The 56,558-nt window shown below is 63.6% G+C and carries 53 protein-coding genes and 3 pseudogenes (1 of these 56 running past the window's edge); 26 read left to right on the top strand and 30 right to left on the bottom strand.

Annotated elements, in window-relative coordinates:
• The first annotated feature begins 160 nt into the window (after window positions 1-160).
• Both LXT13_RS26930 and LXT13_RS26935 read left to right on the top strand, forming a co-directional pair.
• Window positions 161-736: a Maf family protein gene (locus LXT13_RS26930; protein WP_233375429.1), complete on the top strand. Its 576-nt coding sequence runs from the start codon at window positions 161-163 to the stop codon at window positions 734-736.
• Window positions 733-1,500 carry an SAM-dependent methyltransferase gene (locus LXT13_RS26935; RefSeq protein WP_233375430.1) on the top strand — a complete coding sequence of 256 codons (768 nt, stop codon included), beginning with the start codon at window positions 733-735 and terminating at the stop codon, window positions 1,498-1,500. Before LXT13_RS26930 ends, LXT13_RS26935 begins: the two co-directional genes overlap by 4 nt.
• On the opposite strand, the gene LXT13_RS26940 is transcribed toward LXT13_RS26935, so the two are convergent.
• Both LXT13_RS26940 and LXT13_RS26945 read right to left on the bottom strand, forming a co-directional pair.
• Window positions 1,497-2,969: a DEAD/DEAH box helicase gene (locus tag LXT13_RS26940; RefSeq protein ID WP_233375431.1), complete on the bottom strand. Its 1,473-nt coding sequence runs from the start codon at window positions 2,967-2,969 to the stop codon at window positions 1,497-1,499. The genes LXT13_RS26935 and LXT13_RS26940 overlap by 4 nt on opposite strands.
• Window positions 2,970-3,008: 39 nt before the next feature.
• Window positions 3,009-4,100, bottom strand: coding sequence for an MraY family glycosyltransferase (locus LXT13_RS26945; protein ID WP_233375432.1), 1,092 nt, complete (start codon window positions 4,098-4,100; stop codon window positions 3,009-3,011).
• A 102-nt stretch (window positions 4,101-4,202) separates the two neighbouring features.
• Here LXT13_RS26945 and LXT13_RS26950 point away from each other — a divergent pair, with 102 nt between their 5' ends.
• From LXT13_RS26950 to LXT13_RS27030, 17 genes and pseudogenes are all read left to right on the top strand, one after another.
• A complete protein-coding gene (locus LXT13_RS26950; protein WP_233375433.1) occupies window positions 4,203-6,095 on the top strand; it encodes an SLBB domain-containing protein in 1,893 nt (630 codons plus the stop codon).
• A gap of 9 nt (window positions 6,096-6,104) precedes the next feature.
• Entirely contained in the window at window positions 6,105-7,232 is a 1,128-nt protein-coding gene (locus LXT13_RS26955) for a Wzz/FepE/Etk N-terminal domain-containing protein (RefSeq protein ID WP_233375435.1), read from the top strand.
• Between the two features lie 63 nt (window positions 7,233-7,295).
• Window positions 7,296-7,640: a MarR family EPS-associated transcriptional regulator gene (locus LXT13_RS26960; protein WP_233375436.1), complete on the top strand. Its 345-nt coding sequence runs from the start codon at window positions 7,296-7,298 to the stop codon at window positions 7,638-7,640.
• A gap of 54 nt (window positions 7,641-7,694) precedes the next feature.
• Window positions 7,695-8,699 (top strand): FAD-binding oxidoreductase, encoded by a 1,005-nt coding sequence (locus LXT13_RS26965; protein WP_233375437.1) that lies wholly within the window; start codon window positions 7,695-7,697, stop codon window positions 8,697-8,699.
• A gap of 41 nt (window positions 8,700-8,740) precedes the next feature.
• Window positions 8,741-9,514 carry a glucose-1-phosphate cytidylyltransferase gene (gene rfbF / locus LXT13_RS26970; RefSeq protein WP_233375438.1) on the top strand — a complete coding sequence of 258 codons (774 nt, stop codon included), beginning with the start codon at window positions 8,741-8,743 and terminating at the stop codon, window positions 9,512-9,514.
• A gap of 5 nt (window positions 9,515-9,519) precedes the next feature.
• On the top strand, window positions 9,520-10,584 hold the full coding sequence (gene rfbG, locus LXT13_RS26975) for a CDP-glucose 4,6-dehydratase (RefSeq protein ID WP_419964720.1): 1,065 nt from the start codon (window positions 9,520-9,522) through the stop codon (window positions 10,582-10,584).
• Window positions 10,581-11,930, top strand: coding sequence for a lipopolysaccharide biosynthesis protein RfbH (rfbH, locus tag LXT13_RS26980; RefSeq protein WP_233375439.1), 1,350 nt, complete (start codon window positions 10,581-10,583; stop codon window positions 11,928-11,930). Before rfbG ends, rfbH begins: the two co-directional genes overlap by 4 nt.
• A 76-nt stretch (window positions 11,931-12,006) precedes the next feature.
• On the top strand, window positions 12,007-12,537 hold the full coding sequence (locus LXT13_RS26985; RefSeq protein ID WP_233375440.1) for a dTDP-4-dehydrorhamnose 3,5-epimerase family protein: 531 nt from the start codon (window positions 12,007-12,009) through the stop codon (window positions 12,535-12,537).
• A 3-nt stretch (window positions 12,538-12,540) separates the two neighbouring features.
• A complete protein-coding gene (locus LXT13_RS26990) occupies window positions 12,541-13,404 on the top strand; it encodes an NAD-dependent epimerase/dehydratase family protein (protein WP_233375441.1) in 864 nt (287 codons plus the stop codon).
• Between the two features lie 3 nt (window positions 13,405-13,407).
• On the top strand, window positions 13,408-14,448 hold the full coding sequence (locus LXT13_RS26995) for a glycosyltransferase family 2 protein (RefSeq protein WP_233375442.1): 1,041 nt from the start codon (window positions 13,408-13,410) through the stop codon (window positions 14,446-14,448).
• Between the two features lie 118 nt (window positions 14,449-14,566).
• Window positions 14,567-16,300, top strand: a complete 1,734-nt coding sequence (locus LXT13_RS27000; protein WP_233375443.1) for an ABC transporter ATP-binding protein — start codon at window positions 14,567-14,569, stop codon at window positions 16,298-16,300.
• 184 nt (window positions 16,301-16,484) lie between these two features.
• Window positions 16,485-16,832: pseudogene (locus tag LXT13_RS29065) on the top strand (glycosyltransferase family 2 protein); the annotation flags it as partial.
• Between the two features lie 1,086 nt (window positions 16,833-17,918).
• Window positions 17,919-18,116 (top strand): annotated as a pseudogene (locus LXT13_RS29070) (DapH/DapD/GlmU-related protein); the annotation flags it as partial.
• Window positions 18,117-18,150: 34 nt separating this feature from the next.
• A complete protein-coding gene (locus LXT13_RS27015) occupies window positions 18,151-19,389 on the top strand; it encodes a glycosyltransferase family protein (protein ID WP_233375444.1) in 1,239 nt (412 codons plus the stop codon).
• Window positions 19,386-20,720 (top strand): hypothetical protein, encoded by a 1,335-nt coding sequence (locus LXT13_RS27020; protein ID WP_233375446.1) that lies wholly within the window; start codon window positions 19,386-19,388, stop codon window positions 20,718-20,720. Before LXT13_RS27015 ends, LXT13_RS27020 begins: the two co-directional genes overlap by 4 nt.
• On the top strand, window positions 20,717-21,817 hold the full coding sequence (locus LXT13_RS27025) for a glycosyltransferase (RefSeq protein ID WP_233375447.1): 1,101 nt from the start codon (window positions 20,717-20,719) through the stop codon (window positions 21,815-21,817). Before LXT13_RS27020 ends, LXT13_RS27025 begins: the two co-directional genes overlap by 4 nt.
• Window positions 21,814-22,947: a glycosyltransferase gene (locus LXT13_RS27030; RefSeq protein ID WP_233375449.1), complete on the top strand. Its 1,134-nt coding sequence runs from the start codon at window positions 21,814-21,816 to the stop codon at window positions 22,945-22,947. The genes LXT13_RS27025 and LXT13_RS27030 overlap by 4 nt, the downstream gene beginning before the upstream one ends.
• A gap of 80 nt (window positions 22,948-23,027) precedes the next feature.
• On the opposite strand, the gene LXT13_RS27035 is transcribed toward LXT13_RS27030, so the two are convergent.
• From LXT13_RS27035 to LXT13_RS27115, 18 genes are all read right to left on the bottom strand, one after another.
• Window positions 23,028-24,392, bottom strand: coding sequence for an MBOAT family O-acyltransferase (locus tag LXT13_RS27035; RefSeq protein WP_233375450.1), 1,365 nt, complete (start codon window positions 24,390-24,392; stop codon window positions 23,028-23,030).
• A 15-nt stretch (window positions 24,393-24,407) separates the two neighbouring features.
• Window positions 24,408-25,376 (bottom strand): SGNH/GDSL hydrolase family protein, encoded by a 969-nt coding sequence (locus LXT13_RS27040; RefSeq protein ID WP_233375451.1) that lies wholly within the window; start codon window positions 25,374-25,376, stop codon window positions 24,408-24,410.
• A gap of 2 nt (window positions 25,377-25,378) precedes the next feature.
• Window positions 25,379-25,531 carry a DUF5989 family protein gene (locus LXT13_RS29075; RefSeq protein WP_419964721.1) on the bottom strand — a complete coding sequence of 51 codons (153 nt, stop codon included), beginning with the start codon at window positions 25,529-25,531 and terminating at the stop codon, window positions 25,379-25,381.
• Window positions 25,532-25,873: 342 nt separating this feature from the next.
• Window positions 25,874-26,911 (bottom strand): SGNH/GDSL hydrolase family protein, encoded by a 1,038-nt coding sequence (locus LXT13_RS27045; protein WP_233375452.1) that lies wholly within the window; start codon window positions 26,909-26,911, stop codon window positions 25,874-25,876.
• Window positions 26,912-26,945: 34 nt separating this feature from the next.
• Window positions 26,946-28,775, bottom strand: coding sequence for a carbamoyltransferase family protein (locus LXT13_RS27050; RefSeq protein ID WP_233375453.1), 1,830 nt, complete (start codon window positions 28,773-28,775; stop codon window positions 26,946-26,948).
• Between the two features lie 13 nt (window positions 28,776-28,788).
• On the bottom strand, window positions 28,789-29,157 hold the full coding sequence (locus LXT13_RS27055; RefSeq protein ID WP_233375454.1) for an SxtJ family membrane protein: 369 nt from the start codon (window positions 29,155-29,157) through the stop codon (window positions 28,789-28,791).
• Between the two features lie 409 nt (window positions 29,158-29,566).
• On the bottom strand, window positions 29,567-30,985 hold the full coding sequence (locus LXT13_RS27060; protein WP_233375455.1) for an alkaline phosphatase family protein: 1,419 nt from the start codon (window positions 30,983-30,985) through the stop codon (window positions 29,567-29,569).
• Window positions 30,982-31,872, bottom strand: coding sequence for a PI-PLC domain-containing protein (locus LXT13_RS27065; RefSeq protein WP_233375456.1), 891 nt, complete (start codon window positions 31,870-31,872; stop codon window positions 30,982-30,984). Before LXT13_RS27065 ends, LXT13_RS27060 begins: the two co-directional genes overlap by 4 nt.
• Entirely contained in the window at window positions 31,869-33,800 is a 1,932-nt protein-coding gene (locus tag LXT13_RS27070) for a polysaccharide biosynthesis protein (protein WP_233375458.1), read from the bottom strand. Before LXT13_RS27070 ends, LXT13_RS27065 begins: the two co-directional genes overlap by 4 nt.
• Entirely contained in the window at window positions 33,797-34,384 is a 588-nt protein-coding gene (locus tag LXT13_RS27075; RefSeq protein WP_233375459.1) for a sugar transferase, read from the bottom strand. The genes LXT13_RS27070 and LXT13_RS27075 overlap by 4 nt, the downstream gene beginning before the upstream one ends.
• Entirely contained in the window at window positions 34,381-35,547 is a 1,167-nt protein-coding gene (locus tag LXT13_RS27080) for a DegT/DnrJ/EryC1/StrS family aminotransferase (RefSeq protein WP_233375461.1), read from the bottom strand. Before LXT13_RS27080 ends, LXT13_RS27075 begins: the two co-directional genes overlap by 4 nt.
• On the bottom strand, window positions 35,544-35,981 hold the full coding sequence (locus tag LXT13_RS27085; protein WP_233375462.1) for a TA system VapC family ribonuclease toxin: 438 nt from the start codon (window positions 35,979-35,981) through the stop codon (window positions 35,544-35,546). Before LXT13_RS27085 ends, LXT13_RS27080 begins: the two co-directional genes overlap by 4 nt.
• Entirely contained in the window at window positions 35,981-36,223 is a 243-nt protein-coding gene (locus LXT13_RS27090) for a ribbon-helix-helix domain-containing protein (protein WP_233375463.1), read from the bottom strand. The genes LXT13_RS27085 and LXT13_RS27090 overlap by 1 nt, the downstream gene beginning before the upstream one ends.
• Window positions 36,224-36,256: 33 nt before the next feature.
• Window positions 36,257-36,922 (bottom strand): class I SAM-dependent methyltransferase, encoded by a 666-nt coding sequence (locus LXT13_RS27095; RefSeq protein WP_233375464.1) that lies wholly within the window; start codon window positions 36,920-36,922, stop codon window positions 36,257-36,259.
• Entirely contained in the window at window positions 36,919-38,145 is a 1,227-nt protein-coding gene (locus LXT13_RS27100; RefSeq protein WP_233375466.1) for a glycosyltransferase family 4 protein, read from the bottom strand. The genes LXT13_RS27095 and LXT13_RS27100 overlap by 4 nt, the downstream gene beginning before the upstream one ends.
• Window positions 38,142-39,215 (bottom strand): glycosyltransferase, encoded by a 1,074-nt coding sequence (locus LXT13_RS27105; protein ID WP_233375467.1) that lies wholly within the window; start codon window positions 39,213-39,215, stop codon window positions 38,142-38,144. Before LXT13_RS27105 ends, LXT13_RS27100 begins: the two co-directional genes overlap by 4 nt.
• Window positions 39,212-39,781, bottom strand: coding sequence for an acyltransferase (locus LXT13_RS27110; protein ID WP_233375500.1), 570 nt, complete (start codon window positions 39,779-39,781; stop codon window positions 39,212-39,214). The genes LXT13_RS27105 and LXT13_RS27110 overlap by 4 nt, the downstream gene beginning before the upstream one ends.
• Window positions 39,781-40,977, bottom strand: coding sequence for a lipopolysaccharide biosynthesis protein (locus LXT13_RS27115; RefSeq protein ID WP_233375468.1), 1,197 nt, complete (start codon window positions 40,975-40,977; stop codon window positions 39,781-39,783). The genes LXT13_RS27110 and LXT13_RS27115 overlap by 1 nt, the downstream gene beginning before the upstream one ends.
• 130 nt (window positions 40,978-41,107) lie before the next feature.
• On the opposite strand from LXT13_RS27115, the gene lysS reads away from it, so the two are divergent.
• A complete protein-coding gene (lysS, locus tag LXT13_RS27120; protein ID WP_233375469.1) occupies window positions 41,108-42,625 on the top strand; it encodes a lysine--tRNA ligase in 1,518 nt (505 codons plus the stop codon).
• Window positions 42,626-42,804: 179 nt separating this feature from the next.
• The gene (locus LXT13_RS27125) at window positions 42,805-44,769 is read left to right on the top strand and encodes a hypothetical protein (RefSeq protein WP_233375470.1); all 1,965 of its coding nucleotides are present in this window, start codon (window positions 42,805-42,807) and stop codon (window positions 44,767-44,769) included.
• Window positions 44,770-45,103: 334 nt separating this feature from the next.
• Here LXT13_RS27125 and LXT13_RS27130 read toward each other — a convergent pair whose 3' ends face one another.
• Together LXT13_RS27130 and LXT13_RS27135 are read right to left on the bottom strand one after the other, a co-directional pair.
• Window positions 45,104-45,574, bottom strand: coding sequence for a hypothetical protein (locus LXT13_RS27130; protein ID WP_233375471.1), 471 nt, complete (start codon window positions 45,572-45,574; stop codon window positions 45,104-45,106).
• 282 nt (window positions 45,575-45,856) lie between these two features.
• The gene (locus LXT13_RS27135; protein ID WP_233375472.1) at window positions 45,857-46,372 is read right to left on the bottom strand and encodes a helix-turn-helix domain-containing protein; all 516 of its coding nucleotides are present in this window, start codon (window positions 46,370-46,372) and stop codon (window positions 45,857-45,859) included.
• Window positions 46,373-46,861: 489 nt separating this feature from the next.
• Between LXT13_RS27135 and LXT13_RS27140 the strand changes: the two genes are divergently transcribed.
• Entirely contained in the window at window positions 46,862-48,058 is a 1,197-nt protein-coding gene (locus LXT13_RS27140) for a S8 family peptidase (RefSeq protein ID WP_233375473.1), read from the top strand.
• A 33-nt stretch (window positions 48,059-48,091) separates the two neighbouring features.
• Window positions 48,092-48,397 (top strand): hypothetical protein, encoded by a 306-nt coding sequence (locus tag LXT13_RS27145; RefSeq protein ID WP_233375474.1) that lies wholly within the window; start codon window positions 48,092-48,094, stop codon window positions 48,395-48,397.
• 172 nt (window positions 48,398-48,569) lie between these two features.
• Here the strand turns inward: LXT13_RS27145 and LXT13_RS27150 are convergent, their stop codons facing one another.
• From LXT13_RS27150 to LXT13_RS27160, 3 genes are all read right to left on the bottom strand, one after another.
• The gene (locus tag LXT13_RS27150) at window positions 48,570-48,782 is read right to left on the bottom strand and encodes a hypothetical protein (protein ID WP_233375475.1); all 213 of its coding nucleotides are present in this window, start codon (window positions 48,780-48,782) and stop codon (window positions 48,570-48,572) included.
• A gap of 153 nt (window positions 48,783-48,935) precedes the next feature.
• Window positions 48,936-49,451, bottom strand: a complete 516-nt coding sequence (locus LXT13_RS27155) for a hypothetical protein (protein WP_233375476.1) — start codon at window positions 49,449-49,451, stop codon at window positions 48,936-48,938.
• A gap of 168 nt (window positions 49,452-49,619) precedes the next feature.
• The gene (locus LXT13_RS27160) at window positions 49,620-50,648 is read right to left on the bottom strand and encodes a Fic family protein (RefSeq protein WP_233375477.1); all 1,029 of its coding nucleotides are present in this window, start codon (window positions 50,646-50,648) and stop codon (window positions 49,620-49,622) included.
• Between the two features lie 413 nt (window positions 50,649-51,061).
• Here LXT13_RS27160 and LXT13_RS27165 point away from each other — a divergent pair, with 413 nt between their 5' ends.
• Together LXT13_RS27165 and LXT13_RS27170 are read left to right on the top strand one after the other, a co-directional pair.
• Window positions 51,062-51,427, top strand: coding sequence for a hypothetical protein (locus LXT13_RS27165; RefSeq protein WP_233375478.1), 366 nt, complete (start codon window positions 51,062-51,064; stop codon window positions 51,425-51,427).
• Window positions 51,397-51,888 carry an SOS response-associated peptidase family protein gene (locus LXT13_RS27170; RefSeq protein WP_233375479.1) on the top strand — a complete coding sequence of 164 codons (492 nt, stop codon included), beginning with the start codon at window positions 51,397-51,399 and terminating at the stop codon, window positions 51,886-51,888. Before LXT13_RS27165 ends, LXT13_RS27170 begins: the two co-directional genes overlap by 31 nt.
• Here the strand turns inward: LXT13_RS27170 and LXT13_RS27175 are convergent.
• Together LXT13_RS27175 and LXT13_RS27180 are read right to left on the bottom strand one after the other, a co-directional pair.
• Complete coding sequence (locus LXT13_RS27175; RefSeq protein WP_233375480.1) at window positions 51,824-53,176, bottom strand: type II toxin-antitoxin system HipA family toxin; 1,353 nt, start codon at window positions 53,174-53,176, stop codon at window positions 51,824-51,826. The two genes, LXT13_RS27170 and LXT13_RS27175, sit on opposite strands and share 65 nt — an antisense overlap.
• Window positions 53,177-53,185: 9 nt before the next feature.
• Complete coding sequence (locus LXT13_RS27180) at window positions 53,186-53,632, bottom strand: helix-turn-helix domain-containing protein (RefSeq protein ID WP_233375481.1); 447 nt, start codon at window positions 53,630-53,632, stop codon at window positions 53,186-53,188.
• 217 nt (window positions 53,633-53,849) lie between these two features.
• Here LXT13_RS27180 and LXT13_RS29080 point away from each other — a divergent pair.
• Window positions 53,850-54,097, top strand: a pseudogene (locus LXT13_RS29080) (hypothetical protein); the annotation flags it as partial.
• Between the two features lie 457 nt (window positions 54,098-54,554).
• Here LXT13_RS29080 and LXT13_RS27190 read toward each other — a convergent pair.
• The 3 genes in view from LXT13_RS27190 to LXT13_RS27200 are tightly spaced (at most 6 nt apart) and all read right to left on the bottom strand, a layout consistent with a single transcriptional unit that may run on beyond the window.
• Window positions 54,555-55,343, bottom strand: coding sequence for an enoyl-CoA hydratase (locus LXT13_RS27190; RefSeq protein WP_233375483.1), 789 nt, complete (start codon window positions 55,341-55,343; stop codon window positions 54,555-54,557).
• The gene (locus LXT13_RS27195; RefSeq protein ID WP_233375485.1) at window positions 55,340-56,467 is read right to left on the bottom strand and encodes a DUF3108 domain-containing protein; all 1,128 of its coding nucleotides are present in this window, start codon (window positions 56,465-56,467) and stop codon (window positions 55,340-55,342) included. The genes LXT13_RS27190 and LXT13_RS27195 overlap by 4 nt, the downstream gene beginning before the upstream one ends.
• A 6-nt stretch (window positions 56,468-56,473) precedes the next feature.
• Window positions 56,474-56,558: the 3' end of a M61 family metallopeptidase gene (locus tag LXT13_RS27200; RefSeq protein WP_233375486.1), read on the bottom strand. 1,625 nt of this gene lie beyond the right edge of the window; only the last 85 of its 1,710 coding nucleotides appear in the window; its start codon lies off the right edge, out of view; the stop codon is at window positions 56,474-56,476.

Below are 56,558 nucleotides of genomic sequence, written 5' to 3' on the forward strand. Positions count from 1 at the left end.
TGGGGTCTGCTACCCGGCGCACCGACGCCTACCGGGACGGGACTCTCACCCGTTGGACATGCGCAGCATGCAGCAGCTCCTCCTCGCCCCGCGGGGTTCAGCTGAGCCTTTGCTTCGTGACGCGCCATCCCCCCAATTTTAGGCGGGGGACAATGTCTGGATGCCTTCGCTGATCCTTGCCTCGACATCCCGCTATCGCCAGGAGTTATTGGCCCGGCTGCGCCTGCCCTTTGAGGCGGTGGCGCCGGACGTCGATGAGACCGCCCTGCCCGGCGAGACACCGGCCGCGCTGGCCGAGCGACTCGCGCTGGTCAAGGCGCGCGCCGTGGCAGCGCGTTTTCCCGATGCCGTCGTCATCGGCTCGGACCAGGTGGCGGACCTCGGCGGCGAGGCCATCGGCAAGCCGGGAACGCACGACGCCGCACTGGCGCAGCTGCGCCGCATGAGCGGGCGCGAGGTCATCTTCCAGACTGCGGTAGCCGTCGTGGCGCCTGGGCTGGCCGCCATCGAACGCGCCGCCGTGCGCGTGCGCGTGCGCACGCTGACGGACGCGGCCATCGAGGCTTACCTTTGCGTCGACCAGCCCTATGACTGCGCGGGCAGCGCCAAGGTGGAGAGCCTGGGTATCGCGCTGCTGGACGCCGTGGAGTCCGATGACCCGACCGCGCTGATCGGCCTGCCGCTGATCCGCACCTGCGCGCTGCTGCGCCGCGCCGGCCTGGAGCCGCTGGCATGAGCGCGCGACGCGGCCGCCTCGTGCTGATGCCCAACACGCTGGACTTCGGCGTGGACGACACGCTGGACTTGCGCGAGACGCTTCCACAGCGCGTCATCGAACAGGCCGCCCGCCTGACGCACTGGGCGGCCGAGAACGCGAAAACGACGCGGGCGCTGCTCAAGCGCGTCGACGCCATCGCGCCGCTGGCCCAAGCGCTGCAGACCGTTCAGATCGCCGAACTGCCACGCCCACCAAAAGGCGGCAAGCCAGCAGGCGACGACTCGGCCGCCTGGCGCGCGCTGCTTCAGCCTGCTCTGGACGGCCATGATCTGGGCCTGATCTCCGAAGCCGGCCTGCCGGCGGTGGCCGACCCCGGGGCGCGGCTTGTGGCGTTGGCGCATGAGGCTGGCATCGAGGTGCTGCCGCTATCGGGCCCGAGCTCGCTGATGCTGGCACTGTCGGCCAGCGGCCTCAACGGCCAGAGCTTCGCCTTCGTCGGCTATCTGCCGGTGGACGGCGGCGCGCGCAGTGCGCGCATCCGCGAGCTGGAGGCGCTGTCCGTCAAGACTCAGCAGACACAGCTGCTGATCGAGACGCCCTACCGCAACGAGGCGCTTCGCCAGGCGCTGCTGGCGACGCTGAAGCCCGCCACGCGCCTGTCGATCAGCGTGGGCCTGACGCTGCCCGGCGGCTGGACGCAGACCGCCACGGTGGCCGACTGGCGCGCAAACCGCACCACCCTGCCCGACCGCATCCCGGCGGTCTTTGCGCTGCTGGCCTAGCTTTCGGCGGGCGCCGGCTTCTTGGCGCCGAACAGCGCCGCGACCTGCTTCTTGGGCTTGATGTAGCTGGAAAGGCCCTTGACCGGCGCTGCAGCCTTGGCCTTCTCCCAGGCCGGCGGCTCGTCGCGCGTGCTGGCTTCGTAAGGCTTGTCGAAGAACGGGTCCGCCGACTTGACCGGCGCACGCAACGCAGGCGGCGCGACGCGGACAGGACGGTCCTCACGCTCCACTCCCTCGTCGCGAGGGCGCCGGTCATAGCGCGGGCGCTCCGGCGCGACCTCGAAGGTGTCGAGTTCAATCTTGCGCTTGATCAGCTTCTCGATGTCGGCGATGAGCCGCGCGTCCGACTTGGTCACCAGCGTGACGGCCAGACCCGAGGCACCCGCACGGCCCGTACGGCCGATGCGGTGAACGTAGTCCTCGGCGTTGAAGGGTACGTCGAAGTTGAAGACGGCCGGCAGGTCGGCAATGTCCAGCCCCCGCGCGGCCACGTCGGTCGCGACGAGCACGTCCATCTCGCCTCGCTTGAAGGCGTCCAGCGACTTCAGGCGCTCGTCTTGCGACTTGTCGCCGTGCAGCGCGGCTGTGCGCAGACCGTCCCGCTCGAAGGCGCGAGCCAGCCGGGCGACGCCCAACTTGGAATTGCCGAAGACGATGGCTTGGCGGATCGAACGCTCCTTCAGGATCTGCTTGATGATGGCGCGCTTGTCATCGTCCGTCGCGGCGATGAAGCGTTGCTCCACCGTGGAGGCCGTCTGGTTGGGGCGCGCCGTCTCGACGAGGATCGGATCCTGCAGATAGCTCTGCGCCAGCCGCTTGATCTCCGGCGAGAACGTCGCCGAGAACAGCAGCGTCTGCCGCTGCTTGGGCAGGAAGCTCAGGATGCGCTGCAGGTCAGGCAGGAAGCCGATGTCCAGCATGCGGTCGGCCTCGTCGAGCACGACGTACTCGACCTGGTTCAACACGCAGTTCTTGGCCTCGATGTGGTCCAGCAGCCGGCCAGGCGTCGCGATCAGCACCTCGACACCCGCCTTCAAGGCGGCCGTCTGCGGCTTCATGTCCACGCCGCCGAAGACGACGACAGAGCGCAGCTGCGTGTGCTTGGCGTACTTCTTGACGTTCTCGGCCACCTGGTCCGCCAGCTCACGCGTCGGTGCCAGCACGAGGGCCCGCACCGGGTGACGGGCAGGAGACACGCTCGGGTTCTCGTGCTTGAGCATGCGCTGCAGCAACGGGATCGAGAACGCGGCCGTCTTGCCGGTGCCCGTCTGCGCAGCGCCCATGACGTCACGGCCTTGCAAGACGATCGGGATCGCCTTGGCCTGGATCGGCGTCATTGTGAGGTAGCCCGAGTCGGCCACCGCGCGGATCAGCTTGGGGTCGAGGGGAAGTGTGTCGAAACGGGCCGGGGGTGCTGGCTCGGTGCTCGCATCAGCGGGCGGGACTTGCGGGGAAGCGGGTTCGCTCATAAGCCGAGGATTATCGCCCGCCCGGCGTTGCAGGTGTCTTCAGCGATTGACGACCAGCCACCTGGGCGTCTTGAAGCGCACGATGCGGCGGTAGAAAGCCATGTAGGTGAGCGCAAACAACACCATGCAGGCGGCGATCAAGGGTGTCGAATCCCAGAACGCCAACGCAGGCACCAAGGACGTGATGCACAGCATCCACAGGTAGGGCGCCGTCATGGAGTTGCGGCGCGTCATGGCGCGAGCATCCCGGGCGCCGATGGCCCAGCGCATCAGGCGGCGGTAGATGAGGCTGTGAAGGTGGATGCCGTCGGGCAGACCCGTTGGCACCGAGCGGACGACCTTGCGGCGGTACATCGAGAACACCGTCTCGAAGACCGGGTAGATGCAGACCATCAGCGGGAACAGCGGCGAGACCTCCGGGTTCCGGGAGATCAGCAGGATGCCGATCTCAGCCAGATAGAAGCCCAGGAAATAAGCGCCGCCGTCACCCAGGAAGATCAGCCCGGCGGGGAAGTTCCAGACGAAAAAGCCGAGGGCCGCACCGACACCGGCCAGCGCCCATAGCGTCAGCGGGATGTCGCCGACCTGGTAAGCCACATACGCGAAGACGAGCAGCATGAGGCTGACACACATCGACGACAGGCCATTGAAGCCATCGATGATGTTCACGGAGTTGGCGACACCAGCGACGGTGAGGATCGTTGCGAACCAGGCGCCAACCGCTGTCGACACCAGCAAATCAAGACCAGGAATGTCGGTCTTCGTGATGGTGGCGTTTAGCAGCCAGATGCCCAAACCTGCCGAGACACCGGTCGCAAGCAGTCGCTTGGCGGGGGAGACGCGCTTGGTGAGGTCTTCAACCAGCCCGGCGAGAAACGCGGGTAAGCCGCAAACGATGAGCAGCGCCCCCAGCTTCCAATCAGCATGCCGGGCTAACGCTGCAACGCCCACACAACAGAGCAGCCCCGTAAACATGCCCACTCCACCTACCCGAGGAACAGGAGCGGCGTGAAATTTCTGGGGACCTGAGAGATCGGTATCGGCGGAGAGATGCCCGTGGCTGCGCGAGGAGTGAATAACGAGCAGCGTTACCGCTGCAGCCACGAAGAAGGACACCAGGAGATAGAGCATTGAACTGGGCAGTTTACCGAGCGCCGCGTGGGCGAATGACAACGCCGCGCCTCTAGAATTCGCGTCCTTCCGCACGTCGCCCGCATCTCGCGGCGCGCCGCCATGCCGATCAACCGACTGGTATCTCACTTGCGCTGGCATCCCTTTCCTGTCCTTTTCGCGGCGGCATTGCTCGCCAGCACCGCGCCGGCCTTCGCGGCATCTGACACGACGACAGACGCCAACAGGCTGGATTCCGCGGCGACCGGCCCGGTGCGGCTGGGGCCAGCGCAGCCGCGCTCGTCGGCGTCAAGCGATGAGTCAGTCCGCGACTCGGTCATTGACGACGGCGTCCAACGTCCGGTGATTTCCGCCAAGGCGGCGGCGCCGAGTGAGTTCGAGGCCTATGCCAGCGAAATGGCTGGCGTGCCTATCCAGCGTCTCGGCAGCGACCTGATGCTTCCGACTCGAGGCATTGCGGCGATCGAAGCGAATCGCCAGGTGCCGCCCGACTACATCGTCGGGTTGGGCGACGAGATTCAGCTGACGATCTGGGGTTCCGTCGACGCGGACCTGAGGCTGACAGTCGACCGCGCCGGTCGCATCGTGATCCCGCGTGTTGGACCGGTCGTGGTCGCCGGCGTGCGCCATGCAGACCTGAACGAGCTGCTGACGCGCCGCGTTGGGCAGGTCTTCAAGAACTTTCAATTGAGCGCCACGCTTGGTCGCCTGCGGAGCATCCGTTTCTACGTGACGGGTTTTGTCGAGCGCCCGGGTGCCTACAGCGTTAGCAGTTTGGCGACCGTCATGACTGGCTTGGTGCAAGCAGGCGGCCCCGCCAAGGCTGGCAGCTTCCGCAACATCGAATTGCGCCGCAACGGTCAGACGGTAGGTCGCTTCGACCTTTATGACCTGCTGGTTCGCGGTGAAAAGAGGGGCGATATGTCGCTGCAGGCCGACGACGTGCTCTACGTCGGCCCCATAGGACCCCAAGTCGCGTTGATTGGCAGCGTCAACCGCCCAGCGATCGTGGAACTTAAGGGCAACGAGACGGTGAACGACGCAATTGGCTACGTCGGAGGCCTGTCGACGGTCGCCGACATCCGCCGCGTGGCCGTCGAGCGTCTGAGCGAGCGCAACGACCGGCGCGTGGTGGAGCTAGCCCTGCCTCAGGACGGCAGCCAGCGCATGAATAATGGCGACATCGTCCGCGCCTTCAACAGCGTGGCAGCCGCACTGCCCCAGGCCAAGCAATACAAGCGTATCCGCGTCGAGGGCGAAGTCGGCCGGCCGGGCGACTACGTGCTGCCGCCGACCAGCACTCTGGTGGATGCGGTGCAGGCGGCTGGTGGGCTGACGGCGCAGGCTTATCTGTTCGGAACGGACCTGTCGCGCGAGAGCGTGCGCAAGGTGCAGGAGGCGCAATACGACCGCGCGTTGAGAGATCTGGAAACTGACTTCACCCGCAACGCGTCGACACAGAGGGTCAGCAACGCGGAGGACGCCGCCGCCGTGGTGCAGAAACAGGCTGGGACAACCCGACTGATCGAGCGCCTGAGGGCCGTCCGACCGACAGGACGCGTGGTATTGGACTTGACCAACTCTTCCCGTGAGGTCCCAACGCTCATGGTCGAAGACGGGGACCGGCTCTATATCCCGGCTCGTCCCAATACTGTCGGCGTGTTCGGAAGTGTCTTCAACGGTGGCAGCTACCTGCTCAAACCGGGCAATTCGCTCGAAGACATCGTCAAGCTGGCGGGCGGCCCGACCCGCGGCGCCGATACCGCCAGCATGTTCGTGCTCAGAGCCAATGGCAGTGTCGTCAGCGCCCGGCAGTCCAGCAGCGGTTGGTTGAGCGGAAATTCGTTGTCCACTCTGGCCGCATTGCCTGGAGACACGGTGTTTGTGCCGGAAGAACTGAACAAGACCACCTTCATGCAGGAAGCCAAGGACTGGACGCAAATCCTCTATCAGTTCGGCATCGGCGCGGCTGCTTTGAAGACGATTAAGAACTGAGTCCCGGTAATGCAGCAAACCCTGGATCGAAACGTGCCGCATGCGGCGGACATTGAAGAGTCCGACATCAGCCTTGGCGAACTGGTCCCCATTGTCACGGCGAAATGGAAGCAGCTCGTTGGCGCCAGTTTGGCCGTCGGCGCGGTAGCATTGGGCGTCAGCTATCTCATTCCTCCGACCTTTACGGCAAGGACGATGTTCTTGCCGCCGCAACAACCACAGAGCGCGGCAGTCTCTGCGCTTGCGTCGTTGGGAGCGCTGTCCGGTCTGGCCGGCGGTAGCCTCGGAGGTGTCAAGACGACCGCCGATCAATACGTGTCGCTGATGCAGAGCGTGAACGTGCAGGACCGGCTGGTTGACCGCTTCAAACTGATGTCGGAGTACGAGTCCAAATATCGGTTCGAGGCGCGCAACAGGCTGACGCAGAATGTGCGCATCACCCTAGGCAAGAAGGATGGCCTGATCACGGTCGAGGCGGACGGTAGCAGCCCACAACTGGCAGCCGACCTCGCCAATGCGCATGTCAGTGAACTCCGCCGGCTAACAGGCGAGTTGGCATTGACCGAAGCTCAACAGCGTCGAGCCTTTTTTGAGGCTGAACTCAAAAAGACGCGCGACCAGCTGGCACATGCCCAGCAGGACCTTCAGCAAAGTGGCTTCAACCCAGGCGCACTCAAGACTGAGCCAAAGGCGGCGGCAGAAGCCTACGCTCGCATGAAAGCCGAGGCGACCACGGCTGAGGTCAGGCTGCAGACGATGCGCCGCTCGATGGCCGAGTCTTCGGCCGAAGTGCAGCAGCAACAGACTCTGCTGGCCGCGCTTCGCACCCAGCTGACGAAGCTGGAGAGCGCCGATCGCCCGGACGCGAGCGATGCTGGCTACATCAGCCGCTACCGTGAATACAAGTATCAGGAGTCGCTGTTCGAACTGTTCTCTCGGCAATTCGAGGCTGCGCGACTCGATGAGAGCAAAGAGGGAGGACTCATCCAGGTTGTCGACGCCGCAACACCGCCCGAATACAAGAGCAAACCCAAACGAGCTTTTATCGCTGTAGGTGCAGCCGTTGCCGCAGGGCTGCTGATGACGGTGGCGGTCGTCTTTCGCCATTTCAGGATCAAGTCCAAACCGTCCGCCTAAGGCTTGAGCGCTCGCGGCACTCCCGGCCTCCAAGGCGCGCTGGTATAGTTCTGCGTTCATCACATGAACGCAGACAAACCCCCCGAGGAGACGGATCTTGAGCTGTTGCGTCAGATCGACGCACAGCAGGCGGATAGCCAACGCGACCTGGCCGAACGCCTGGGCATGAGTGTCGGCAAGATCAACTACTGCTTACGGGCTCTGGTCGATAAGGGCTGGATCAAGGCCAACAACTTCAGGCGAGCAGACAACAAGTGGGCTTATCGGTACCTGCTGACGCCCACCGGCGCGCGCGCCAAGCTTCAGTTGACACGCGAGTTCCTCTCTAGAAAGGAACTCGAATTCGAGCACCTGCGAGCCGAAATAAACAGGCTGAAGCACGAGGTTGACGTCGAGACCCGGTCATGAATGCCCTTGCTTTTTCCTTCCGACGACTTCGCGCGCACGCCTAGAACCGCGTGAATGCCATTGAAGATGCACACGATTACCACTGCCAGCGGACGCAGCTTTGAGGCTCGCTCTGACGAATCTCTGCTTGACGCAGCTTTGCGGCAGGGGATTGTCTTCGATTACAGCTGCCGAACTGGCCGCTGTAGTTCATGCAAAGGCCGCGTGCGCGCCGGCGAAACCCGCGCGATTCACGATGAATTCGGTCTAAGCGCCGAGGACAAGGCCCATGGCTTCATCCTCACTTGTGTTCGCCAGGCCCAGGGTTCGGTAGAACTGGAGATTGACGATCTAGGCGACGTCGTGCTGCCGGAAGCAAAGACGCTACCGTGCCGCATTCAGTCCATCGACCCCCTGGCTCACGACGTTATGCGAGTGACGCTCCGCCTACCGCCGACTTCCGCGCTGGAGTTCTTGCCTGGCCAGTATGTCGACATCATCGGTGCCGAGGGCCTGCGACGCAGTTACTCGATCGCAAACGCGCCCCGCGCCGACAAGCAGATCGAATTGCACATCCGAGAGGTCACGGATGGTGCGATGAGCCGCTACTGGTTTCAGCAGGCCAAGATCAACGACCTGTTGCGCTTGCGTGGACCGCTCGGGACCTTCTTCCTGCGCGGGCAGGCGGGCAAGGATCTGGTGCTGATGGCAACCGGGACCGGCATCGCGCCAGTCAAGGCTATCCTAGAAAGCTTACCTAGCCTGCCAGCAGACATGCAGCCGCGCAGCGTCTCCGTTTATTGGGGTGGACGCCACCCCCAAGACCTGTATTGGCATCTTGCCGAACGGCCGGGATTGCGATTCGTCCCTGTGCTGTCTCGTGCTGGGGGCGACTGGGCAGGTGAGCGTGGGCATGTACAGGACGTGATGCTGCGCGAGCACGTCTACCTTGCAGACACCCTCGTCTATGCCTGCGGCTCTGACGCCATGATCCACGGCGCTCAAGCGCAACTTCACGCCGCCGGCCTGCCCGATAGGCGATTCCATTCCGACGCCTTCGTGTGTTCGGCCGCAACCTGATCGTCGACGTTGTCGACCTACCGCTCCGATAGGACCTTCCCATGAAAGCAGTGATTTTGGCCGGCGGCTTGGGAACCCGGCTTAGCGAGGAAACCTCCACACGCCCTAAACCCATGGTCGAGATCGGCGGCAAGCCGATTCTGTGGCACATCATGAAGATGTATTCACATCACGGAGTCCGAGACTTCGTGATCTGCTGCGGCTATAAGGGTTACGTCATCAAGGAGTATTTCGCGAATTACTTCCTGCACATGTCTGACGTCACCTTCGATATGCGCAACAACCGGATGGAAGTCCATCACAAGCGGGCCGAGCAATGGAACGTCACGCTGGTGGACACAGGCGACGAATCGATGACCGGGGGACGCCTGCGCCGAGTCGCCGACTACGTACGCAATGAAGAGGCGTTTTGCTTCACCTATGGCGACGGGGTGAGTGACGTCGACATCGGCGCAACCATCGAATTTCACAAAAGCCATGGCAAGGCTGCGACACTGACTGCCACCTTTCCGCCTGGTCGCTTCGGCGCCCTCGACATCCAAGGGCAGCAAATCAAGCAGTTCATGGAAAAGCCCAAGGGCGATGGTGCCATGATCAACGGCGGCTTCTTCGTGCTCTCGCCGCGTGTCCTTGATTACCTGGAAGGCGACGCGACAGTATGGGAGCAACAGCCCCTGCAGCGCTTGGCCGAAGATGGCCAGCTGATGGCTTATGAGCACCATGGCTTCTGGCAGCCGATGGACACCTTGCGCGACAAGCATCTGCTCGAGGAACTGTGGGCTTCTGGCAAGGCGCCCTGGAAGACTTGGAAGTGACGCGCATGGCACAAATCGATCCCGCGTTCTGGCTGGGCAAGCGAGTCCTACTGACTGGCCACACCGGTTTCAAGGGCAGTTGGCTGAGTCTATGGTTGCAGTCAATGGGAGCGACGCTCCGTGGCCTCGCGCTCACGCCACCGACCGATCCCGCGTTGTTCGATGTGGCCCGCGTGGCTGAAGGTATGGAGCACCGCGTCGCCGACATCCGCGACTTTGGCGCAGTGAAGGCGCACGTGGACGAATTCAAGCCGGAGATCGTCATCCACATGGCCGCGCAACCGCTCGTGCGCCTGTCGTATCACCAGCCCGTCGAGACCTACGCGACGAACGTGATGGGTACGGTGCATGTGCTCGAGGCGGCGCGCCATGCCGGCTCGGTAAAGGCCATAGTCAATATCACAACCGACAAGTGCTACGAGAATCGCGAGTGGGTTTGGGGCTACCGGGAAGACGAGCCGATGGGCGGCCACGACCCCTATTCCAACAGCAAGGGTTGCGCTGAACTGGTCAGTTCGGCCTACCGCAGGTCCTTCCTGAAAGAGGCTGGCATCGCGATGGCAACGGCACGTGCCGGCAATGTCATCGGCGGCGGCGATTGGGCGCTGGACCGATTGATCCCGGACATCCTGCGTGCACTTCAGCAGCACGAGGCCGTGCTCATCCGCAACCCCCACGCCATCCGCCCGTGGCAACACGTGCTGGAGCCACTGTCCGGCTATTTGTTGCTGGCAGAGCGTCTGTATACACAAGGCCAGTCTGAGGCGGAAGGCTGGAACTTCGGTCCGCGCGATGAAGACGCGCGTCCCGTTCAGTGGATCGTCGAGCACCTGTGCGAAACGTGGGGTGACGGCGCCTCCTGGACGCTGCAACCCGGCAATCATCCCCACGAAGCCAGCTTCCTCAAGCTTGACATCTCCAAGGCGCGACAGCGCCTGCAATGGGCCCCGCGCTGGTCGCTCGAGACCGCGCTGACCCGCATCACCGAATGGCACCAAGCCTGGTTGGCCGGCCAGGACATGCGCGCCCTCTGCCTGAACCAAATATCTCAATACCAAGCTAGCGCATGAGCACCACCATCAATTTTCAGCCGCAGCTGGACAAGCTGCGCAATCAGATCAGCGAATTGGTCCAGCAATACGCGGACATCGCGTACGCCCCCAAGCCCTTCGTCCGGGGCCAGTCCCCGGTGCCTGTCTCCGGCAAGGTCATCGGGGCCGGCGAATTGAAGATGATGGTCGACGCCTCGCTCGACGGCTGGCTGACCACGGGACGCTTCAACGCCATGTTCGAACAGCGCTTGGCGCAGTTCCTGGGCGTGAAGTACCTGATCACGGTGAACTCGGGCTCGTCGGCCAACTTAGTGGCGTTCTCGACGCTGACCAGCCCGAAGCTAGGCGACCGCGCCATCAAGCCGGGCGATGAAGTCATCGGCGTGGCCGCCGGCTTCCCGACGACCGTCAACCCGATCGTGCAATTCGGCGCAGTGCCGGTATTTGTCGACGTCGACCTAGCCACTCACAACATCGACGCCTCGAAGATCGAAGCGGCGATCTCGCCCAAGACCAAGGCCATCATGCTGGCTCACAGCTTAGGCAACCCGTTCAACCTCGATGTGGTCACCGCCCTGTGCAAGAAGCACAACCTGTGGCTGGTCGAGGACTGCTGCGACGCGCTGGGTGCGACCTACAACGGCCAGATGGTCGGCACCTTCGGCGACATCAGCACGCTGAGCTTCTATCCGGCGCACCACATCACGATGGGCGAAGGCGGGGCAGTGTTCACCAACAACGCCGAGCTGAAGCTGATCGCAGAATCCTTCCGCGACTGGGGCCGTGACTGCTACTGTCCGCCCGGCAAGGACAACACCTGCGACAAGCGCTTCTGCTGGACCAAGGAACAGCTGGGCGGCGACCTGCCCGACGGCTACGACCACAAATACACCTATAGCCACCTAGGCTACAACCTAAAGATCTCAGACATGCAGGCCGCTTGCGCTCTCGCGCAGATGGACCGTGTCGAGGAGTTCATCGCCAAGCGCCGCGCCAACTTCGCCTACCTGAAGGCCAAGCTGGAGAGCGTCGCCGAATTCCTGCACCTGCCGGAAGCGACGCCGAACTCCGAGCCGTCGTGGTTCGGCTTCCCGCTGATCGTGAAGGACGCCGCCGGCGTGAAGCGCGCGGACCTGATCAACTTCCTCGAGGAAAACAAGATTGGTACGCGCCTGCTTTTCGCCGGCAATCTGACGAAGCAGCCCTACATGGCCGGTCGCAACTACCGCGTCAGCGGTGAACTGACCAACACTGACGTGGTGATGAACCGGACCTTCTGGCTGGGCACATTCCCGGCGCTCGGCGAAGAACAGCTGGACTACATAGCCGCCAAACTCGAAGAATTCTTCGGCGTCAACTTCTGATCTCCGCCGGACGGATCCAGGCGCAAGCCTCCTATCGCTGCCGCACCGGGATATTCGATAAGAACTGGATGACCACGTGAAAAGCTCAGTGACAGACCTCAGTGGAATCAAGAAGATCTGGTTCACGCCGTTCGTCGATTTCCGGGGAGACCTGCTCAAGATCTACCGCCGGGAGATCTTCCAGGATCTTCTTCCCAACGTTGAGGAAATCTATCTGAGCCGCAGCGATAAGGGCGTGATCAGAGGCATGCACTACCAGCTAGGAAGCAAGGCTCAGGACAAGCTGGTGTACTGCATCACTGGCCGCATGCTCGACGTCAGCATCGATCTTCGCCCGGACGGCAATCTGGGCCTTGTGCATGTCGAGGAATTGATCGGCGGCGGGAAATCGGCGCTGCTCATCCCAGGCGCGTTCGCTCACGGCGTCATCGTCCTAGAAGATCACACGTCCTTCATCAGCATGAGTCCACAGCCCTATTCGCCAGGGGACGAGCGCGGCATCCGCTGGGATACGCTGGGCGTCGACTTCGGGCTCGAGCGGCCAGTGGTCACCGCAAAAGACCAGGCATGGCCGTCTCTCGACGAAGTAGTCAGTCAACTGAAGTAAATGATGAAAACCTACGTCATCGGCGCCAGTGGGTTTCTTGGCAGCCACCTGTCGACCTGGTTCGATACAAAGGGAATCGTGCGCAAGGCGCCTTCGTATCGGGACGCGGACCCGCAAGGGTGGCAGGAGGACGTCCTGGCGGATCTGAAGGACTTCTCGCCCGACTTGGTGCTCGTGCCCGGGGCGTCGCAAGCCATGGGCGACGATGCCAAGGCGCTCCATGCGCTGGTCGCGTCGAACTGCGTGCTCCCCTGCCTCGTAGCGCAACACCTGCTGGAACATCTGCCGGCGAGCCAGCTCGTCGTTTTCGGGACTTCTTGGCAATTCGCGGACTCGAGCCGCTATAGGCCCTTCAATCTCTATGCCGCCTCGAAACAGGCGGGGCAGGATCTGTTGACGCATTACGCGCTGCGCGGTCTGAAGATCCTTCAGCTAATCATGTTCGACACCTATGGCGAGGATGACGTGCGGCGCAAGCTGCTCAGGATCCTGCAGGATGCATGCGCACGCGATGAGGAGATCGGTACCACGCCGGGTGACCAGGAGATCGACTTGGTGCACATCGACGACGTCTGCGCGGGCGTCGAGGCTGCGATCCAGGATCTGCGACAGGCCGACCCATCGGAGGGTCTGGTCGTCCGGGGACTGGGATCTGGAAAGCCCATCACGGTCAAGGCGTTGATCGCCCGAGTCGGGGCGAGTGCAGGCAAGCCGCTGCGCGCCAAGATCGGGGAGCGCTCCTACCGTCCGCGGGAAGTCATGCAGGTGTACCGAGACTATGCCCGCCCCTCCGGATGGTCGCCCCAGCGGACGGAGTTCCACGACGAGTCCGATCCGGGCACGCCGGGCGACACCGTGACTCCCTGAGCGATGACGACCCTTCATCGCCGTGGCGCGTCACTGCTGACCTTCTGCATCCCGACCTACAACCGGGTCGGTTCGGTAGTGCCGCTGGTTCGCCGAGTGCTGGAATGCGACAGCGACGAGATCGAGATCGTCGTCGCGGACAACTGCTCCACCGACGACACCTTGGCCCAGCTCGAGTCCATCGGCGACCCGCGTCTGGTGGTCCTGCGAAACACAGTCAATCGGGGCGCCCTCTTCAACCAGGTCAACGTGCTGTTGCAAGGCTCCGGCATCTACAGCGCGCTGCTGCTAGACAAGGACTCGGTCGATCCTGCGATCTTGCCGGCCTTTCTCGATTTCCTGCGACGGGAATCTCCGTCGACGGGTTATTGCGAATACCACCAGCCTGTCGGTTCGCCCGTGCGTCGCTTCCAGCAGGGCGCTGACGCCCTGAAGGGAATGGCTTACAGCTGCCATCACCCGAGCGGCTATTTTTTCCGCAAGGCCGATCTCCACGACATCCGCATCGTCGAACGATTCAGCGAGCATGCCGTTGTTGGGAACTTCCCGTTCGAGTTCATGCAGGCGGAACTCGCCATGCGTGGGCCGGCGGCTATCTTCCAGGAGCCGGTCTTCGTTCCTGAATCGCTTGCGGGCGCCAAGGCGGTCAAGTCCTTCACTATCAACGCGATGAAGGAAGATGCGTTCTTCTCGCCGAAGGGTCGCCTGAACACCGCCGTGCGCTTCTCCGCCCACATCTACAGCTTGCCGCTCCCGCGGGAAACCCAGAAGCAGCTGGTGTTTGACCGCTTCGCTCAGGGCCTGTGGCTGTCCACCGTCGGATACCGATCGGTCATGGCGAACGAAGCCATTTGTGAGCACTACCACATTGCTCCACGGCGCGTGAGTAGGCTTGAGCTAATCTCGATCGCGACGACTTACCTACGGGATTTCGTTGCGCAATTGAAGAGCCTACGACAGGGCGTCGACCACCCCGACAGCGGTGACCTTCTCCTGGACACGGTGCGGCGCCTGGTCCGACGCGTGGGTCGCGGAATCACTTGAGCCGCGCCAATTCCACTATCGACTGCCCGCCCCCCGGTACCGCGCCAAGGTCCATTCTGGTCCAACCCCATCCCGCATGAAGCTAAACGAGTCCTCGACCCCTCATTCCCTCACCGGGATGATGATCCGTCTCTGGCGAGCGATCGAACCGCGCCGGCGACAGCAGTTCGTCGGCCTGTTGGCGCTTATGTTTGTGGGCTCGCTCACCGAAGTCGTAAGCATCGGCGCGGTCCTGCCGTTCCTTGGCGCGCTGGCCAGCCCTGAACGCGTGTTCGAACAACCGGCCTTGAAGCCGATGCTACTGGGCCTCGGCGTGACGTCCGCTCAACAGGTCATCCTGCCGCTGACCATCGCATTCTGCGCGGCCAGCTTGCTCGCCGGCGGCATGCGAGTCCTGGTGTTGCGCCTGTCGTTAGGTTATGCCTTCGGCCTGGGCTTGGATCTCAGCACCGAGGTCTACCGCCGCACGCTGCATCAACCCTATGCCGTGCATGTCGCACGTAACAGCAGCAAGGTCATCAACGGCATCGCCATCAAGACCAGCGAAGTCATCTTCTACGTCATCGTGCCAGCAATGACCTTGGTGAGCGCAGCGCTGATGTCGCTGGCCATCATCGCGACCTTGGCCAATATCGTGCCGCTGACGGCCCTCGCCAGCTTCGCCGTGTTCGGCGTTCTGTATGCCGCCATGGTAAAGCTCCTGCGTCGGCGGCTTAAAGACAATAGCGAAATCATCTCGCGCGAATCGACTCACGCCATCCAGCATCTGCAGGAAGGTCTAGGCGGCATCCGGGACATTCTGCTTGACGGCACACAGGAGAGCTTTGTCACCAAGTTCCGCAGGACGGATGTTGCCCTGCGGACGGCACAACGCGACAACAGCTTCGTCAGCTTGAGTCCGCGCCACATGATGGAATCCGCAGGCATGGTGCTGATTGCGCTGATCGCCTACGGTTTCACCCAGAGCGGCGCAGGCGTAGCCGCGGTGATTCCTATGCTGGCGGCATTGGCGCTGGGATTGCAGCGTCTGCTGCCCGCGCTGCAGCAGTTGTACCACTCACTGTCTACCATCCACGGCGCGGAAGACTCGTTGCGCGAAATGCTCCATTTACTTGACCAGCGGCTTCCGGCAGAGAAGGCGGCGACCACGGAGCGGGCGCTTGGATTCGAACGCGAAATCCGGATGCGAGGGCTGGGTTTCCGCTACAGCGAACAAGCGCCCTGGATCCTCGACGACCAGGACCTCGTTATCAGCAAAGGGGCCCGCGTCGGCTTCGTCGGCGAAACCGGCAGCGGCAAGAGCACCCTGCTGGACATCATCATGGGTCTGCTGCACCCCACACGCGGCGAGTTGCTGGTCGACGACATTCCGGTCACTGAAGCCAACGTGGCGGCCTGGCGCCCCCGTATAGCGCATGTGCCGCAGGACATCTTCCTCACCGACGGCACGGTCTGGGAGAACATCGCATTCGGCGTTCCCCGCGACCGCATCGACGAGGCTGCTGTCCGCAACGCTGCCTCGCTTGCTCAGATAGGGCCGACGATCGAGAGTTGGAGTCAGGGCTTCGATACGATCGTCGGCGAACGAGGCGTCCAGCTGTCCGGCGGACAGCGTCAGCGCATCGGCATCGCACGTGCGCTTTACAAGCAGGCAGACGTCTTCGTGTTCGATGAAGCGACCAGTGCACTCGACTCCGCGACCGAGGAAGCAGTCATGAGGGCCATTGAGCAGATGGACAAACGTATCACGATCCTCATCATTGCGCACCGCCTCACGACCTTGAAGAACTGTGACCGGATCGTGGAACTGAAGCGCCCCTCAGAGGAGATTACATTGCCGGCCGCCGGCTGACCATGCCGCGCGTCTCTTTCCAGTCGTCGATTGCCGCATGCGCTGCTGATCTCAGCGATCTGCGATCGCTCGCATCTTCCGACCGTCCGATGAACGCGACCGCCTACGCCGGCGTCACGAAGCAGTCATCGCTGTCCCGGGCCAAGCTGACGTGCAATCGCTACGCGAGCCACCCGACAACAACATGAGCAAACTCCTCACCGTCGTCATTCCGACGTACAACCGCTGCGATTACGTACGGCAGCTCGTGCCGGCATTGTGCGCCGAGGTAAGCGCTTGTTGCGATCTTGTGGACATCGTCGTCAGCGACAACGCCTCGACAGACGACACGGCGGCCGCCATGGCCGCTCTTCAGACGGAGGGCTGCAGGTTTCGGTACCTGCGACGCCCTGTCAACATCGGGATGGACGGCAACTTTACCGAGACGCTCGCGATGGTCGAGACCCGCTACTGCTGGCTGCTCGGCGACGACGATGTCCCGGTGCCCGGGACCCTGCAGAGCGTGGTCGGCACGCTGTCGCAAGTCCAGCCGGACATCCTCTACCTCCGCAGTGCGTGGTTCCCGAATGCATTCGAGGCCAGCCTCTCTGATGCGGATACGACGATCCCGTCGGAGCCGATCGATGTCTTTGAGTTCACCCGCCGCACGAACTACTGGCTCACCTTCATCTCGTCGGTGGTCTTCGATCTTGCTCGCTACAAGTGCATCGCCCCGCACGGGCCGACGGCGGAGTTCCGTGGAACGATGCTTCCCCAGCTCCATTGGGTGTTCCTGCTGCTGAGGCATGGCAGCAAGTTCGCCATCAGCAACTGTGCCGTCATCAAGGCCACAGGCAATAACAGCGGCGGCTACTCTCTCACTCAGGTCTTCGGCGTCAACCTCCCACGGCTCGTGGATGCCAGCTTCGGCCCGGCCTCGAGGCTCGGCTGGATCATCAAGCAGAGCAACGCGCTGTCCAACCTGCCGCGCCTGCTTCACACGGTGCGCTTCGCTCACCTCGGTGACTTCAAACTGGAGTCGCTGCCGCCTGAGTTCCTTGGGAAGGGCGACGGCCTCGACCCGACAAAGGCGCTGTACCGAACCATCCTGACGGGCGCTCCCGCCGCTGCAAACCTGGCCCTCCGGCTGCTCCAGATGCGAGGCAAGGTGCTGTCGTGGCGACTGGCGGTTCGGGCCCGCCTGAGGCGGGCGCGGTTGCGCAGCCAGCGCATCGTCGACGGTTTGCGACGCCGGACTGCGGTCGCGCTCGCCTGGATGCGAGGGGTCTTCTGGAGCCTGCGCAGCGGGAGCGCCGAACGACACCCGGTCTTCATCGGCTCGCAAGGCCAGTTCCTGGGCCTGCGCGGCGTGCGGTTGCATGGCCGCCTGACCGTGGGCATCCGTTGCCGCATCGAGCTCTACGAACGGTACTCAGACCAGCGTTTCCACCCCCTGCTCTGGATCGGCGCGAACGTCTCGATGGAGAACGACTGCCACATCGGCGTCACCAATCGTGTCGAGTTGCACGACGGCGTCATGCTCGCAAGCCGCGTCTACATCTCCGACCACGCGCACGGCGACACCGGCGAATCGACCCTGCGCACAAGGCCCGTGTTGCGGCACTTGCATTCGAAGGGCCCAGTTATCATCGAGCGCAACGCCTGGATCGGCGAGGGTGCGGCCATCCTGCCGGGTGTGCGCATTGGCGAAGGCGCCATCGTAGGGGCCAACGCGGTGGTCACCCGCGACGTCCCTCCAAGGACGGTAGTTGGCGGCGCACCCGCTCGCATCATTAAGACCGCCTCGGGTCTTGCATCCCTTCCCGAGCGACCCTGACCTCATCACAGCCAGAGCGCTTTCCGACCTGCACATGAACGCGGCCGTTTTCACCATCTGCTCCCGAAACTATCTTGGCCAGGCCTGCACGCTGATGCAGAGCGTGCGTACCCATGAGCCGCACGCAAAGCGCTACATCGTCATCGTCGACAGGAAGTCGGAGCTGCCGCCCCTGGAGCCCGGGCTGGGGGAGATCGTCTGGGCAGAAGACTTGGCAATCGCGGACTTCGAAAGAAAGGCGTTCATATTCGATGTCTTGGAGCTGAACACTAACGTGAAGCCCAGCGCATTCCTGCACCTGCTAAAGGCGCACGAGCGTTGCGTCTACATGGACCCCGATACGATCCTGTACGACGCTCTGGCACCGGTCTGGAAGGGTCTCGACGATGCCAACGTCGTCCTCACTCCTCACACGATCTCGCCCCGCGCAGGTCTCGATTGCCCCTGGGAACAGGACTTGTTGCGCTACGGCGGCTACAACCTTGGCTTCGCTGCGGTGCGTCGATCGGACGAGTCCGTGCGGATGCTGCGCTGGTGGGAAGACCGCTGTCTGACCCGCGGGTTCCACGCCCCCACGGAAGGCTTCTTCGTCGACCAGAAATTCATGGACCTAGCGCCCATGTTCTTTGACGGCATCAGGCCGCTTCGCCACCCGGGATTGAACGTCGCCTACTGGAACCTCCATGAGCGCCCGGTGCGCTCGGCGGGCCCCCGCTTCTTCGTGGGGGACGAGCCTCTCATCTTCTGCCATTTCAGCGGCTTCGTGTTCGAGCCGACGGAGGAGGAGCGCGACCTGATCACAAAGTACCCCTGTGACCTGACTTTGGCGAATCGGCCGGAGTTGCGCCGGCTTTGCGACGACTACCGGCAGCGGCTCAAAGACAACGGGCACGCGACGCTGAAGAAGATTCCCTACACATTTGAGCGATTCGACAATGCGCGCGACATTCCGAAGGTGGTCCGTCGGTTGGTCGCGATCGGAACCCTACAGGCCGATACGACCTCGCTGTTCCGCAGCGACAGCGCTTTCTACGGTCAACTTGATCGCCTGCGGCTGCTGCCCAAGCCTCGAGCGGGCAGCGCGGGTGCCGTCAGAACGATCAAGGCCAAGCAGGAAAAGCAGGCAAGGTTCGCCGAGCGCTTGATGCGCCGGCTTATGCTCTTGATCGGCGTGAGCCGCTACGAGAAAGTCCTGCGTCTGCTGGAACGGCTGGCGTCGCCGTTCAACCAGTCGTTCCTTGTACCCGACTCCGAACGCAAGCCGGCACCATGATGACGGCCGCGCCAGCAGCGGCGCTGGAGCCGCCACAGCATCCGGCAAGCCGAGATCGCCGCACGACGGGAGGCTTCTCGCGTCTTTACGCGACCGGCTTGGCGCTGACCGCGTTCGGCGCGGTCTATCAGCCGTCGTTCCTGGGCTACCTCGCGGCCTCGCCGGGCGTGCTGCTGATCGCGATTAGCCTTTTGATGCTGGCGCCCCTGCGCAGTTTGCGCGACCCCAGCGTGCGCGACACACGCCGCCTCCTCGCGTGGGGCCTTGTAGCTTCGGTGCCGTCGGTCCTCTTTTTCGGCGTCAACCCGGCCTACCTCGCAAAGACTTTCACCCTCCTGATCCTGAGCACGATCTGGCTGAGCCCCCTGCTGTGCGTCCCACGCCTGCACAAACAGCACCTCAGCAACGGGCTCGCCGCTGCGCTGGTGATCTGCGCCATCGGCTACCTGGTCGGCGACGTCTTCAGGGGTAGCCTTCCCTCGTTCTTGAACGGCCTGATCTTCGGCGGCGACTACGCGAACTACGAGATCCTGCGCCCGCGTGCCTTCATGCAGGAGAACTCACACTTCGCGACTCTCGTGGGACGCTATCTGATCGCCTTCTTTCTGCTGTACGAGGCGAATCGGCGCTACAGCGCTAGGCGTCTGGGCTGGTTCATCGCTTTGCTGACTCTGCTGCTCGCAGTCCTCGACTCAAAGGGTGCCGCCATCAGCGCCTTGGCGGCGGCTATTGCCGTGGGCATGACCCGCAAGCTGCTGCCCTTTTTCATCCTGCTGCTGCCTCTGTTTTCGTGGCTGGTACTGAAACAGGTAGACGTGGTGCTCATCGACATCGAGAACTTCACCTCGGCGTCGACCCGCGCTACCCTGCTTCTGAGCACCCTCGCTGGCGCTGCATGCAATCCGCTGGGCTACGGCTTCTACGGCTTCTACGGTGCCGTACAGGCCTTCGGCGGCTGGTCAATGGACTGGCTCGGTGAGCGCGTTCCGCTGTTGCTGACGGAGGTGGCGGACATCGTCGAAGAACTCAACAACGTGTCCACGAAGTCCACGCTGATGGACTTCACGCTGATCTTCGGCGTACCTTTCCTATTCATGCTGTGGCGCCTCGCCAAGCGCTGCCATCTCTCCGACCCTCGCGCCAAGGCGGCGCTTGTCTACACGCTGCTGTCGGCCATGTCGACCAGCGGGCATGAGTCGATCTCATGCTTCTTGATCCTGGCCATCTTGGTGCGTTGGTATCCGAAGAGGTCCCCAGACGGCCGGCTGAAGCGCGCCCCGAAACCTTGTCCTCCGGCACAGCTCTCGCTCCGCGCTTCACGGCCAGCATGAAGATCCTCTTCATAAACACCTACGACCCTGCCACCGAAAAGCACGGCGGCGGCGCCGTCAGCCGCTCTGAACTGAAGGCACTCCAGGAGATGGCTGAGGTAGAGACGCTGTTCGGCGCACCGCTGGCCGTGCGACGGCATCAGCTCTCCTATACGCGGCTGGCGCTCGAAGTCCTCGCTGGCAAATCGCTGAAGCTTGCGTCCTACCGCGTGCTACATCGACCTCCATCATTCTTCGCCGACTTCGATCTCATCTGGTGCAACCACGACTACTCGGCGTACGACCACCAGACCTTCGAGGCGCTCTGCATACCCTACATCGTGCGCAAGCACAACGCCGAACATAAGCTCGTTACAGGGAGCGACGTGCTGAGCCGCCTCGAGCGGCAGCGAATCGCCCGCTTTGAGGAGCGCATCGCGCGCGCCGCCGAGGCGACTTTGCACATCTCGTCAACCGAGTACGCCGACGACCACGTTAGCCAGCGCAAGTCGTGGCTGCCGCCGTTGCTGGAAGAGCCACTGCAGTTCGCAAGGACGGCTGTGCCATACGACTGGCGGTCTCGCCCGATCGACCTCTTGTGCGTGTCCAACTTCAATTGGCCGCCCAACAAGCAAGGTATCGAGTGGTTCCTGTCCCAGGTCATGGACCGTCTGCCGGCCTCATACACGTTGCACTTGGTCGGCGCAGGTAGCGAGCGCTATCAGCGGGCGGGGCGGGTAATCGGCCACGGCTTCGTGCCAGACCTGAGCGGCATGCTTGCTAGCGCCAAGTTGTTCGTAGCGCCAGTTTTGAGCGGTGCGGGCGTCAAGATAAAGAACGTCACGGCGATGGCGGCGGGGCTGCCGCTGCTCACGACCACGTGCGGCATGGAAGGCATCCAGGACCCGGCAGCGGCGCCGGTGGCATGCGTAGCCGACGGAGCCGACCATTTTGTGCGTGAAGTCACCCGGGTGCTATCCAACGAAGCTGTCTGCACCGCGCTCAGCCGTCAGAGCCTCGCGTGGGCTCATTCACATCTCATCTCACTCGAGACTTGGCGCTCAAGAGCCAGTGACGCCATCGAGCTGGCTCTCTCCTCTCGCCGTACGCGACCTTGAAGACACTTCAGCTGACTAAGTTCTACCCGCCAGTCTTCGGCGGCATCGAGACCGCCACCTATGAGCTTGCCGAAGGCTTGGTCTCACGTGGACATCCCACGGACGTTCTTTGCGCGAACACCGAGCGCCCCACTGTTCGCGACCGCTTTGGTCCCGTAGCGGTTACTCGCGCCGGTTCGTACGCGAAGCTTCTGTCGACATCGATGGCGCCCGCATTGATCACCGAGCTGGCAAAGGTGCGCAAACAGTACGAGATCGTGCATGTGCACCTGCCCAACCCGATGGCGAACGTGGCGTTGCAGCTGGCGCGGCCCAGCGCAAAGGTCGTGCTCCACTGGCACAGCGACATCATCAGTCAGACCCGAGCCCTCAAGCTGTACGAGCCGCTGCAAGCTTCAATGCTCCGCCGGGCCGACGCAATAATCGCAACCTCTCCGCCGTATGCCGATGCGTCCCCCTGGCTCGATGCTTACCGGGACAAGGTGCATGTGGTCCCGCTAGGCATCCATCCGCAGCGGCTTCGTCAACCGGCCGACGCGCTCATCGCCGCGCGTGCCGCGCTTCGTCGCCGGACCGGCGAGCGTCCCATCATCTTTTCGATTGGTCGGATGGCGACCTACAAGGGCTTCGATATCCTGATCGAAGCAGCCCGTTTGCTGGATCCGGAAACTCTGGTGCTCGTCGGAGGGGGCGGAGAACTGCTTTCCGCACACCAGCGAAAGGTTCAGGAACTGGGGCTGGCAAAACGCGTGATCTTCACAGGCCGTCTGTCCGACCTCGACGTCGCTGCACACATGGCCGAGGCATGTGTGTTTTGCTTACCCTCGACAAACCGCGCGGAAGCCTTCGGCATGGTCCTGCTGGAGGCCATGCTAGCGGGGCTGCCGATCGTCGCCACGCAAATCACCGGCTCCGGCGTGCCGTGGGTGAATACTCATGGCGAAACTGGCTTGAACGTCGCGGCAAGCGATCCGCAGGAACTAGCAGCGGCCTTGCGACAACTGGTCGCCGATCCGACATTGGCCCGCCGCATGGGGGCCGCAGGTAGGCAGCGATTCGAGTCACGGTTTACCGCGGATCGAATGGTCGAAGAAACCATTGAGGTGTATCGGCACGTGCTAAGCGCCTAAGACCGCAGATCAACAGCGAGTCTTTACTGCCGCTGGGCAGCCGGCACATGCTTCTCCCGCGAGGGCGGTCGAACCTGTGTCTAGAAGTCGAAGTAATAGAAGTTGGCCGGCTGGATGGACGCAATTGCCATGCACCCGAGGCACAAAACTATCAGCACTGGTGCCAGCACCGTTCGAGGGATTCTGGCAGCCCAGGAACGGACGACATCTGCCCGATCAAACGGATGAAACGCGAGTGCCCCCAGTCCGATGAAAACCGGCACCGTCGCAGTATCGGGCCACGTGCTCCAACCACCGCGTGAGAAGCTACCAAAGATGATGTCGTGAGCCACTTCTAAAGAAGGTGATCGGAATATAACTGCAAGTAAACACCAAGTGAGGAAAGTGAGCGCAACACACACCCAACGCCTGAAACCGACCGCGCTTGCAGCGAAGGCGCCGTAACCGGTCATGCTTTCCAAAGCTCGAAGCAGCCCATGCGCTAGGCCCCAGATTACAAACGTCCACGCAGCACCATGCCAGAGCCCAGAAATGCCCATGGTGAGAATAATTGAAAGGTGCCGAAAGTGTTTGTGCAGCGGGGTGTGCAGTGGCTTGAAGACGTAGTCTCGCAACCATAGGCTCAGCGTCATATGCCAGCGCTGCCATAACTCACCCATCGACGCTGCAAGATATGGTGAGCGGAAATTCTCCGGAAATGAGATGCCAAGGACACCGGCCAGAGCAATAGCCATGTCGGAATAAGCACTGAAGTCGCAATAAATCTGGATAGAAAATCCGAACATGGTCGTCACGGCCTCCCACGAAGACAGGCTGGCGTGCGTCGCATACATTTTGTCTACATAGGCGCCTATTGGGTCCGCGACCAGGACTTTCTTGAGAATGCCAACGGTGAATAGAGCCAAGTTTGGCATGATTGCCGCGCGGCAAAGCGCCATCCTTGGCAACTGTGGAATTATATGACGGGCCCTAAGTATTGGGCCGGCTATAAGGTGTGGGAAGAATGTAATGTACACCGCGGTGGGCCAGAACTCCGGCGGCCGTTTGGCGGGTTGCCGCGCCGTATCGACGAGATAGCTCACGATCGTAAATGAAACAAAGGACAGGCCCAGCGGAAGCGTCCACGCTAGACGAGGCGTATCGACCCCAAGTAAGCCTTCTATGGTTCCCAGGATGAAATCCGCGTACTTGAAAAGCACCAGCGGCATCAGGGACACCACTACACATGTCGCAAGCCAACGTGGATTACGCGATACCAGTTTGAGCATTAACCAGCAAGCAATCACCATCCCCACCAGCAGAAGCACACTTGGCGGGTACCACCATGCGTAGAAGATCAGGCTCGCGAAAGTGACAAAGCGAAGCTTGAGTCGGACCGGCAGAATCGTGAGTAAACCGCAGAAGACAAGAAAGAAGACGAGAAACGAGGGCAGCTGAAACAGCATCGACTATCGCCTCCGCTATTGAGACAAATGCGGTCGCAGCATCTGCGTCATCACTCGAAACGCCTTGGCGTTCGGATGGACATCGTTGCGTGCAACCCAATAGCTCTCAGCCGGATCCTTTTGCAGGTTTTCGAGAGGATCCATGAATAGCCAGCCACGCTTTTCGCTTTCGTGCCGCATCGCCGCTGTCATAAAGCCGAACTGATAAGCACTAAAGTCATGGGGCTCGGGAACCAGCATGACTAGTACGCGGTAACCGTATTTTTGCTGGTTGGATTTCAAAGCGTCGAGCGCCGAGTTCATGGCATCCCGGCCCGGCCCGTCGCTCCAGACTTTTCTGTACCCTTCAACCAGACCCGCCTGACCCGGCGTATTTGCCATCGCTATTTCGACGAACGAGACGAGTAAGGCATAGGCTTGGCTGTGCCTAACGAGCCAACCCGCCTCGCCGGCATCCTGCAGAGCGGGCGCTCGCGCAGTGGCCAAAACGATGACGGCTTCTGGACGGATCCGGTCTGCATAGCGCAGCCAATTGGCAACGATCTGGGACATGTTCATATTGCCAACGCCCGTGGTCATGACTTCCGCGCCGTCACCCAACTGCGCTGCAAGTTGAGCCCGCAAAGTTTCGGCTTCCGGCAGGCCCCAACCCATCGCCGTCGAGTCTCCGATGAGCACCACCTTTCGCTTACCTGCAGTGTCCAAGTCCGGCTCGGGACCACGCATGCCCAGCGAATTGATTGAGACATCCACGCCCTGCAGTCGTGCCGAAGCGCCGGGTATGTGCTCATGACCAACTGCCGGATCGGCGCTCTTGCGCTTCAGCAAGGTCGCATAGCGCCACATTTCGATCAGATAGTTCTGGTGGGAGGAGGTTGCCACCCGGACGAGCCCTTCAATGGCGGCGCTGGCCATCAGCAGCCCCAAAAGCACGAGGCCCGCATTCGTGAGCGACGCCTTAAAGGGATATTTCAGTCGGCTCATGATCAGAAAACTGCGTACACGAACGGCGCCCAGGCTGAATTTGCCAGCACGACAAAAAGAATAGCGAAGAGCAGAATCACGATTAGGAAGGGCAGCAAAACCAACCTCGACTTCTTGTTAAATAGAAATCCGATAATGTCAGTGAGAAATTTCACGCCGTGCTCCTTGGAAAATATTGAATAGACTGAGGTAGAAGGGGTCGAGCAGGGGTTTAGCTCGGCACGAGCTTAGGCCCACGAGTCGGCACAGCTCTTCGTCGATCTCGATAAGGTTAGATACCTTGGCCCGCCAGATCAGCCGCGTCCTGCATCCGGGCATAAGCCGTCAACCGGCGATCCTCAAAAAACCAGCCCCGAATCGCCGGCTGCCTTCTCCCCTGGTTTAGTTCAGCCGAAACTACCGCAAATATTGACCGACCCCGCAAGAACCGTCGTAATGAGCTACGTCGGGATAAAATAAGCATGCTGAGGGAAAACTAGCTGCTTGCGCATCAAGCTTCAGTTATTTAATGGCGCGGGACCGTCGGGGGCATTGAAATTGGCGTGCGACGGCGAGGACACGATCGGGCGAATACGCTGAGCGAGTGCTTTAGCCACGATCTTGTTACCCTCGGCTGAAAGGTGACCGCCCAAGTCTGTAAAATACTTCCCTTCAGGCGGCAACGCATCCGAAAGATCAATCAACTCTGGAACGTCGAGCTTCTTCAATTCCTTGCGATACTGGGCATACACCTTCTGCATCCCTACAATGAAGCTTCTAGCTGACTCGCTAGTAATGAGGTGATCAATGTTGGCATTTGGGTCGTATGGCGTAGGCAAATACACCAGATAAAAGGGCGACCCCATCTTCCGGCCGAAAGAGAGAGCGCTTTCTACTGAAACGATCGAATTCCGAACCGCCAAATCAGCGCTGTCGCTGGATTCACACTGGCTGACATGTTTGTACTCCGAAGTATTTTCAGCCACTTTGGCCAAGTGGAAGAATATGTTCGAATGCTCGAAACCTGACCGATACAACTTGCAATCCGAGTAGATCTGGTAATTAATTCCTGCAACAATGACAAAATCAGGATTGCCATATTTCTTTTGCAAGTCATACCAGCGCAAAATGCTACTTGAAGTAGGCTGCCCCAACCCGGCGTAGTTATAAACGCGCACGCCTTCCAACTCCCGCTCAAGTTGGGACGAAATTGTCTGACTGTCTTTGACACCGTGACCAAAGGCAGTTGATGAGCCGAGCAAAATTCCCTTGTGGCCTGCCGCTACCAGCGGCGCTCCGCCGTTGCTCCGACGACCATCAGGTGCAATATTGATGTATGCAGAAGCGTATTCTTTCAGAATATTTGGTATTCCGGGCTCCTGCCTGACTGGCAAGCCAGATCGCGGCATTTTTATTCCCATCTCTGGCGCCCTAAACGAATCCTCCATATTCTTTTTAAAATAGCCAATAGCGGGATAAACGATGTCAAGAAAGCCATCGACCAGGCAGACGACGATAAACACCTGAAAGACGGCTGTCAGGACTCGGCGGATCATAGCTGCCGATCCTGAGCGTACAGAATTCCCCATCTCAGTCCATCTCGAAACTTGAAGCGTAATTTACGGCCAATGCGCTGTCTTGCTCCGTCTTGTCTAATACAAAATTTCCGATGACCAGCCGGTCCATGTCGGTTGCCATGAAGCAAGCAAAGGCGTCGCGAGGTGTGCAGACGATCGGCTCATTTCTCACATTGAAACTCGTGTTGATCAGCATTGGACAATCGGTGATCTGATGGAAGGCCTTCAGCAGTCGGTGATAGCGAGGGTTCTGCTCTGCGTGGACGGTTTGCACACGGGAGGAGAAATCTGTATGGGTAACTGCCGGTATGGTTGAGCGTATAAGATGCTGATGCTCCAACTTATGGTGCGTTTCGGCATGCAGTGAAGTCATGGTTCGGTGCCTTTCTGACACCCCGGATACGGTCAGCATGTAAGGCGAGTCCGGCGCGGGCGTATCGAACCATGCATGCGCCTCTTCTGCCAGCACCGATGGCGCGAAGGGTCGAAAACTCTCACGAAACTTGATCTTCAGATTCAACTTTCGCTGCATGTCGGGCCTACGCGGATCACCCAGAATGGAGCGGAAGCCCAACGCCCGCGGCCCAAATTCCATTCGTCCTTGAAACCATCCCACTACTTCGCCTTCCGCGAGTGCTCGGGCTGTTTCCTCGAACAGCGCCTCGTCGGAGGTGACCTTGTAGCGTGCGCCAGCGGCCTTCAGCGCTGCTTCAATTTCCGCAGGTGAGTAGTTCGGACCGAGGGAGCCAGCGCTCATACCATCTGGCCGCTGAACTTGGCGTTCTGCCTTGACGTGCAGGTGATAGGCGGCAAGGGCTGCGCCAAGGGAGCCCCCTGCATCGCCCGCCGCCGGTTGTATCCAAACATTTTCGAAGGCGCCGTCCGCAGCAATCTTTCCATTCGCCACGCAATTGAGTGCCACACCGCCAGCCAGGCAGATGTTCTTCTGACCCGTCTCCTTTGCCAGCGCACGCGTCATTCTCAGAGTGATGTCTTCTGTGACCTCTTGGATGGACGCAGCAACATCAGCGTGGAAATCATCCAACGCGGCCTCGGGCAGGCGAGGTGGTCGCCCGAACAGATCATGGAAGCGCTGGTTAGTCATGCTTAAACCGGTGCAGTAATTGAAATACCGCTGGTTCAGCCGGAAGCTACCATCAGGCTTGACATCCACAAGATGCTCGCGAATGGTACTTGCAAATCTTGGCACGCCATACGGAGCAAGGCCCATCAGCTTGTACTCTCCCGAATTGACCCTAAAGCCCGCGTAGCTGGTGAAGGCGGAGTACAGCAGCCCGAGTGAATGAGGAAAAGGGATGTCGCGAACAATCTTTAGTTCGCGGCCGTGGCCGATCGATACCGAGGTGGTCGCCCACTCGCCGACGCCGTCCATGGTCAATACCGCAGCGTCATCGAATGGCGACGGATAGAAGGCGGAGGCCGCATGGCTCAAATGATGCTCAGAGAACAGTATTTGTTCGTCGGCGAACCGCACGCCAGTAAGCGTGTGCAGCTCCTTTGTCAGGAGCGAGCGTAGGAACAGTTTTTCCTTCGCCCATACCGGCAGCCCAGCACGGAACGAAGCGAAGCCTTTTGGCGCAAAGCTCAGATAGGTTTCCAGCAGTCGTTCAAACTTGAGTAGCGGCTTGTCATAAAAGACGACATAGTCGACCGAATTGCCCTGAACCGCATCCAAGCAAAAGCGGACGGCAGAGCCGGGAAATGCGGCGTCTTGTTTTCTTCTGGTGAAGCGTTCTTCCTGGGCTGCGGCCACGACGACGCCGTTGCGGATCAGTGCGGCTGCGCTGTCATGGTAATAAGCAGAAATTCCAAGGATGTACATAGTGGCGAGTCGTTCAATAGGGGCGCGTAAAATCCACCTCTTCGGATGAACGACTGTTCCAGTAGGTCTTCAACGTTGGGTCAAATTTCAGCTTGAGCTCATTGCGTCCGACTATTCTCAGCATGAGAGCCGCAGGGGTAAAAAAGCTGAAGTAGATCAAAAGCAGCGCAATATTGCTGACCAAACTGTGCATAAACTTACTGAAGCGGCCCCAACCACGATTTGGCCAAGCTAGAAGTTTCGGGGCGACCAAGGCGATCATCAGCAGCAGTGCGGCGCCACCGATCAGAGGCAAATGGATGGACTTCCCTTGCAGCCGCGGCGCAAGCGAGAAAACCACCAGAATCAGGGACCAAACGATGCCGAAAACTCTATTGCTCACTCGTATTCCTATTTGACTGGGCGATCCCAAAATTCGGTCTCCGCGCACATTTGCATAAAGACCAACCTACTCAATATCCTTCGCGGCGCGGCAGAAGTGTCGTCTCAGACGAACAGTGGCGGTTCGGCCGCCTCTAGTGACGCGCCTACTCTCGCCAGCTCCAACTGTGCACTCACCACAGACGCCCTTCAGACACGTGCTCCACTCGAACCGCACGGCGGTCTCCACAGCGTCAACCTACAGTCGCTACCACGCGGTCGCATCTGGCGGGTGAGCCCGCCCCGCCGTCTTCCTTTGCAGCGGTGGCAGCTAGTGGCAACGCGTTTCGCCTGCTCGATTCATCCGGTCGTGACATGCCACCCTCAGCTTTTCGTCAGTCGCAACAGCACAGCAAGCATGCTCAGGGCCTCTAGATCGGCGTGAGCACGAACAGCGGGACACGGCCCGCGACGAACGCTTGGCGATTCGCAGCTTCACCGAACGGAGGAGCATGGTCGCCCACCACCACCACGAACGGCGTCGCGCGCGACCGTTCCAACGCTTGCCCGAGCAAACCCAGCAGGTCGCCGAGCTGCTGCACCAGCCGACAGGCCTCTTCGGGCGTGCCCGAGGCTGCGCAGAGCACTTTGAGCGTGGCGGAAGGCGCTGCTGAATCCTCGAGTTTGAGAGGCAAATGCGTGTCCAACGTCAGCGCGTAGACGAAGCGTGCAGGCTGCTGCGCCTGCGCCACTGCCAGCTCAAGCACCGCGGCATCGCAGACGCCCGGGAAAGCGTGGTTGCAGTTCATGGGCAAGCCGCCAGTGGGCTGCTCTCGCCAAGCCCAGGGCATCAGGCCTACACGAGGCCACCATTGGTTGCGGTCAAACATACGCAGCCCGAACCCGTGGATACCGATGCTTGCCGTACCCTTCTGCGCCAGCACGTGCGGCAGGCACCCGGCGGCGAGTTTGTCGTCCAGGCGCGAGTAGTGCCCCTGCAGGCCGCACAAGGTACGTAGCTCGCCGGACGTCGTGGTGCCATAGAACGCCTCATCTGCTGCGCGAATCGTCCAGCGGGTCGACAGCCGAGCGGTGACCAGTCGGCCGCGTAGCCAAGCCTGCAGCTCGGGAGACCGAGGCAGTCCCATGGACTCGACGAGCACGAGCAGCGACGTCTCGCCCAAATGCGCCTGCTGCCACTCACGTAGCGCGTTGAAAGATACAGGGTCGCGCATCGGCACGGGCAAGCCGGAGGCCATGGGATTCTGCTGCTCGGAGCGCCAGACGTTCCAGGCTGGACTGCCCGCAAAGTTCATGCGGATGATTCGGCTGTCCTTGTCCAGCCCGAAAATATGGAACGACCCGTTGGCCACGTCGAAGCCGGCCGCCAGCACGATGGTCGCAAGCAAGGGCGCTGCCATGGACGGCCGCTTTCGCGCCTGACCGAGCACGACCCAGGCACATAGCGCCAGCCCCGCCACGCTGCCGATCAGAGGCAGGGAGAGGAAGGTCCGCAGGTTGAGCATGTCCACGAAGCGCACCGCATCCATGAAGTCCATCGCGGACATGAAGTGGTAGTTCTTGGCGGCGGAACGGACGAAATCCGCCGACCAGGCTAGCAACAAGGCGGCGGCGCCGCCGAGCGTCGAAAAGCAGGCGATGGCCGCGGCCAGCAGCAGGTCGAGGTTGAAGAGAGGGCGCTCCTCCGCCATCGGCGCCTTGAACAGAAGAGCCGCCAGCAAGTTGGGCGCGTGCAGCGCGAAGACAATCGTAGCGAAGCGCGGTACGGCCCGTCCCTGCGCATTGCGCGCGACCGACCCGGCTCCGCGAAGCAGGCTCCCGCAGGTCATGAGGTGCCGACGCCGACCGGGATAACGCACCGCAACGAAGCCAGTGCGTAGACTCCGTTGACCTTCGCGCGGGTGGCGACGTCCCAAGACACGCAGTCATGGACGGGGTGAACCATCACTTCGAGCCCGACCGGCCGCGTGCTCAACGCCGGTAGGCGATGGATGGGCACGGTCAAGACGCGAACGCCGGCTCTCGCGGCGTGCAAGGCCACATGGTCTAGGCGCCGATGAGCCAGGTACGCCGTCACGATAGGCCCGGGCAATGCAGCTTGCTGCTGCCAAGCGTCGAAGCGCGCGAAGTCCTCGGGTCGGTACAGTTGGAACACGACACGCCGGGCGTCGGCGGGCGATTTCAGCCGGTCGACGATCCGCTGCCCTGTGCTGGCGAAATCCGTCTTGATGTCGAGCACAAGCCATGCATCCGCCGGCAGCGCGGCGAGCAGAGCGTCGAAGGTGCAGCCGGTCTGCGCCTTGCCGGACGGCGGCCCCGGGTCATGCTGGCAGCGCAGCTCCCCCCGGTCCAAGATCAAGTCCACCTCGAAGAGCCGCAGGCCAGCCTCGTAGGAGCGCCGCATCGCCGCCAACGTATTCGCGGTCGGCGAGCCGGATTCGCCCAGCGCATGGGCGATCCGCACTGGGGCCCCGGAGCCCTCGATCCACGCGTAGTCCTGGTCGGGACGCAGCGGCAGCACGCTGGACCAGTCTTCAACAGACCGCACCCGTGCTAGCGTATCCATCACACGCTCGCCCAGCCACTCGCTGTCGATGAGATGGAGGTAGGCGCGGCCCGCTTCTGCCGCGGCCACTCCTGCAATGGCGGCGACCACCAGAACCACCAGCGCCATCAGGCGATATCGCGGCGTCCTGCGCACCCTCAAGCCCGTCATTGAGCAATCCTTGCAAGTCCTGCTCCATCTGACGCACGCGACGGTAGTGCTCCGTATTCCGTCACCCAGTTCCTGAGTCCAGCAACCACCGCCTCCCGCGTCAAGTGGCGGTCGTCCACCACACCCCTGACCCAGTCGAGCAGTGCATCGTCCGAGGCGACTTCCTGCAGGCGGGCGATCCGCACACGCGGCATCCTCGTCGGCAGAGTCCTGTCCGCATCGGCGATCAGTTCCTCGTAAAGCTTTTCCCCAAGACGCAGCCCCGTGAACTGTATGCGGATCTCCTGTTCGTCATGGCCGGCCATGCGGATCATCGTGCGGGCGAGGTCGACGATCCTGACCGGGTCGCCCATATCCAGCACCATAACCTGCCCAGTCTCGCCGATCGCCGCCGCCTGCACGACCAGCCGTGCGGCCTCGGGGATGGTCATGAAGTAGCGAATGACGTCGGGGTGGGTCACCGTGACCGGTCCACCCCTCGCGATTTGGGCCTTGAATTTCGGAATCACGCTGCCGCTGGAACCAAGCACGTTGCCGAACCGCACCGCCATGAATTTCGTCGCGTGTCCCTGCCCGGCCATGTGACTGATCACCAACTCCGCCGCCCGCTTGGTCGCGCCCATCACGTTCGTCGGATTGACCGCTTTGTCCGTCGAGATCAGCACGAAGCGCTCCGCCGCATGCTCCGCGGCTGCCAGGGAGGCGTGATACGTCCCCAGCGTGTTGTTCCTCAGCGCCGCCCCCGCGTTCTCTTCCTCCATCAGCGGCACATGCTTGTAGGCCGCGGCGTGAAAAACGATCTGCGGCTTGTATTTGCCGAAGACGAACCGCAGGTGCTCGAGGTCTTTCACGTCGCCGATCAACCGCACGAGCGAAACCTGCGGAAACTTCTCGCCCAGCTCCTGCTCGATGGTGTACAGGGCGAATTCGCTCAACTCATACAGCACGATCTTCGCCGGACCGTAACGCGCCACCTGGCGGCATAGCTCGGAGCCGATAGAGCCGCCGGCGCCCGTGATCAGCACCACCTTGCCATTCAGGCACTCGCTGATGCCGCCTTCGTCGAGCTCCACCGGCTCGCGACCCAGCAGGTCTTCGGGTTCAATGTCGCGAACCTGGTTCACCGAACGGCCGGACAGCAGCTCTTCGCTGCTGGGCACTGTCAGCACCGGCAAGCCGACCTTGCCGGCAATGTCCAGCGCGCGACGCCGCTCGGGCACGCTGGCGCCCGGCATGGCGATGATCAGGTGAGTGATGCCGTGCAACTCGGCGAAATAACCGGCTTGCTCCAGCCGACCGAGAACGGGCACTGCGGCCACACGGGCGCCCTGCTTGTCGGGTGCATCATCCAGGAAGCCGACGATGACCCAGCCCTGGCTGTGCTGCAGGCCCGCAACCAGCAACCGTCCCGCGTCTCCCGCCCCCAACACGAGTGCCCGCCTCTGCTCCTGGGCACTGCCACTGATGCGGCTGCGCATGTGCTCGTACAGCATGCGGTAGCCCATGCGCATCATCGCAAGCAGCATCAGCGTGAACAGCGGATGCAAGGCCAGCACCGCGCGCGGCACGCCGTGCAGGTGAGCCATCAGCACGACGGTGGCGGCAACTAGGCCAGCACCGCCACAGGCCAGCGCCAGGCGCTTGACCTCTCCGAAGCCCGAGAAGCGCCACATGCCCTTGGGCACATGCAACACCATCAGCGCGACGCCGTACAGCGCCAACACGCCCAGCAACACATAGCCGTCGTAGTTGGGGCGTGCCGAAAACCAGCGCTCAAACCCGAGGCGAAAGAGATACGTGAACTGCCAGGCCAACGCAACGACGGCGAGGTCCAGCAGCAAAGCCAGCCGCTCCCGGTGCGGACGCACGCGGGTCAACAGCACATCAAGACGTTGCCAATCCATAGGGGCGTGATTGTCGATGCTCATCCGCGCAGGACCCGGGCGAGGGTGCGCAGAATGAGCTGCAGGTCGGTCAGAACGCTGGCCTTGGCGGCGTAGTCCGCGGACAGGCGCAACTTGGCGGGGAGGATGACCTCACGGTATTCGCGTTCCGGGTCAGCCGCCGCGGCCAGCAGTTCGGCTTCATGGCTGAAGGCCAGAGATGCGGGGTCTGTGACCCCGGGCCGCACAGACAGCACGCGCGCACGCATATCCGCCGGGTAGAGCTCGACATAGCGCGGCAACTCGGGCCGTGGGCCGACCAGGCTCATCGCACCTCTGAGCACGTCCCAGAGCTGCGGCAGTTCGTCGAGCTTGCAGGCCCGCAGCAGCCGGCCTGCGCGCGTGATGCGCGGATCCACTCCCACGGTGATGGCAGCGCCTGGCTCGACACGCATCGTGCGGAACTTGTGGATCGTGAACGGCACGCCATGGCGCCCGACACGCGTTTGCCGGAACAACGCCGGGCCGTGCGAATCGAGTTTGATCCAGACAGCGATCAACAACAGCAGCGGCGCCAGCAGCAGCAGGCCCAGCGCCGAACACACCACGTCGAAGAGACGCTTGATCAAGCCAGCAAGCCGCGCACGGCGGCGATGACCCTCTCGACATCGGCGTCGCTCATGGCCGTGTAGAGCGGCAGGCTGACCGTGCGCTCGAATGCCTTTTGCGATTGCGGGAACTGTTCAGCCGTCAGGCCGTACCGGTCGCGCCAATAGGGATGCAAGTGAAGCGGCACGTAGTGCACGCTGCAGCCGATGCCGGCGGCGAACATGCCTTCGATGAACACATCTCGCGTGATCGGGGCATCGTCAGCCAGGCGCACAACGTAGAGGTGCCAGGCATGGGTGTCGCCCTCTGGAGCCTGCGGCGGCAGGATCAACGGCAGGTCTGAGAACGCTTCGTTGAAGCGGTTCGCGATCTGCTCGCGGCGCTGCTGGAAGGCCGGCAGCCGCTTGAGTTGATGCAGCCCCAGCGCGGCGGCGATGTCGGTCAGGTTGTACTTGAAGCCAGGGGCGACGATCTCGTAGTACCAGCTGGGTACCTTGGCCGTGAAGCGGTCGAAGGCGTCACGGCTCATGCCGTGCAGGCGCATGATGCGGGCGCGCTTGGCGAGCTCCGGGTTGCGCGTGACCAGCATGCCGCCCTCGCCCGTCGTCATCGTCTTGTTCGCGTAGAAGCTGAAGACGGTGGCGTCGGTGCCGAGGGTGCCGATCAGCTCCTTTTCCAACGTCGTCGGCAATGCGTGGGCGGCGTCGTCGATCACGCGCAGGCCATGGCGGCGGGCGATGTCCAGGACCGCGATCATGTCCACGGCCAGGCCGGCGTAGTGGACGGGCATGATGGCCTTGGTGCGCGGCGTGATGGCGGCCTCGATGGCGGCGATGTCGATGTTCAGTGTCGTGGGGTCGATGTCGACCAGTTTCACGTCGGCGCCCAGGTAGCGAACGACTTCGGCCGTTGCCGTGAACGTGTGGGTCGTCGTGATGACTTCATCACCGGGGCCCAGGCCGATCGCTTCGAGAGCCAGGTGCAGACCGGCCGTCGCCGAGTTGACGGCGATGCATTCGATCTGCGGGTCGCCCAGGAACTCGGCGAAGGCCTGTTCGAAGCGCTTGGCCTTGGGGCCGGTGGTGATCCAGCCGGATTTCAGGGTGTCGACGACTTCGGCGATCTCGTCTTCGCCGATGTCCGGCAGGGCGAAGGGCAGGAAAGGTTGCTTTGAATCGCTCATGGAGCCAGGGTAACGAGGTGATCGGGCCGCGCGCCGGGCACGGCGTAAAGCGGGATCGCGCGGTCGAAGGTGACCAGGCGAAGACCATGACGCACAGCCAGCGCCAGCAGGTAGGCATCGGTGAGCTGGCGCGAGCCGGTGATGTGGGTCCAGTTCAACACACCCGGATCCAGCAGGCTGAAGTCATCAGCATAAAAGCGGTGCATTTCGTGTGCCGTGGCTTCAGCAAGCCGTTCGCGCACGGCATTCGGGGTCTGCGCGTTGGGATGGCCCGGACGGCTCAGGATGCGCAGGCAGCCGTTCTGCGTCAACGGGCACGATGCCCAGCCGCCCTCCCAATGACTGGACAACCATTGCATCGCGGTCTCATGGTGGACGTGAGCCTGGTCCTGAAGTGCCAGCAGAACATTGACGTCGAGCAGCGCGCGCAGCATCAGACGCCGTCTTCGTCGCGGAGCCGGTTGATCACTTCATTTGTCACGACGGCGCCCGGCTTGGCGGCGAACGGCCGAAAGCCGGGGACCGTGTACCGAGCGGTCCCCTCCGAGGCGCCACGCGCCGTCAACGCCTGACGCAACAGTCGGGAGATGACGGCACCCGCTGTCGTGCCCTCGTGCCGGGCGAGTTCCTTGGAAGCGGCCAGCAGATCGTCGTCGATGTCGAGGGTTGTGCGCATACGAACTGCATCTGATGCGGTGATGCACCGATGTTACCTCTCGATGAGGACCAATCGGTGAGTCCGCAGCAAGGGGATGGCATTGAAGAAGGAATAGGCCCAGGGCATCGCCCTGGCCAGCGGCGGCGCCAGCGTCACACGGCAAGCGGTGAGTCGGCCCTGTGGGAACAACTCGCGCACCCTGCCTATCGGCACACCGCGCACATCCCGGTTGCGCGGGTTGTTGACGGTGAAGTCGTACCAAACAACCGCGCCGCCGGGCTTGAGCCAGCGCCACATCGCCGCGGCCACGCGCTGCTGCAGCGCGTCATCGAGGATGGACGAGAACACCGTCGACTGAAACACCAGGTCCTGGCTGCCGGGCGCCACATCGGCGTTGGACGCGTCGCCGGCCAGCAAGCGCACACGCTCGGGCAGCGCCGCGCGGGCTGCGGCCAGTCGGGCGGGCAGCAGCTCGATGCCGGTCAGGTGTTCAGGGCGCAGGCCCACACGCATCAGGTCCAGCAGGTTGCCGCCCGCCCCGCAGCCGACTTCTGTCGCATGCCAGTCGCCGGGCTGCCCCGGACGCGTCGCGAGCAGCTTGAGCAGCGCGCGCTGGCGCTCCTGCCACATCTGCCAGACCTCGGGCCGCAGCAGGCTGTAGCGGTCACCCGCATCACGACGTGCGTAGCGTTCGGCGATGCGGTCCAGCTCGCTCACGTGAGCGCCTCGACGAAGCGCTGGGCGAGCACGGGGTAAGCGTGGTGGGCCATCGCAAACGCCCGACCGCGCTCGCCCATCGCGGCGCGCTCGGCGGGGCTCAGTGCAGCGAGCTGCCGCAGCCCGTCGGCCACGGCCTGTGGGTCCTGCGGCGGCACGGTCAGGCCGGCGCGGGCTTCCGCGACCGGATCGTTCCCGGCCTCGACGGAGTGCAGGATCGCGCGCCGCGCCATCAGGTAGTCGATGAGCTTGTTCGGCGCGATGCCGAATCGGTAGATCGGCGTGCGCTGCCAGCCGATGTAGGCGATGTCGAAGTGCCCCAGCAAACTCGGGATCTGCGCCTTGGGGATGGGCGCGAAGAAGCGAACGTTCTTGAGCCCCTCGGCCGTGGTGCGCTCGGCCAGCCTTGTGGCCTCGTGGCCGCTGCCGACGAGCACGAAGCTCAGCGGCGCGTCCTTCAAACGAGCTGCCGCATCCAGCAACACGTCCAGCGCGTTGGGCAGCCCCATCGATCCGGCATAACCGACGATGACGCGGCCCGCGGCACGTTCTGCATCCAGGTGCGCCTGCAGCGTGGCGCCGAGCGGCGCCGACTCGCCCTGCCACTCTTCCGGCGCGAAGCCGTTGGGGACGATCTGGAGCTTGCGCAGGTCCAGGCCCCGCGACGCCATGTGCTCGTGCACGCAGGGCAGCATCGAGACGACCACGTCGGCATCGCGGTAGGCATCGGCCTCGGCCTTGCCGCACAGCAGCGCGAACGGGTGGCGCGGCGACATGCCGGACAGCTCGATCAGCGATAGCGGCCACAGGTCGTGCACTTCGTAGACGAGCTTGGCCTTGGCGAGCTTGGCCAGCTTCCTCGCAACCCAGACATCCATCGGGTAGGTGCTCGACGCAATGACCGCGTCGGGCCGGAACTCGCGCGTCAGCCGCCAGGCGTCTGCGCGCAGCTGGCGCAGGAAGGACAGGATGTTGCGCAGCCGTCCGGCCCCGTTGCCCTGGTAGCGTGGCGTGGGCAGCCAGCGGTAACGGATGCCGTCGATGCCCTCCTCGCGCGGCTGACCGTCCAGCTCCGGCTGCACGGCACGTACGTGCGAGTGGCTGGCCGCGACGATCATGACCTCGTGCCCTGCCCTCACCCACTCGCGGGCGAGGTAGTAGGGCCGGAACTCCATGCCGTGCCGCGGCGAGCCGGCGTAGTGATTGACGAGCAGCAGCTTCACGGCGTCAGCTCTTTCAAGCGAGAGAGGAAGCGCTGCACATGCGGCTCGAACAAGCCGTGCGAGGCGACCCAGTCACGATTCGTGGCCGCCAGCCTCGCAGTATCGAGCGCCGCCATGCGGGCCGGCAGGTCCTCAGGCGCGCCGACGATGAGGCCGCGGGCCGAGTCACCGATCAGCTCGCGGTTGGCGGGCAGATCGGAGAGCAGCGGCACGCAGCCATGGGCCATCGCCTCCAGCACCGACACGGACACGGAGTCGCTTTCCGGGAGGCTCAGGAACCAGGTCGAGCGCGCGTAGTGCGCCGCCTGCGCCTGGGCGTCCAGCCGCCCCACGAAGCTGACACGATCGCCGAGACCGCGCGCGGCGACGTCGGCCTCCAGCGCCGCCCGCAGCGACCCGTCATTGGCGACGACGAGCCGGGCCTCCGGCTGTGCGGCGGCGATGCGGGCGAAGGCGTCGATGACGCGCTCCGGCCGGTAGATCGGCTCCAGGCCCCGGTTGGCGAAGCACAGCCACGGCTGCTTGCGCGCGTTCTGCTTCGGCATGGCTTCCAGGCCGAACGGAAACACCAGGACCTCCCCCGCCCCCAGCTCGCGCATGCGCTCGGCCATGTGCTGCGAGTCGGACGTAGTCACCGCGCAGGAGCGCAGCACCTTCTTCGTCATCCACCGCCACGCGCTACCGCGTTGCGGCGTCACGAGGATGTCGCTGCCCCAGGCGGAGCCGGCGATCTGCGCGCGCAGCCGCCAGCCCAGCTTGGCTGCCCAGGCCAGGCTGCCATGCGAGGTCAGGTAGTGGGCATGCAGCCAGTCGGCGTCGCTGTCGGCCAGCCAGGCGCCAATCTTCGGCAACTGCTTGATCAGCGCCACGTTGCCGCCGGCGTGATCGGGCTGGGTATTCAGCGCGAGCCGCTGCGCGTCCGGCAGCAGCTGGTGGAACTCCGGCAGAAAGCCGCGCGAGGAGATCGCATGCAGCTGCACGCGAGGCTTCAGCGCCCGGGCCCACTTCAGCAGATGCGGGCTTTCGCCGTCGCCGATGAGGACGAGCTTCAGACCTCCGCCGAGGCTCATGGCGTCACCCGTCCGGCCCAGGCCTCGTAGGCGTCGCGCAGCTCGGGATGCCGAGCCAGCAGCGCCGCATCGCGCTCGCGCGTGTCGCCCACCTGGCGGGCCGGCTGGCCGGCCATGATGGCGAAGTCGGGGGCCGCGCCGCGCAGCTGCGAGTAGGCGCACAGGATGGCGCCCTTGCCCAGCGTGGCGCCGGGTTCGACGAGGCTGTGCGGGCCGATGAAGCTGTAGGCGCCCAGGCGCACCGGCGCCTTGCGGTAGCCCGGCGGCTCGCCGCCATGGGTGGCGAAGCGGCGGCCGTTGACGCGCAGTGCGTCATGGGTGCTGTGAGTCACGATGGAACAGAAGTTGGTGATCTGCACGCCCTCCTCGATGACGAGGCCGGCGCTGGCGTCGATGAAGTTGAACTGGCCGATGAAGACGTGGTCGCCGAGCTGCAGTCCGGCCTCGCCCTCGATGCAGGTGCTCGGCGCGATGCGCGTGTGCGGGCGGCCGGCCTCACCGAACAACATGTGAAAACCGACGAGGCGCACGAGGCGCCGACGGCAGCGGTTGAGGAAGGCGCGGATCATTCCCACGTCCAGAGAGCCCAAAAAAAGTAGCCGAAGTAGAGCAGCATCGCCGCGGACACGCCCCAGCCGGCGCCCGCGAGCCCACCGAGGTGCAGCCCCGCCGCCAGCCCGCCGACGAACATCACCTGTCCGACCAGCGCCAGCTTCAGCCCCCAGCCCTGCGCGCCCCAGGCCATCAGCACAACGGACAGCGGGGACGCGATGAAGTGCAACGCCACATAGGGCGCGAGCGACCGCGCCAGCTCGCCGGCACTGCGCCAGTCCGGCCCGAAGACACGCTCGAACAGCCACGGCCCGAGCGCCAGCAGCCCCAGCATCAATGGCAGCGCCAGCGCGGCGAGCCGCCACAGGCTGCGGCGCACCAGCGCGCGGCCCTCGGCGGGGCTGGCCGCCTGCGTCAGACGCGGGTAGAGCAGCTGCGACAAAGATCCGCCCACCAGCGAGGCTGGCGCCTTCAGGTAGCGCAGCGCTAGCGCCCAGGCGCCAGCGTCGTGCGCGCCCGACCAGGCGGTCAGCAGCGCAATGGCCAGCGTGTCCTGAAGCGCGCCGGCAAACGCATGCGGTGTGTTGAGCAGCGGGAAGTCGCGGTGCTTGGCCGCCATGTCGCGCAATGGTCGTGCGGCCAGCAGCCCTCGCCAGCCGCCGGCCGGGGCGGGGCGTGCTTGCAAGACGGCGGCAGCCGCCGTCGCCAGCGTCGCGCCGCCGATCAGGCCCCAGGGACCGGTCTGCAGCAGCCCGAAACCGACCTGCGCCGCCGCGCCGCCGCCCCACTGCACCAGCCGTCCGGCGGTCAATGCCATGACATGTCCGGCCCGCGCCGCCCATTGCGCCATGGCCTGGCTAGCCGAGGCCGCCAGCACGATGGCGGGCAGCGCCGCGGCCAGGCCCAGGTCCGCCCAAAACATCCAGGCCGCGCCGACGATGGCGGCCATCGCCGTCATGGCCAGCAGCATGCGCAGGCACAGTGCCAGCAGCGTTGCGGCGCCCTGCTCGCCCTTTTCCAGCGCCAGCGCGAACTCGTAGCGCGCGCAGCCGACGACCGCGAGGTTGCTGGCGACCGTCCACACCAGCGAGAACTGGCCGTACTCGCCCGGCGTGTAAAGCCGCGCGATCCACGGCCCCAGCAGCAGCGGCACGGCCTGGGCCAGTGCGCTGCCGGCCAGCAAGGTGAGGGTGGCGCGCTTCAGGCTCATAGGGGCGCGCGATTGTAGGAAAGCGGCGCGCCGGGCCTCGCGCGGCAGCATCGCCGGTCGGGCCCATGGGGACGCCTGCGCAGAAAGTGGCGCCCACTCCCTAAAATCGCGGATTCACCCAAGGCCCGCAATGAACCAGAAGACCACGCCCACCCCCGCGCCCGCTCAGGCTGACGACAACCAACTGATCACCGAGCGCCGCGAAAAACTGGCCGCACTGCGGGCCTCGACGGCGGTGCCCTTCCCCAACGACTTCAAGCCCGAGCACCGCGCCGACGCGCTGCACGCGCAGTACGACACCACGCCCAACGAGGTGCTGGAGCCGCAGGCCGTCAAGGTCAGCGTGGCCGGCCGCATGATGCTCAAGCGCACGATGGGCAAGGCCAGCTTCTGCACGCTGCAGGACGCCACCGGCCGCATCCAGCTGCGCGTGACGATCGACCACGTCGGTGCAGACCTCTACGAGGCCTTCAAGAAGTGGGACCTGGGCGACATCCTGGCGGCCGAAGGCACGCTGATGAAGACCAAGACGGATGAGCTGACCATCACCGTCACGACGCTGCGCCTGCTGACCAAGAGCCTGCGCCCGCTGCCGGATAAGTTCCACGGCATGACGGACCAGGAGCAGAAGTACCGCCAGCGCTATGTGGACCTGATCACGGACGAGGACGCCCGCAAGCGATTCGTCGCGCGCAGCAAGGCGGTGTCGTCGATCCGCGGCTTCATGGTGGAGCACGGCTTTCTGGAGGTCGAGACGCCCATGCTCCACCCGATCCCCGGTGGCGCCAATGCCAAGCCGTTCATCACGCACCACAACGCGCTGGACCAGGAGATGTTCCTGCGCATCGCGCCGGAGCTGTACCTGAAGCGCCTGGTGGTGGGTGGCTTCGAGCGCGTGTTCGAGATCAACCGCAACTTCCGCAACGAAGGCATCTCGGTCCGCCACAACCCCGAGTTCACGATGATGGAGTTCTATGCGGCCTACTGGACGCATCACGACATCATGGACTTCACCGAGGCCGTGCTGCGCCATGCGGCCATCGCCGCCACGGGCAGCGCGCAGCTGACCTACGCCGGCAAGCCGGTGGCGCTGGACAAGCCGTTCACGCGCGTGTCGGTGCGCGACTCGCTCGTGAAGTACGCCGGCCTGAGCGAAGCCGAGGCCGACGATGCGGACGCGCTGCGCGCACGCCTGAAGGCAGCCGGCGAGGAAGCCCCCGCGCGCTGGAGCCTGGCCGAGCTGCAGTTCGGGCTCTTCGAGGCCGCCGTCGAAGAAAAGCTCTGGGAGCCGACTTTCATCATCGACTACCCCGTCGAGGTGTCGCCGCTGGCCCGTGCATCGGACACCAACCCGAAGATCACCGAGCGCTTCGAGCTCTTCATCACCGGCCGCGAATACGCCAATGGCTTCTCCGAGCTGAACGACGCCGAGGACCAGGCCGCGCGCTTCCAGGCCCAGGTCGCCAACAAGGACGCGGGCGACGAAGAGGCGATGTTCTTCGACGCCGACTTCATCCGCGCGCTGGAGTACGGCATGCCCCCCACCGGTGGCTGCGGCATCGGGATCGACCGCCTCATCATGTTGCTGACGGACTCCCCGTCGATTCGCGACGTGATCCTGTTCCCGGCGCTGCGCCGCGAGGCCTGACCCGCAAGTCTGCCGGTGCACTTCCCCCCGTCAGCGCTTCGCCCCGGCTTGATGTGGGGCCGTGCTGACTGCTGGCTGCGGCACAGCGAACGGACGTCGGGCATCGGTGGATCGGACCGTTAGACTCATCCATAGAGGTCGCATCGCCGCACACGGGTGAACGGCAAAAGGGAGGTTCGATGAACAAGCGAAAAGCTTGGGTGGCATGCGCCATCCTTGGGGTGTTTTTGTTGACGGCCTGTGGTGGCGGCGGCGGCGGCACCAACCCTGGCCCCTCCACAGGCACGGGCAACAACAATCCGGGTGACACCGGAGCGGCGTCGCTGGTTCCCGCGGCACCGGCACTTGGGACGGTACTGGAGACTGACGCCACCATCCTCGCGCCGCAGACGGCCGGCGCCACCTGGCGCTTCTACGGCCAGCAGTTCTCTAGCGTCGGTACAGCATTGGATCGGTACGAGAGTACCTATCAACTCACCCAGTCTGGCAGCGAATGGCGGATGAGCGGCAGCAATCCAGGCAACGATGGGCCCGACGTGATGCGCTTCGTTGTCTCGAACGGTCAGGTTCAGCAAGTGGAGACCGTGCAGTTCAACGCGACGCAACCCGCCGAAGACGTGCGCGTCACGCTGCTGCGATCGCCCGTGCGGGCGGGTGACCAAGTCGTCGCCCTGACAAAGCGCATCGACGGCGTGCCTGACCAGGATGGCGATGGTCGCGCCGAAAGCATGGATGTGGCGGTCTACACGCGCGTCATCGGCACCGAGCGTGTGGACACGGCGTCGGGCGAATCGCTTGACGCCATTCGCGTCGAAACCCACATCCTCCAGCGCGTGACGCCTTCCAAGAGCGGTCAACCGGGACCTGTGGTGGACATCACGGGTGTCGACTGGTTCGCTCGGGGGCTTGGCTGGGTGGCGCGTGACCAGCCGTCCATCACGACTGATGGACAGATCCGGATCGGCAAAGAGCGCCTGGTCGGTGCTGACGTGGGGACGCAGGGCTATGGCAACTTGGGCCTGCCTGCGGCATTGACCAATCCCGTCTCCAGCCCCGAGCAGGCCGGTCAGCCACTCGCGATGCAGCTGCCCACGGGCGTCGTGGACGGCGATCGGGCCCTGCTCATCAGCTCACCGCCTGTCATCGACTTCAGCTACCGGCCGCTCCTGACGCTGCTCAACTCGCGGGGCGAAGTGCAGTGGACGCGACTTGGGCCTTCGGGAGCACGGTTTGGGTCGCCGCTCGGCACCGGCTGGGTACTCTGGGGCAATCTTGATCAGGGCACCGTGCCGATCTTTCGGCTGGACGCGGAGGGCAAGGCCCTGACCGCTACAGCCCAAGTGCTGGATCTCGGGCTGCCTCAGGCGGAGCGCCCCAGCTTGCCGCGCGGAGCAATTATCCAGGGAGACGCCCAATCGCTTTGGGTACTCATGCTTCGGGGAGATTGGCAGACGAACGCTGATGGTTCGGTCGCCCCCCGAGAGGGTCTCGTCGTGCGCGGCTACGACCTGAACGGCCAGCCGATCACGTCAGCGATTGTTCTCGAACGCTCACAAGCGGCGGGCTCCTTCCAGGGAAGCTACAGCTTGGCCGTCCGACAGGGCAAGGCGCTAGTCAGTTGGGTGTCGACGAATGGCGCCATGCCACGCCTCATGCTGGCCAGTGTGTCGTCGAATGGCACGGCGACCATCACTCAGGCCGACGCCGGGGCGTTGGGCAATTCAACATCCGCTTCGATCACGGCGGCCGCGCAGGGAAGTCTGCTGCAGTGGGGCAACGATGACCGGTTCGCCTGGGTGGACGACACACTGGGTCTCACGCTACTGGATGCCACGCGTAGCGATGGGACCCTGCCCAGCTTGCCGCTCGGCGCTGGCGGCATTCCCGACACCCAGACCATCACGCGTGGCGATCTCGTGCTGCGCTGGACGCTCGGCGCCCCCTCGCAAGGAGCCGGTGGCGTCGGGACGCCCAGCACCGTATTGACGTGGCAGGTGCACCGGCGTGGCCAGCCGGCACCGCTGCACCAGACCTTTGTCGCCACGCCTCCACGTCCGCTGATACTGCCGATGTCGGATCGACTGTTGATCATTAATCGGTCGGCCGTGGGGACAGGATGGGTGGTAGAGCAGGTTCACTACTAAGCACTATCGCGGTAGAGACCCGCATCAGCCGCCAACACCTTGGCGCCCAGCACGGCGGTGATGCGCCTCCACCATGCGCGAGGTGATGTCGTCTTCGGCCATGGATGAAAGTTGCCAGGACTGCGGCGCGCTGGACTCAAGGCCGCGCATTGGAGCGATTGCTGGGCGACGATCGACCTCGGGAGCAACTCCTCCATGCGTTTCACTGGGCGGTCGGCATGGTGCTGCAACACCTCGCGCAGCTAGGCCGCAGGGGCCAGTCCGCTGGTGGCGTTTGACCTTCGGCGGGCTTCAGCGGATCTCCGCTTCAACCGCATACAGCCCAAGCCGGCCATTACTGATCATTGTCAAAAACTACAGGCAGCGAGACCTTCTCAACCTTGACGAAGTGAAAAGGGGTGGCGAAGGAACTCGTACAGATTTCGCCGCGCTTCGCCTTGTGGTCAAGGTACTTGACCAAGACTTGACCGTTTGACACGACAACTTGTTCTATCGTGACCCTCGCGCAGCCCGATGAGTGGGTAGGCAGCACGACTCCAACGACCATTGACTTCTCAAAATCGACGGTGGGCACGGCACCGAGAAAGGCGGCTTGCCCATGTTGGTCAATAGCCGGCACACTCCAAGCTGCCAACCATTCCGCGTTGGTTCGGGCCACGAGAAGCTGCGGCGAGCGCTCCGAGCGCACAGCAGGCGAAAGGCCGATTCGGACCGATTCGATGCTGAGCTGCCGGTCTTCCGGGGTCGCAGCGGACAGTGTGACAAGCGACAGGAGAAGGCAGGGCGAAATAATCCACTTGTTCATGCGGCTCCCTCCGGCAACTTTTTGAACGGCGTGCGCAGGCCGTACCGCCGGCGGTCAGCTTGCAGACTCGAGTCAACACACGCAGAGCCGAAGCAATGCCGGCGGTCCCGCCGCGCCAGCAAATCTTGCCGCCACGCTCGGTAGTCTCCCATACCCGACATGAGAAAGCGATTTGTCCGGCAGGCAGCACTCGTCTTGGCGCAGCGCGGACGCCGTGCGGCCGTCTGCCATGCATGCCTCGCGGCGCCCCGCACGGCCGCGATGCGCCGATGATGCTCGCGCTCAAACAAGCAGCCATCCCCCACCCAGTTCATCCACCAGCGCTTGGATCAACCACCGCTCGCGGAGCGTCAGGTGTTCCCGGTCGACATGGCGCCAGTTGCGCTCGTACAGGTCCAGGGCCTGTCGGGGGGTGATTTCTCCCACGCCCTGCAGTTGCCAAGCCAACTGCTTGAGCGCTGGGTAGTCCTCCAGACGCACGACCTTCGGCAATGCAGACGCGCGCCGACTATCGGGCTCACGCACATCGAAATGCAGGCCCAGCGCAGACATGGCGCTCAGGTAGGCGCCCATGGTCACCGAAGGTTCGCCACGCTCCACGCGGTGCAGCGTGACGCGCGACATGCCAGCCGCCTCGGCGGCGTCGGTCGCGCTGACCTTCTGCTGCTCGCGCCGTGAACGGATACGCCGCCCCAGCGCTTCAAGCTGGGTCGTGACGACGGGCGATGTCGGTGGCGACTTGGCTGGCACAGATCTCATTCTATACATAGATGAGCCTCCGAACAGAATGAGAAACATAATCTGCGCGATCCCCCTCTGTCAGCGGCTTCAGCGGGGCTCGAGGCTCGGCACCACTCGCAGCGCGCAACTGACACCATTCCGAAGACGGGGCCGCGTGCTTCAGGTCCCAGATCGCTAACAAGGACGCCGGAGACGAAGGGGCGATATTCCGCGAGGCCCGGCGCCCCTTGACGCCCCTCCTGACGCCCCTGGACAGTGGCTCGAGGGGGCAGCCCTTCACGAACGACGGAGCGTAACGGCGCGTCGCTTGCCCGGCGCGATGTTGCTGTGCCTGGCCCGCCTTCATCAAGTTTGACGAGATTTCGGCTTCGACCTTCACTTGCGGGTGCCATCGGCGCCAGAAACGAGCTATGACGCGGACTGTGCACCCGGCCGTTGCCGCCACGCCCGCTCGCTGAGGCGCTCAGGGCGATCGTCGGCGCCTCACAGACGGCCACGTCACACCTGGGAACGGTCACTGCAACATCGGCATTCAGGGAGGCCGCCATGAGCAAAGCGCAGGGACAGGGAGGATGGAGCCACGAAGTCGTGGTACTGCTTCCGGAGCGAGTGCAACCGGGCCGAGGCCCGGCCGCCGTTGAGCCCCTTGGGCCCGCGTTGCAAGCCTTGCTTGAAGACGGAAAGGCAGAGTCCGTGTTCCAGGCGAGCAGGCAGGTGCACGCTGCTTCGGTCCGCATGCCGTCGATCTACGCGGTCAAGACGCTGGGAGACGCCGAGACTCGGGACATCTTGGAGATGCTCACCGAAGACATGGAGGCCGCCACTGTCTATGTCGCCCCACCCCGCGGGGTGCTGGGGCGGCATGTCGGTGGAGATGCCGGCAGCAACTCCAAAGCGATGGACCATTGGGGCATGGACTACGTCGCTGCCGAATTGGCGACCGCTGACGCCTCGGGCATCGCTGTCGCCGTCGTCGACACGGGCGTCGACCGCAGTCATCCGGATCTGAAGGACGCCATCGATGAGTACATCAATTTCTGCCAAGGCGAGTCCGACGACGACATCCACGGACACGGTACGCACGTCTGCGGAATCATTGCTGCAACGGGACTGCCTCCACAGGGCATGAAGGGGGCGAGCAACGCCCGGCTCCACGTGTTCAAGGGCATGGGGATCAAGTACAGCGCGCTGGACTATTACCGGGCATTGGGCGAGGCAATTGGCAGCGCGCAGATCATCAACCTCAGCCTGGGCGGAGTGCACCATGACCCCGCGGAGGAGGTGATCATCCAGCAGGGCCTCAACAAAGGTGCGCTGGTGATCGCTGCTTCCGGAAATGAGGGCGACGATGGCTCATGTCCCAACTACCCCGCGAATCTGGCCGGCGTGATTGCCGTTGGTGCAATCGATGAAAAGGGTGCCCGAGCGGAATTCAGCAATGCGGGCCCGCATGTCATGGTCGTCGCTCCCGGCGTGGAGATCTGGTCGACAGCGCCGACAAAAAAGTGCTCGCTCTTCAAGAAGCAGCTGAGCTACGCCCCTTGCTCGGGGACGTCCATGGCCACACCTTTCGTGACCGCGTTGGCGGCCAAGGTGGCCGCGTCCGGCGGTGGCACACCGCTTGCCCAGACGATTCGTGACAAGCTGCCTATCCAACGTTGCCCCGGTCAGGTCGGAAAAACCGATGATCTCGGCTACGGGTACGTATGTTGGGGTGGGCCTCTCACGCTCGCAAATGCCTAGCAGTACAATTTCCCGCTAGGCAAGCCACCGGCCATGCAGCAAGAGACCATTACTGTCAAGGTCTTCGAGACCGGCTCTCAGTGCAAATCTCAGAGCATCTGGCAACGCGTCTTCGCCAAGTTCTGCGAAGAGTTGGTCACGTCGCGCAGAGCCAGGATGGCACGGGCCAACGTCGTATTCCCAGGCAACGACAATCCAGCGATGGCCTCGATCTACACGATCGAGGTTGAAGGCGCCTCCGGGATCGAAGAGCCACTGCGTCAGCTGCAGTCCATGCCTGGGGTGGAGTTCGCGCACCGCGCGCCCCATCGACGGCCGATGCCGTTGACGGCAAGCTGAACGGCGGTTCAGCGCCGCTGGCCCGTCGCGAACAGGTTTGCGACTCGCCGCGCGGCTGCACGAGCTGCACACGACTCGACTTCACCTTGGGGCTCAACGAGGACGCCTGCCTCAAAACGCCGCGGGCGCGGAGCCACGGCCCTCGTGACTGGAGGTCAGGTCGAGGCTTCGGTCATTCGCCGTCTGCAAGTCCCTCGACGTCGCCTTCGCGCTCCACCAGAGCAAGCCATAAATCCAGCTCTTCTCGACTGGCGCCCAGCATTCGCGGCGCCAAGGTTGGATCATTGGCCTTGACCAGCATGTGGTGCGGCCCGAGGTACGCGACCAGCGAGTAGTGCATCGCTGCCACGAGGCAATTTCGATGGATACCGCCGAGCGAAGTCATTGAGCTCTTCGATGGCAATGGCCAGTTTCCCGCCAACATAGCTCAGCGGAACGCCCTACCGGGCTTGCTGGATGGTGTAAGCGGTGCCGTTGGCGCTGAGGGGAAGGTCGTCGTTCATGTCTTCAGGATGTGGCTGACGCGCAGTATCAGCGGTTAAACGTCAACGACGTGGCGCAGAAGTTCGAAGCCGACGCGCCAGTTTCGGCCATCCATGGCCTGGAGCGTGGCAGTGCGGCGGTTGATGCGCGTGACCATGCCGACCTGGGCGACACCCTTGCCGTCGTCAAAGGTCACCTTGTCACCGACCTTGAAGGCGACAGTCGCCGCCTGTGCCGCAGGCTCTGGCGGCGGCTCGTAGGCTTGCACGCCCGGCGCGGCGCTGAGGGCCTCAATGGCAACGTACGGAATCTTCCACGTCCGCCGCACGGCTTCTTCAAGCACCGTCGCCTGCTGGTCGTGGCGCGCGATCAGCTTGCCGTGTCGGACCTGGCCCGTGCGATGGTCAATGAACTGCACCGCCTGGCCCAGGTGCAGCTTCATGCGTGCCGCCATCTCTCGCTTGGGGTCGCCGAGCAGCACATCGATGAGCGCGCGCATTTGGTACAGCTGCATGCTGGGCGCGTCCTGCAGTGCCTCCACCATGCGCGAGGTGATGTCGTCTTCAGCCATGGATCAATGTTGCCAGGACTGTGGAGCGCTGGACTCAAGGCCGCGCGGGGGAGCGCTTGCCGTTTCGCCGGGTGGTCGGCTGCGCATCTCAGGGGCAACGCCGAACGCCCCGGCTGTTTCGTGCCAAGCCTCCCATGAGGTCGAGGAGCGATCGGTAGATGGCATGGATCACCCCGGCCGCTTGGACGGGGTCCGCCGCGCTGGACTGCCTTGCGCCACGACGGGGGTTGCCTGAACGCGCGGTGGTGCGCTGAGGAACGCCGCGACGGCTGGAGCAGACGGGCGCGCGCCGGAGTTGATGAAGTCGCAGAGCTGCTTCACGGTCCCGGCAATGTCGGCGCCCACGCCGCGCAACGCCGGCGGCAGATTGCTGCTGCGGATGATGGAACGGACGTAGCCCTCGATGAAGGTCTGCTCGATCACCAGCATCGATCCCAGCTCGTAGAAGGCCGCCATGCCGCGGATGTATTGCGCCTTCGGGATGTCGACGAAGGACGACGGTACCAGGCCCGCGGCCAGCAGTGGCAGGTTCGCGGCGATGCGCGACGTGCGCTTGTTGCCGTTGGCGAAGGACTGCACGTAGGCGATGCGCGTGAGCAGGTACAGCGCGGCCTGCACCGGCTCCATGCACTTGGCGGTATCAACGATGCGCACCAGGACGTCGCGGGCGCCGCTGGTGCCGGGCCAGTGCGGCGGCACGTACGCGGAGTTCGCGAGGTTGACGTCCTCGTAGACCCGCGGGGTCCCCCGCTGCGCAGCCGGCAGGAAATGGTCCGACCCATTGAGCTCCGCCAGGCCATGATCGTCCGTGAGCAGCGCGTGCATCGCGCAGATGGTCTCCAGGCTCAGCTCGCGATGCGTCCACAGGTGCTCGGCGGCGCGCTTGTGGTTCAAGGCCAGCACCGCATCCTCGATGGGCTTGTCGGGCTGCCGCTCGCCGTACACCACCAGGGCTTCGGTCTCGAGCTCGGTGTAGGAGCTGCCCTCCAAGAGGCCTGATGCCCACGAGTAATCGACGAGGAACCGCGACAGGTACTTGCGATCCATCGGGTTGACCAGCGCCTGGATCTGCGTGCAGCGCCGCGCACGCTCCGCATCGATGTTCGGCGTGGGCTGCAACAGCTCCTCGCGAAACGGCGCGAGCTGCCGCTCGCTGGCAGAGCGCGCGAAGAACGCGTCGATGTCCTTCTTGGTCAAGGCCCCGGTGCTGACGTAGCGGCGCCGGGCCACGACCAAGTGGGGAGACTTCGCCCTGGCTCACCAAGGCGGAGAGCGTGCGGTTGAGCGTCGAGCGGCTCATCACATCTCCGACGAGGTCCATGAGCCTTTCCGGGGCCACCCCCGCAGGACCCGCCTCGCTGATCAGATCCTTGATCGCCTTGGACATGACAAGATTTTGATGCCGCTAAGTTACTGCCACACATTTGAAATCCTGAATCTCGTCAAATTCACCGGCAATATCTGGAATCTCGTCAAGCTGGTCGTTGACCATCTAGCCGTTGGCGTCAGCTCGGTGCGCCGTCGGCGGCGACCGTGCCACCTGGCGCGCGAGGTCGCTCCAGCTCTTCGGCATCAAGAACTGCCTGTCTTTGTGGGATGAGCAGCCGCGCATGAAAACCGCGCCCACCGAGCCGGACCTGCGCGAGCTGTGGGTCCACGCACGCAGCGCCGAGGGCGAGGGCAGCGTCGGCGCCGAGCAGCAGCGCGGCAGGGCCAAGGAGTTCCTGCAGGCACTGGGCGGCCTGGCCGCCGTTCACGGGCGGCACCGACGCCGGTGCCGCTCGAGCTGGACGCGAAGGTGTTGCCGAAGAGCACGGATTGATACGGAGCCCACGACGACGCGCTACGGCGAGACCGGGGCGCGCATCAAAGGCGTGGAGCTGGTGCAGCCGTTGCAGGGCCACGGAAACGCAAAGTCGAGGCGCAAGCACCGACCGAAGAAGTGGTGGACCGCATCGAGACGCGCACGGTGCTAGTGGCGCTGGTGTCGAAGGACCCGCCCGAGGCCGAGACGACAGAAACTCAGGTGGGTGCAGATCCGGGCGAAGGGGTCAGCGACGCCATCATCCAGTTCAAGCCCGACTACGGCCACCCGATGTCGGTCGCTTGCGTGTGGTCGGAGTGGAAGGCCCGCAAGCCTGATGAAGAAGACTTGCTGTCGGTTGCCTTCATCACCGATGAACCGCCACAGGAAGTGTCCGATGCCGGGCATGAACGCTGCGTCATCCCGCTAAGGCGCGAGAACCTGGCGGCCTGGCTGAGTCCCGATGCCAACGACCTCGCAGCCCAGTACGCGATCCTCGACGACCGTGAGCGGCCGGTCTACGACCACGACCTGGAAGCGGCACAACAAGCTCGGCTTTCCGCTCGCGTTATGGGCCAGCGCGCCGCGATGTTGCTGGGGCCTTCGAGACCTTGGCGGGCACCAGCTCCTTGAGTCGGAGGCGGACGGTGTCGCGAACTCGCTCCGGCGCCTCCTCAAGCATTGCCGGCCACAAGGCAACAGCCAGCCTCTGGGTCTCGCGGACGACACGCCGGATACGAGCGACTTGATAGAGATCGACCTGATGGGCTAGCGCGGCGGCGGTGTCTTCTCCCCAGGTTCGCAGCGTCTGGTCGATCTTGCGATTCATCGACAACTCTTCTGCCTTGGCTGAGTCGAAATACGACGCCACGCTCACGATGTCGTACGCAGGCGAAAGCTGTGCACGGCGACCGTCCAGATAGATGAGGCCCCAGTTCTTCGAATGGGCGTCCGGATTGCCCAAAAGCGCATTCACGGTCCAGCGTCGGAAGAACTCATCGATGTCAGCAGAGGCCTTGGGGCTTGCTTTCAGAGTTGTGAGAAGTGCCCGCATGGCTGCTTCCATGTCCTGGTACTTCTTGGGTGCATCCAACCCGATGGCTTGGGTCAGCTCTTCGAAGTGGATCCGACCGGTAGATCCGTCCTCGCGTTTGAAGCGGTCGAATCGATCCACAAGCAGGAACTCGCCAAACGCTTCCTTGACGTGGTCTGGCACACCAAGTTCTGCGATGGGCCGCACTTCAGCGTTGGCGGTGTTGACGCCCACCGCCTTGGCCATGCGCATGCAGATGCCCTCGTTCAGGACCAGGTCCTTGAACCTGGGCGACGGCAGCTTCGCAATGAAGTCGCCGGCGGCCGTGCCGTGGCGGATCACGTAGCGCCTGCCGTCGTGCACCATTGAGAACTTGGTCTGGATACCGTCGATAGAGAACCCGTTGTCGATCGGTGCCGCAACGGTTCCTGGTTCGATCGGTTCGAGGTTCTTCGTCGCGTGAAGCTGCTGCACGTCCTTCGGGACATCATCAGCTGGGACGACTTCAACTCCACCGGTCAGGTCATGCCCGGCAGCGGCTAGCAACTCGAGCTCGTCTTCAACAGTGACGCCGCGCTGTTGAGCAAGGCGCTCCCGATTGACTCCTTCCGGAAGCAGGTTCGAGAAGAAGGTCGGCAGCTTTCCGATGCGCACCAGGCGCTCGTCGTTGACCGCTTGCAGGATGGCGCGGGTCTCGCCATCGTTCGCGCCGGTGTACAGCTGCGAGAGCGTGGGTCGATTCGGGTCCTCGATGTAGTCAGCCGCGAACGACACCCGGAGGTTGTCACCGAACTGGGAGAGCCAACCGATCTGTCGTGGTTGCGATGACTCGGGCACATGCAAAAGCAGCTGTGCCATCGTGAATGGATCTTTCAGGCGTGCGTTCATCGCCTACATTCATTCGCCGTCAGCGGAGGAACCGGATCTACCAGCCTGGAAGGCCCGCTGAGCTATGCCCAGCGGCGCCGTCTGCCCAGCTGGAAGTGACACCGTGACCCCACCGTTGTTGATGAAGCTGGCCACTTCACGCACGAGAGGCTTCGGTACGGCAAGCAGCGTGTAGCCAAGCGCGTCAAACAACGCCATCACGCTCGAAATGCGAGCATCGGTCTTGCCCTCTGCGGCAGACACGGTCAACCGGTTCAGCCCGGTAGCTTCAGCCAGGTCATTGATGCTTTTGGCATGTGCGGTGCGAAGCGCTCTCAGCTGCTGAGGAACGTTGAGGGCTGGGTCGATGGTTCGCGCAAGCGGGCGACCGTCATGCATAGAAAAGCTCGCATTGGTACCAAAAAGATAACCATAGCATGCATCGAGCCTCCAAGGAATGTCTAGCTTTCTATGCATTTAAGAAAGTATGTATAGCTTTATGTGCATGACGAGCGTCACAAAAGCTAGCGCAGATGTCCTCGTCTGGATCCAGCGGATCGGCCTCAGGACCGTCCGGACCAGGAAGTACGAGCTCGACTCTTGGCCAGCCGTGGACCGAGAACTGCTGCATCGCTCCGTCATAGCCAATGCGCTTCAGAACCATGGAAGGCTCAACCAGCACCAGATGACGCTGCTCGCCTCGAGCGACGCGTTGATGAGCCTGAGCGGGCACCGAAGGCAACAGGTCTGGGCCGCCTCGGCGCAGCGTTCGACGCCACCGCTGCTGAAGGATGCGCCAGTTCACGAGGACCATCGCGGCTGCTGGCAGTGAAGGGCCGATGGCAGCGCGAGGACGGCGTGTGCAACGTCATCGCGGGGCACCTGGAAGACTTGACCCCGATGTTGGGCGGGCTGGCGACGAGCAGCAGGGATTTCAGGTGAACTGAATGGGGCGTCGTCGCCGCGCGCCGCTCCGTGGAGTCGCTCAGTCTGATTGCGACCTCAACCGAAGACGTGCGCCGCTGGCCTGACACCCGTCCCCATCTCCACGCACCTGAACCCCCGACGACCATCAAGCGCCGTCCGAGCGAGAGCAGCTGGACGGCATCATGACGAACACCTTCTTCGATTCGTCGTGAGGTTCCGCACCGTCAATGCCTCGGTGGCTGATCGATGCGGATCCGGCAAGCAACGCTTCGAGCTGGGAGCAGTTCATCGCCGCAGCTCCAGACCCCGAAAACTGTCGTCCGAGAGGTGCTTCCTCCAGATGTGGCTGGACTGCGCCAGGCTCGCTTCGTGGACGCCTGGGGCATGACGGAGCGCATGCGAACGGTCATCACGGGGCCGATGTACCACCAAGCACCGCTCCACTACGCGATGGGCATCCCCCAGCGGTCAGTCAACGATGCTCGAAGTTCGGCGCCCGCTTGGCCAGGAACGCCTCCATGCCTTCGCGCTGATCGTGGCTGCCGAACAGCGCGTGGAAATAGCGCCGCTCCACGCCCACGCCCTCCGACAGCGGCGCCTGGTAGGCCAGATTCACGAGCTCCTTGATCAGCATGACCGACGGCGCGCTGAAGCCATTGATGGCCTCCGCGGCGGCCAGCGCCTCTTCCAGGAGCTTGTCGGCCGGCACGACGCGCGACACCAGGCCTGCGCTCTCGGCTTCGGCCGCGGCCATCATGCGGGCCGTCAGCAGCAGGTCCATGGCCTTGCTCTTGCCGACAGCGCGCGGCAGGCGCTGCGTGCCGCCGGCGCCCGGCACGATGCCCAGCTTGATTTCGGGCTGGCCGAACTTGGCGGTGTCGGCCGCGATGATGAAGTCGCACATCATGGCCAGCTCGCAGCCGCCGCCCAGCGCAAAGCCGGCCACGGCCGCGATGACGGGCTTGCGAACCTGCAGAATGGTTTCCCAGTTCTTGCTGATGAGGCCGCTCTTGAACGCCGTCGCGAACGTGTGCGGCAGCATGGTCGGAATGTCGGCACCGGCCGCGAAGGCGCGCTCGGAGCCGGTCAGCACGATGCAGCCGATGCCGTCGTCCGCATCGAAGGCCAGCAGCGCCTGGCCCAGTTCGTCCATCAGCTGGTCGTTCAGCGCGTTCAGCGCCTTCGGGCGGTTCAGCGTGATCAGTGCCGTCTTGCGCGGCCCGTCGCCGTGGACGGCGGTGAGAATGCATTCGTAGGTCATGGGCTCGATCTCCTGGGAGTGCTGCTGGCGGATTCTGGCGCGGCCTGCTCGGGCAGGCCCTTGAGCATGAGGTCGACGTAGGTCTCAGCGTCTTGCCTGATGATGAGCCGCACCGGCAGGAACTGCAGGCCCGGCGCCAGCCACACCTCGGCCGTGAGGTCGCCGCTCGAGGCCGTGGCACGGGGGCGAAGATGCCAGGCTGGCACCCAGCCCATGGCGGTCTCGACGGATTCGTTGTCGACGATTTCATAGGGCCACTCCGCGTACTGCCGGCGTGGCAAGACCACGGGGAACGTCACCACACGACCGGGCTCCAGCAGCTCGCGACCGGTGCGGAACAGCCAGGTCAGCTGGACGAACTGGCTGGCCGAGTCCTGGGCGGCACGTGGCAGCGGCTCCCGCACGCCCTGGGCCAGCTGCACCTCGGCGCCGAGGAAGAAGACCGTGCTGCGACGCGTGTCGCCGACGATGAAGCGCGTCTCCTCGTCGTAGCGCTGCGGCGTGATGCCGTCGGGCGTGACCTGCCCCTGGCTGCTCATGCGCCGCGTGATCAGCGGCGCGAAGCTGGGGCCCACGCTGACGTCCAGGTTGACCTGGTAGTCCGAGCCGCGCCGGAGCCATTCCACCTGCGCCTGACCATAGACCGGACCACGGTAGTTGCCGCGCAGCTCGTAACTCAGCCGCGTGGACAGCGGCCATTCGGCGCCGGGCTCCTCGCCTGCTGGCGCTGAAGCCGCCTGCGCGACGGGAGGCGCTGTCTGCGGCGCGGACGCTGCCGCCTCGGCCGGCTCACTGGCGCTGGGCACGGGGCCAGGCGGGGTCTGCGGCGCCGATGCTGCCTGGGCGGCCACCGCCGGCGTGCCGTCTTCTGCCTGGGGCCGCGGGGGTGTTACCGGCGGCGTCGGGGGCGCGGCGGGAGGGGGTGGCACGGGTGGCGAGGCGGGTGCGGGGGTAGGCTCCTGCAGCGCGAGCTCGCGCACGAACGCCACCTGCATGCGGGCCGGCATCGGCGGTGGGCCGTCATGAACCCAGCCGTCGGCGATGCGTTGCACCTCGTGCGCCAGCAACAGGTGCAGCGCGAGTACCGCCAGCACCAGCAGCCACGGCGGCCGGGGCGTCTTCATGGCGCGTCAGGCGCCGAGCCAGCGGCGGCGCACCGCGTGAGCGCCGGGGGCCGGCGCCAACGCCACGGCGGCCGCCTGGGCGGGCGGCAGC

Origin of the sequence: Pelomonas cellulosilytica, assembly GCF_021353265.1 — a bacterium.
GTDB lineage: Bacteria > Pseudomonadota > Gammaproteobacteria > Burkholderiales > Burkholderiaceae_C > Pelomonas > Pelomonas cellulosilytica.

What these genes read in the sequence shown, in the direction of transcription:
- LXT13_RS26935 (WP_233375430.1), top strand. Translation starts at nt 733, where the DNA reads ATGAGCGCGCGACGCGGCCGCCTCGTGCTGATGCCCAACACGCTGGAC.
- LXT13_RS27155 (WP_233375476.1), bottom strand. Translation starts at nt 49,451, where the DNA reads ATGGCTGAAGACGACATCACCTCGCGCATGGTGGAGGCACTGCAGGAC.
- LXT13_RS27180 (WP_233375481.1), bottom strand. Translation starts at nt 53,632, where the DNA reads ATGCATAGAAAGCTAGACATTCCTTGGAGGCTCGATGCATGCTATGGT.
- LXT13_RS27040 (WP_233375451.1), bottom strand. Translation starts at nt 25,376, where the DNA reads ATGAGCCGACTGAAATATCCCTTTAAGGCGTCGCTCACGAATGCGGGC.
- LXT13_RS27175 (WP_233375480.1), bottom strand. Translation starts at nt 53,176, where the DNA reads ATGAACGCACGCCTGAAAGATCCATTCACGATGGCACAGCTGCTTTTG.
- LXT13_RS27050 (WP_233375453.1), bottom strand. Translation starts at nt 28,775, where the DNA reads ATGTACATCCTTGGAATTTCTGCTTATTACCATGACAGCGCAGCCGCA.
- LXT13_RS27165 (WP_233375478.1), top strand. Translation starts at nt 51,062, where the DNA reads ATGAAAACCGCGCCCACCGAGCCGGACCTGCGCGAGCTGTGGGTCCAC.
- LXT13_RS27020 (WP_233375446.1), top strand. Translation starts at nt 19,386, where the DNA reads ATGATGACGGCCGCGCCAGCAGCGGCGCTGGAGCCGCCACAGCATCCG.
- LXT13_RS27105 (WP_233375467.1), bottom strand. Translation starts at nt 39,215, where the DNA reads ATGAGCCTCGGCGGAGGTCTGAAGCTCGTCCTCATCGGCGACGGCGAA.
- LXT13_RS26960 (WP_233375436.1), top strand. Translation starts at nt 7,296, where the DNA reads ATGAACGCAGACAAACCCCCCGAGGAGACGGATCTTGAGCTGTTGCGT.
- LXT13_RS27065 (WP_233375456.1), bottom strand. Translation starts at nt 31,872, where the DNA reads ATGACGGGCTTGAGGGTGCGCAGGACGCCGCGATATCGCCTGATGGCG.
- LXT13_RS27015 (WP_233375444.1), top strand. Translation starts at nt 18,151, where the DNA reads ATGAACGCGGCCGTTTTCACCATCTGCTCCCGAAACTATCTTGGCCAG.
- LXT13_RS27150 (WP_233375475.1), bottom strand. Translation starts at nt 48,782, where the DNA reads ATGACTTCGCTCGGCGGTATCCATCGAAATTGCCTCGTGGCAGCGATG.
- LXT13_RS27045 (WP_233375452.1), bottom strand. Translation starts at nt 26,911, where the DNA reads ATGATCCGCCGAGTCCTGACAGCCGTCTTTCAGGTGTTTATCGTCGTC.
- LXT13_RS27085 (WP_233375462.1), bottom strand. Translation starts at nt 35,981, where the DNA reads ATGCTGCGCGCGCTGCTCGACGTCAATGTTCTGCTGGCACTTCAGGAC.
- LXT13_RS27115 (WP_233375468.1), bottom strand. Translation starts at nt 40,977, where the DNA reads ATGAGCCTGAAGCGCGCCACCCTCACCTTGCTGGCCGGCAGCGCACTG.
- LXT13_RS27070 (WP_233375458.1), bottom strand. Translation starts at nt 33,800, where the DNA reads ATGAGCATCGACAATCACGCCCCTATGGATTGGCAACGTCTTGATGTG.
- LXT13_RS27060 (WP_233375455.1), bottom strand. Translation starts at nt 30,985, where the DNA reads ATGACCTGCGGGAGCCTGCTTCGCGGAGCCGGGTCGGTCGCGCGCAAT.
- LXT13_RS27195 (WP_233375485.1), bottom strand. Translation starts at nt 56,467, where the DNA reads ATGAAGACGCCCCGGCCGCCGTGGCTGCTGGTGCTGGCGGTACTCGCG.
- rfbH (WP_233375439.1), top strand. Translation starts at nt 10,581, where the DNA reads ATGAGCACCACCATCAATTTTCAGCCGCAGCTGGACAAGCTGCGCAAT.
- LXT13_RS27080 (WP_233375461.1), bottom strand. Translation starts at nt 35,547, where the DNA reads ATGAGCGATTCAAAGCAACCTTTCCTGCCCTTCGCCCTGCCGGACATC.
- LXT13_RS27145 (WP_233375474.1), top strand. Translation starts at nt 48,092, where the DNA reads ATGCAGCAAGAGACCATTACTGTCAAGGTCTTCGAGACCGGCTCTCAG.
- LXT13_RS27000 (WP_233375443.1), top strand. Translation starts at nt 14,567, where the DNA reads ATGATGATCCGTCTCTGGCGAGCGATCGAACCGCGCCGGCGACAGCAG.
- LXT13_RS26950 (WP_233375433.1), top strand. Translation starts at nt 4,203, where the DNA reads ATGCCGATCAACCGACTGGTATCTCACTTGCGCTGGCATCCCTTTCCT.
- LXT13_RS27025 (WP_233375447.1), top strand. Translation starts at nt 20,717, where the DNA reads ATGAAGATCCTCTTCATAAACACCTACGACCCTGCCACCGAAAAGCAC.
- LXT13_RS26930 (WP_233375429.1), top strand. Translation starts at nt 161, where the DNA reads ATGCCTTCGCTGATCCTTGCCTCGACATCCCGCTATCGCCAGGAGTTA.
- LXT13_RS27130 (WP_233375471.1), bottom strand. Translation starts at nt 45,574, where the DNA reads ATGAACAAGTGGATTATTTCGCCCTGCCTTCTCCTGTCGCTTGTCACA.
- LXT13_RS26945 (WP_233375432.1), bottom strand. Translation starts at nt 4,100, where the DNA reads ATGCTCTATCTCCTGGTGTCCTTCTTCGTGGCTGCAGCGGTAACGCTG.
- LXT13_RS26940 (WP_233375431.1), bottom strand. Translation starts at nt 2,969, where the DNA reads ATGAGCGAACCCGCTTCCCCGCAAGTCCCGCCCGCTGATGCGAGCACC.
- LXT13_RS27090 (WP_233375463.1), bottom strand. Translation starts at nt 36,223, where the DNA reads ATGCGCACAACCCTCGACATCGACGACGATCTGCTGGCCGCTTCCAAG.
- LXT13_RS27135 (WP_233375472.1), bottom strand. Translation starts at nt 46,372, where the DNA reads ATGTTTCTCATTCTGTTCGGAGGCTCATCTATGTATAGAATGAGATCT.
- LXT13_RS27140 (WP_233375473.1), top strand. Translation starts at nt 46,862, where the DNA reads ATGAGCAAAGCGCAGGGACAGGGAGGATGGAGCCACGAAGTCGTGGTA.
- LXT13_RS27035 (WP_233375450.1), bottom strand. Translation starts at nt 24,392, where the DNA reads ATGCTGTTTCAGCTGCCCTCGTTTCTCGTCTTCTTTCTTGTCTTCTGC.
- LXT13_RS27125 (WP_233375470.1), top strand. Translation starts at nt 42,805, where the DNA reads ATGAACAAGCGAAAAGCTTGGGTGGCATGCGCCATCCTTGGGGTGTTT.
- LXT13_RS26965 (WP_233375437.1), top strand. Translation starts at nt 7,695, where the DNA reads ATGCCATTGAAGATGCACACGATTACCACTGCCAGCGGACGCAGCTTT.
- rfbG (WP_419964720.1), top strand. Translation starts at nt 9,520, where the DNA reads ATGGCACAAATCGATCCCGCGTTCTGGCTGGGCAAGCGAGTCCTACTG.
- lysS (WP_233375469.1), top strand. Translation starts at nt 41,108, where the DNA reads ATGAACCAGAAGACCACGCCCACCCCCGCGCCCGCTCAGGCTGACGAC.
- LXT13_RS26990 (WP_233375441.1), top strand. Translation starts at nt 12,541, where the DNA reads ATGAAAACCTACGTCATCGGCGCCAGTGGGTTTCTTGGCAGCCACCTG.
- LXT13_RS27190 (WP_233375483.1), bottom strand. Translation starts at nt 55,343, where the DNA reads ATGACCTACGAATGCATTCTCACCGCCGTCCACGGCGACGGGCCGCGC.
- LXT13_RS26995 (WP_233375442.1), top strand. Translation starts at nt 13,408, where the DNA reads ATGACGACCCTTCATCGCCGTGGCGCGTCACTGCTGACCTTCTGCATC.
- LXT13_RS26955 (WP_233375435.1), top strand. Translation starts at nt 6,105, where the DNA reads ATGCAGCAAACCCTGGATCGAAACGTGCCGCATGCGGCGGACATTGAA.
- rfbF (WP_233375438.1), top strand. Translation starts at nt 8,741, where the DNA reads ATGAAAGCAGTGATTTTGGCCGGCGGCTTGGGAACCCGGCTTAGCGAG.